This window comes from Sphingomonas sp. BRN-1R, assembly GCF_057748035.1.
In genome coordinates this window covers 60,001-116,849 of sequence record NZ_CM173236.1, presented here as the reverse complement: position 1 = coordinate 116,849, position 56,849 = coordinate 60,001, and the positions used below count along the sequence as shown (strand labels likewise).

The 56,849-nt window shown below is 65.5% G+C and carries 45 protein-coding genes, 2 tRNA genes, 2 rRNA genes and 6 pseudogenes (2 of these 55 only partly in view); 16 read left to right on the top strand and 39 right to left on the bottom strand.

Features of this window, described 5'->3' with window-relative positions:
* From metH to AC3ANX_RS00535, 4 genes are all read right to left on the bottom strand, one after another.
* Window positions 1-2,343, bottom strand: partial view of a methionine synthase gene (metH, locus tag AC3ANX_RS00550; RefSeq protein WP_488335111.1) — the 5' portion only. It extends 330 nt beyond the left edge of the window; the window shows 2,343 of its 2,673 coding nt (coding positions 1-2,343); it begins with the start codon at window positions 2,341-2,343; its stop codon lies off the left edge, out of view.
* Between the two features lie 99 nt (window positions 2,344-2,442).
* Window positions 2,443-3,489 (bottom strand): homocysteine S-methyltransferase family protein, encoded by a 1,047-nt coding sequence (locus AC3ANX_RS00545; protein ID WP_488335110.1) that lies wholly within the window; start codon window positions 3,487-3,489, stop codon window positions 2,443-2,445.
* Between the two features lie 116 nt (window positions 3,490-3,605).
* Window positions 3,606-4,547, bottom strand: a complete 942-nt coding sequence (metF, locus tag AC3ANX_RS00540) for a methylenetetrahydrofolate reductase [NAD(P)H] (protein ID WP_488335109.1) — start codon at window positions 4,545-4,547, stop codon at window positions 3,606-3,608.
* Entirely contained in the window at window positions 4,544-5,512 is a 969-nt protein-coding gene (locus AC3ANX_RS00535) for an ArsR/SmtB family transcription factor (protein WP_488335108.1), read from the bottom strand. Before AC3ANX_RS00535 ends, metF begins: the two co-directional genes overlap by 4 nt.
* Window positions 5,513-5,647: 135 nt before the next feature.
* Between AC3ANX_RS00535 and AC3ANX_RS00530 the strand changes: the two genes are divergently transcribed.
* From AC3ANX_RS00530 to AC3ANX_RS00520, 3 genes are read left to right on the top strand one after another with little or no spacing between them, the layout of a single operon-like run.
* Complete coding sequence (locus AC3ANX_RS00530) at window positions 5,648-5,932, top strand: hypothetical protein (protein WP_488335107.1); 285 nt, start codon at window positions 5,648-5,650, stop codon at window positions 5,930-5,932.
* Between the two features lie 4 nt (window positions 5,933-5,936).
* Entirely contained in the window at window positions 5,937-6,125 is a 189-nt protein-coding gene (locus AC3ANX_RS00525) for a hypothetical protein (RefSeq protein WP_488335106.1), read from the top strand.
* Window positions 6,122-7,069, top strand: a complete 948-nt coding sequence (locus AC3ANX_RS00520; RefSeq protein ID WP_488335105.1) for an aldo/keto reductase — start codon at window positions 6,122-6,124, stop codon at window positions 7,067-7,069. Before AC3ANX_RS00525 ends, AC3ANX_RS00520 begins: the two co-directional genes overlap by 4 nt.
* Window positions 7,070-7,075: 6 nt before the next feature.
* Here AC3ANX_RS00520 and AC3ANX_RS00515 read toward each other — a convergent pair whose 3' ends face one another.
* A complete protein-coding gene (locus AC3ANX_RS00515) occupies window positions 7,076-8,080 on the bottom strand; it encodes a DUF1176 domain-containing protein (protein WP_488335104.1) in 1,005 nt (334 codons plus the stop codon).
* An 89-nt stretch (window positions 8,081-8,169) separates the two neighbouring features.
* On the opposite strand from AC3ANX_RS00515, the gene AC3ANX_RS00510 reads away from it, so the two are divergent.
* Together AC3ANX_RS00510 and AC3ANX_RS00505 are read left to right on the top strand one after the other, a co-directional pair.
* Complete coding sequence (locus AC3ANX_RS00510) at window positions 8,170-9,039, top strand: 3-hydroxyacyl-CoA dehydrogenase NAD-binding domain-containing protein (RefSeq protein ID WP_488335103.1); 870 nt, start codon at window positions 8,170-8,172, stop codon at window positions 9,037-9,039.
* Between the two features lie 318 nt (window positions 9,040-9,357).
* A complete protein-coding gene (locus tag AC3ANX_RS00505; RefSeq protein ID WP_488335102.1) occupies window positions 9,358-11,523 on the top strand; it encodes a transglycosylase domain-containing protein in 2,166 nt (721 codons plus the stop codon).
* Window positions 11,524-11,533: 10 nt separating this feature from the next.
* On the opposite strand, the gene AC3ANX_RS00500 is transcribed toward AC3ANX_RS00505, so the two are convergent.
* Window positions 11,534-12,424, bottom strand: a complete 891-nt coding sequence (locus tag AC3ANX_RS00500) for a bestrophin family protein (protein ID WP_488335101.1) — start codon at window positions 12,422-12,424, stop codon at window positions 11,534-11,536.
* Between the two features lie 102 nt (window positions 12,425-12,526).
* Here AC3ANX_RS00500 and AC3ANX_RS00495 point away from each other — a divergent pair, with 102 nt between their 5' ends.
* On the top strand, window positions 12,527-13,531 hold the full coding sequence (locus AC3ANX_RS00495; protein WP_488335100.1) for a threonine aldolase family protein: 1,005 nt from the start codon (window positions 12,527-12,529) through the stop codon (window positions 13,529-13,531).
* A 66-nt stretch (window positions 13,532-13,597) separates the two neighbouring features.
* On the top strand, window positions 13,598-14,512 hold the full coding sequence (locus tag AC3ANX_RS00490) for a DMT family transporter (protein ID WP_488335099.1): 915 nt from the start codon (window positions 13,598-13,600) through the stop codon (window positions 14,510-14,512).
* Here AC3ANX_RS00490 and AC3ANX_RS00485 read toward each other — a convergent pair.
* Window positions 14,422-15,351: a Rossmann-fold NAD(P)-binding domain-containing protein gene (locus tag AC3ANX_RS00485; protein ID WP_488335098.1), complete on the bottom strand. Its 930-nt coding sequence runs from the start codon at window positions 15,349-15,351 to the stop codon at window positions 14,422-14,424. The two genes, AC3ANX_RS00490 and AC3ANX_RS00485, sit on opposite strands and share 91 nt — an antisense overlap.
* Window positions 15,348-16,985 carry a M28 family peptidase gene (locus tag AC3ANX_RS00480; protein WP_488336849.1) on the bottom strand — a complete coding sequence of 546 codons (1,638 nt, stop codon included), beginning with the start codon at window positions 16,983-16,985 and terminating at the stop codon, window positions 15,348-15,350. Before AC3ANX_RS00480 ends, AC3ANX_RS00485 begins: the two co-directional genes overlap by 4 nt.
* 116 nt (window positions 16,986-17,101) lie before the next feature.
* Between AC3ANX_RS00480 and pepN the strand changes: the two genes are divergently transcribed.
* Entirely contained in the window at window positions 17,102-19,699 is a 2,598-nt protein-coding gene (gene pepN / locus AC3ANX_RS00475; RefSeq protein ID WP_488335097.1) for an aminopeptidase N, read from the top strand.
* A gap of 263 nt (window positions 19,700-19,962) precedes the next feature.
* On the opposite strand, the gene AC3ANX_RS00470 is transcribed toward pepN, so the two are convergent.
* From AC3ANX_RS00470 to AC3ANX_RS00440, 7 genes are all read right to left on the bottom strand, one after another.
* The gene (locus tag AC3ANX_RS00470; protein ID WP_488335096.1) at window positions 19,963-20,334 is read right to left on the bottom strand and encodes a tRNA-binding protein; all 372 of its coding nucleotides are present in this window, start codon (window positions 20,332-20,334) and stop codon (window positions 19,963-19,965) included.
* 86 nt (window positions 20,335-20,420) lie between these two features.
* Window positions 20,421-21,092: a glutathione S-transferase family protein gene (locus tag AC3ANX_RS00465; protein ID WP_488335095.1), complete on the bottom strand. Its 672-nt coding sequence runs from the start codon at window positions 21,090-21,092 to the stop codon at window positions 20,421-20,423.
* 102 nt (window positions 21,093-21,194) lie between these two features.
* Window positions 21,195-25,706: a glutamate synthase large subunit gene (gene gltB / locus AC3ANX_RS00460; RefSeq protein WP_488336848.1), complete on the bottom strand. Its 4,512-nt coding sequence runs from the start codon at window positions 25,704-25,706 to the stop codon at window positions 21,195-21,197.
* Entirely contained in the window at window positions 25,706-26,338 is a 633-nt protein-coding gene (locus tag AC3ANX_RS00455) for a DUF2059 domain-containing protein (RefSeq protein WP_488335094.1), read from the bottom strand. Before AC3ANX_RS00455 ends, gltB begins: the two co-directional genes overlap by 1 nt.
* On the bottom strand, window positions 26,335-27,777 hold the full coding sequence (locus AC3ANX_RS00450; protein WP_488335093.1) for an NAD(P)-dependent oxidoreductase: 1,443 nt from the start codon (window positions 27,775-27,777) through the stop codon (window positions 26,335-26,337). The genes AC3ANX_RS00455 and AC3ANX_RS00450 overlap by 4 nt, the downstream gene beginning before the upstream one ends.
* Window positions 27,778-27,937: 160 nt before the next feature.
* Window positions 27,938-28,747: an undecaprenyl-diphosphate phosphatase gene (locus tag AC3ANX_RS00445; protein WP_488335092.1), complete on the bottom strand. Its 810-nt coding sequence runs from the start codon at window positions 28,745-28,747 to the stop codon at window positions 27,938-27,940.
* A 66-nt stretch (window positions 28,748-28,813) separates the two neighbouring features.
* A complete protein-coding gene (locus AC3ANX_RS00440; RefSeq protein ID WP_488335091.1) occupies window positions 28,814-29,749 on the bottom strand; it encodes a complex I NDUFA9 subunit family protein in 936 nt (311 codons plus the stop codon).
* A gap of 130 nt (window positions 29,750-29,879) precedes the next feature.
* On the opposite strand from AC3ANX_RS00440, the gene AC3ANX_RS00435 reads away from it, so the two are divergent.
* The 3 genes and pseudogenes from AC3ANX_RS00435 to AC3ANX_RS00425 all read left to right on the top strand — a co-directional run bounded on the left by AC3ANX_RS00435 (window position 29,880) and on the right by AC3ANX_RS00425 (window position 32,075).
* Window positions 29,880-29,966: transfer RNA gene (locus AC3ANX_RS00435), tRNA-Leu, on the top strand.
* Window positions 29,967-30,143: 177 nt separating this feature from the next.
* Window positions 30,144-31,367, top strand: a pseudogene (locus tag AC3ANX_RS00430) (tyrosine-type recombinase/integrase).
* Window positions 31,368-31,520: 153 nt separating this feature from the next.
* A complete protein-coding gene (locus AC3ANX_RS00425) occupies window positions 31,521-32,075 on the top strand; it encodes a tyrosine phosphatase family protein (protein WP_488335090.1) in 555 nt (184 codons plus the stop codon).
* A gap of 13 nt (window positions 32,076-32,088) precedes the next feature.
* Here the strand turns inward: AC3ANX_RS00425 and AC3ANX_RS00420 are convergent, their stop codons facing one another.
* From AC3ANX_RS00420 to AC3ANX_RS00410, 3 genes and pseudogenes are all read right to left on the bottom strand, one after another.
* The gene (locus tag AC3ANX_RS00420; RefSeq protein ID WP_488335089.1) at window positions 32,089-32,253 is read right to left on the bottom strand and encodes a DNA-binding protein; all 165 of its coding nucleotides are present in this window, start codon (window positions 32,251-32,253) and stop codon (window positions 32,089-32,091) included.
* A gap of 38 nt (window positions 32,254-32,291) precedes the next feature.
* A pseudogene (locus AC3ANX_RS00415) lies at window positions 32,292-32,520 on the bottom strand (DUF2274 domain-containing protein).
* A 2-nt stretch (window positions 32,521-32,522) separates the two neighbouring features.
* A pseudogene (locus AC3ANX_RS00410) lies at window positions 32,523-32,905 on the bottom strand (TraB/TrbI/VirB10 family type IV secretion system protein); the annotation flags it as partial.
* Between the two features lie 87 nt (window positions 32,906-32,992).
* Between AC3ANX_RS00410 and AC3ANX_RS00405 the strand changes: the two are divergent.
* Together AC3ANX_RS00405 and AC3ANX_RS00400 are read left to right on the top strand one after the other, a co-directional pair.
* Window positions 32,993-33,151, top strand: a complete 159-nt coding sequence (locus AC3ANX_RS00405; RefSeq protein ID WP_488335088.1) for a hypothetical protein — start codon at window positions 32,993-32,995, stop codon at window positions 33,149-33,151.
* Window positions 33,152-33,181: 30 nt separating this feature from the next.
* Window positions 33,182-33,325 carry a hypothetical protein gene (locus tag AC3ANX_RS00400; protein ID WP_488335087.1) on the top strand — a complete coding sequence of 48 codons (144 nt, stop codon included), beginning with the start codon at window positions 33,182-33,184 and terminating at the stop codon, window positions 33,323-33,325.
* 151 nt (window positions 33,326-33,476) lie between these two features.
* Here AC3ANX_RS00400 and AC3ANX_RS00395 read toward each other — a convergent pair whose 3' ends face one another.
* The 6 genes and pseudogenes from AC3ANX_RS00395 to AC3ANX_RS00370 all read right to left on the bottom strand — a co-directional run.
* Window positions 33,477-33,788: a hypothetical protein gene (locus AC3ANX_RS00395; protein WP_488335086.1), complete on the bottom strand. Its 312-nt coding sequence runs from the start codon at window positions 33,786-33,788 to the stop codon at window positions 33,477-33,479.
* The gene (locus tag AC3ANX_RS00390) at window positions 33,785-35,194 is read right to left on the bottom strand and encodes a DUF2254 domain-containing protein (RefSeq protein WP_488335085.1); all 1,410 of its coding nucleotides are present in this window, start codon (window positions 35,192-35,194) and stop codon (window positions 33,785-33,787) included. Before AC3ANX_RS00390 ends, AC3ANX_RS00395 begins: the two co-directional genes overlap by 4 nt.
* Window positions 35,191-36,447 carry a cation:proton antiporter gene (locus tag AC3ANX_RS00385; RefSeq protein ID WP_488335084.1) on the bottom strand — a complete coding sequence of 419 codons (1,257 nt, stop codon included), beginning with the start codon at window positions 36,445-36,447 and terminating at the stop codon, window positions 35,191-35,193. The genes AC3ANX_RS00390 and AC3ANX_RS00385 overlap by 4 nt, the downstream gene beginning before the upstream one ends.
* 17 nt (window positions 36,448-36,464) lie before the next feature.
* Window positions 36,465-38,030 (bottom strand): DUF389 domain-containing protein, encoded by a 1,566-nt coding sequence (locus AC3ANX_RS00380; RefSeq protein ID WP_488335083.1) that lies wholly within the window; start codon window positions 38,028-38,030, stop codon window positions 36,465-36,467.
* Between the two features lie 67 nt (window positions 38,031-38,097).
* Window positions 38,098-38,649: a Na+/H+ antiporter NhaA gene (locus AC3ANX_RS00375; protein WP_488336847.1), complete on the bottom strand. Its 552-nt coding sequence runs from the start codon at window positions 38,647-38,649 to the stop codon at window positions 38,098-38,100.
* A 3-nt stretch (window positions 38,650-38,652) separates the two neighbouring features.
* Window positions 38,653-38,829 (bottom strand): annotated as a pseudogene (locus AC3ANX_RS00370) (hypothetical protein); the annotation flags it as partial.
* 283 nt (window positions 38,830-39,112) lie between these two features.
* Between AC3ANX_RS00370 and AC3ANX_RS00365 the strand changes: the two are divergent.
* A pseudogene (locus tag AC3ANX_RS00365) lies at window positions 39,113-40,357 on the top strand (IS3 family transposase).
* A 352-nt stretch (window positions 40,358-40,709) separates the two neighbouring features.
* Here AC3ANX_RS00365 and AC3ANX_RS00360 read toward each other — a convergent pair.
* From AC3ANX_RS00360 to AC3ANX_RS00310, 11 genes are all read right to left on the bottom strand, one after another.
* Complete coding sequence (locus AC3ANX_RS00360; RefSeq protein WP_488335082.1) at window positions 40,710-41,339, bottom strand: response regulator; 630 nt, start codon at window positions 41,337-41,339, stop codon at window positions 40,710-40,712.
* Entirely contained in the window at window positions 41,339-44,329 is a 2,991-nt protein-coding gene (locus AC3ANX_RS00355) for a sensor histidine kinase (RefSeq protein WP_488335081.1), read from the bottom strand. The genes AC3ANX_RS00360 and AC3ANX_RS00355 overlap by 1 nt, the downstream gene beginning before the upstream one ends.
* Before the next feature lie 129 nt (window positions 44,330-44,458).
* The gene (locus AC3ANX_RS00350) at window positions 44,459-45,238 is read right to left on the bottom strand and encodes an SDR family NAD(P)-dependent oxidoreductase (RefSeq protein WP_488335080.1); all 780 of its coding nucleotides are present in this window, start codon (window positions 45,236-45,238) and stop codon (window positions 44,459-44,461) included.
* A 78-nt stretch (window positions 45,239-45,316) separates the two neighbouring features.
* Entirely contained in the window at window positions 45,317-46,027 is a 711-nt protein-coding gene (gene bdcA / locus AC3ANX_RS00345; RefSeq protein WP_488335079.1) for an SDR family oxidoreductase, read from the bottom strand.
* Window positions 46,028-46,074: 47 nt separating this feature from the next.
* Window positions 46,075-46,686 carry a hydrolase gene (locus AC3ANX_RS00340; protein ID WP_488335078.1) on the bottom strand — a complete coding sequence of 204 codons (612 nt, stop codon included), beginning with the start codon at window positions 46,684-46,686 and terminating at the stop codon, window positions 46,075-46,077.
* Entirely contained in the window at window positions 46,683-47,132 is a 450-nt protein-coding gene (locus AC3ANX_RS00335; protein WP_488335077.1) for a cupin domain-containing protein, read from the bottom strand. Before AC3ANX_RS00335 ends, AC3ANX_RS00340 begins: the two co-directional genes overlap by 4 nt.
* 38 nt (window positions 47,133-47,170) lie before the next feature.
* A complete protein-coding gene (locus AC3ANX_RS00330) occupies window positions 47,171-48,088 on the bottom strand; it encodes an alpha/beta fold hydrolase (protein ID WP_488335076.1) in 918 nt (305 codons plus the stop codon).
* A gap of 126 nt (window positions 48,089-48,214) precedes the next feature.
* A complete protein-coding gene (locus AC3ANX_RS00325) occupies window positions 48,215-49,306 on the bottom strand; it encodes an MFS transporter (protein ID WP_488335075.1) in 1,092 nt (363 codons plus the stop codon).
* A 318-nt stretch (window positions 49,307-49,624) separates the two neighbouring features.
* Entirely contained in the window at window positions 49,625-49,834 is a 210-nt protein-coding gene (locus AC3ANX_RS00320) for an SDR family NAD(P)-dependent oxidoreductase (protein ID WP_488335074.1), read from the bottom strand.
* Window positions 49,835-49,956: 122 nt separating this feature from the next.
* On the bottom strand, window positions 49,957-50,625 hold the full coding sequence (locus AC3ANX_RS00315) for a glutathione S-transferase family protein (RefSeq protein WP_488335073.1): 669 nt from the start codon (window positions 50,623-50,625) through the stop codon (window positions 49,957-49,959).
* Window positions 50,626-50,676: 51 nt separating this feature from the next.
* Window positions 50,677-51,354 carry a peroxiredoxin-like family protein gene (locus AC3ANX_RS00310; RefSeq protein ID WP_488335072.1) on the bottom strand — a complete coding sequence of 226 codons (678 nt, stop codon included), beginning with the start codon at window positions 51,352-51,354 and terminating at the stop codon, window positions 50,677-50,679.
* A 105-nt stretch (window positions 51,355-51,459) separates the two neighbouring features.
* Here AC3ANX_RS00310 and AC3ANX_RS00305 point away from each other — a divergent pair, with 105 nt between their 5' ends.
* Both AC3ANX_RS00305 and AC3ANX_RS00300 read left to right on the top strand, forming a co-directional pair.
* Complete coding sequence (locus AC3ANX_RS00305) at window positions 51,460-52,350, top strand: LysR family transcriptional regulator (RefSeq protein ID WP_488335071.1); 891 nt, start codon at window positions 51,460-51,462, stop codon at window positions 52,348-52,350.
* A 96-nt stretch (window positions 52,351-52,446) separates the two neighbouring features.
* A protein-coding gene (locus AC3ANX_RS00300) for an IS630 family transposase (protein WP_488334485.1) occupies window positions 52,447-53,393 on the top strand; the annotation gives its coding sequence in 2 pieces (ribosomal slippage) (window positions 52,447-52,783 and window positions 52,783-53,393; 948 coding nt in all).
* Between the two features lie 17 nt (window positions 53,394-53,410).
* Here AC3ANX_RS00300 and AC3ANX_RS00295 read toward each other — a convergent pair.
* The 4 genes and pseudogenes from AC3ANX_RS00295 to AC3ANX_RS00280 form a co-directional block, all read right to left on the bottom strand.
* Window positions 53,411-53,584, bottom strand: a pseudogene (locus AC3ANX_RS00295) (Arm DNA-binding domain-containing protein); the annotation flags it as partial.
* A gap of 186 nt (window positions 53,585-53,770) precedes the next feature.
* A tRNA-Met gene (locus AC3ANX_RS00290) sits at window positions 53,771-53,847 on the bottom strand.
* A gap of 75 nt (window positions 53,848-53,922) precedes the next feature.
* Window positions 53,923-54,037, bottom strand: a 5S ribosomal RNA gene (rrf, locus tag AC3ANX_RS00285).
* Between the two features lie 146 nt (window positions 54,038-54,183).
* A 23S ribosomal RNA gene (locus AC3ANX_RS00280) occupies window positions 54,184-56,849 on the bottom strand (it continues 155 nt past the right edge of the window).

Genomic DNA, 56,849 nt, shown 5'->3' with positions numbered 1-56,849 from the left:
ATAGCCCCACAGCTCCTGTCGAACGTGCTGGTGGAGCCGTTCCGCGAACGCCTCGGCGAGACGGTCGGCCAGCGCCTTGAGCAGGATGTCCGAATAATCGTCGATCGCCGCCTTGAACTTGGCGAGATGCGGCTCGATGCCATGGATCGACACCGCGAACCCGCCGATCCAGTCGCCCTTGGTATCGATGAAGTCGGCCAGGCACATATTGGCGCGGCCCTCGCGCTTGGCGATCTGCTGGCGCAGCATCGGCAGGCGGAACACGTCGGTGCCGTCGACCAGATTGAGCATGTCGAGCCCGATCAGCTCGTCGGCGTTGAAGTCGCCCTTGGTGTCGACGATCACGTCGTCTTCGTGGCGCGCGCACACCCACAGCCCGGCGACGCCGCGCGCGGTGAGCCACTTCTCTTCGATGATCCGGTCGAGCATCTTCTGCGCATCGGCATAGAGCGAGCGCGCGCTTTCGCCGACGATCGGATCGTCGAGGATCGCGGGGAAATTGCCGGCCAGTTCCCACGCGCGGAAGAACGGCGTCCAGTCGATCACCTCGCGCAGATCGTTCAAATCCCAGTCGCGGAACACATGTACGCCGGGCTTTGCGGGGGCGGCAGGCTTGAGCGCCATGTCCGCCACGAACGCATTCTCGCGCGCCTTGGCGAGCGGGAGCAGATCGTTGTTGCCCTTGTTGGCGCGCGCAATCCGCACCGCCTCGTAATCCTCCGCCGTCTTGGTGACGAAGGCCTGCTTCTGCGTATCGCTCACCAGCGTCGAGGCGACACCGACCGCGCGGCTGGCGTCGAGCACATGCACGACCGGACCGTCATAGGCGGGCGCGATCCGCAGCGCGGTGTGCACCTTGGAGGTGGTCGCCCCGCCGATCAGCAGCGGCATGGTGAAGCCGGCGCGTTTCATCTCCTCCGCCACCGTCACCATCTCGTCGAGCGAGGGTGTGATCAGGCCGGACAGGCCGATCATGTCCGCGTCGTTCTCGTTGGCGGCCTTGAGGATGTCGCTCCACGGCACCATCACGCCCATGTCGACCACGTCGAAGCCGTTGCACTGGAGCACGACGCCGACGATGTTCTTGCCGATATCGTGCACGTCGCCCTTGACGGTCGCCATGATGATCTTGCCCTTGCCGCGCGCGCCGGGCTCCTTCGCCGCCTCGATGAAGGGGAGCAGATGCGCCACCGCCTTCTTCATCACGCGCGCCGACTTTACCACCTGCGGCAGGAACATCTTGCCCGATCCGAACAGGTCGCCGACCACGTTCATCCCGTCCATCAGCGGGCCCTCGATCACCTCGATGGGCCTCGCGAACATCTGGCGGCATTCCTCGGTATCATCGACCACATACATGTCGATGCCCTTGACCAGCGCATGTTCGAGCCGCTTGTTGACCGGCCAGCCGCGCCATTCCTCCGCCGCCTTCTCCGCCACCGCATCGGTGCCGCGAAACTTCTCGGCGAGCGCGATCAGCCGTTCGGTCGGCGTCTCGTCGGGCTTGCGCTGCGGGCGATTGAGGATGACGTCCTCGCACGCCTCGCGCAGTTCGGGGTCGATATCGTCGTAGATGTCGAGCTGCCCGGCGTTGACGATCGCCATATCCAGCCCCGCCGGGATCGCATGGTACAGGAACACCGAGTGCATCGCGCGGCGCACCGGCTCGTTGCCGCGGAAGCTGAACGACAGGTTGGAAAGCCCGCCCGAGAAGTGGACGTGCGGGCAGCGCGCCTTGATCTCCTTCACCGCCTCGATGAAGTCGACACCGTAATTGTTATGCTCCTCGATGCCGGTCGCCACCGCGAAGATATTGGCGTCGAAGATGATGTCCTCGGGCGGGAAGCCGATCGTCATCAGCACGTTGTACGCGCGCTCGCAGATCTCGATTTTCCGCGCCTGCGTGTCGGCCTGGCCCGCCTCGTCGAACGCCATCACCACCACGGCGGCACCATACGCCATGCAGCGCTTGGCCTCGTGGAGGAACTTCTCCTCGCCCTCCTTCATGCTGATCGAATTGACGATCGGCTTGCCCGAGACGCACTTCAGCCCCGCCTCGATCACCGACCATTTCGATGAATCGACCATGAACGGGATGCGCGCGATATCCGGCTCGGCGGCGATCAGCTTGAGGAACGTCGTCATGGCATGCTCGGCGTCGAGCAGCCCCTCGTCCATGTTGACGTCGAGCACCTGCGCGCCCGATTCGACCTGCTGGCGCGCCACCTCGATCGCGGCGGGGTAATCGCCCGCCATGATGAGCTTCTTGAAACGCGCCGAGCCGGTGACGTTGGTGCGTTCGCCGATATTGACGAAGGTGGTGGAGAGGTTGGTCACGGACATTTCCCAAAGCGTCACCCCAGCGCACGCTGGGGTCTTTCAATAACTTGGCGGGCGCTCTGCCGCGAGAGACCCGGCTTTCGCCGGGGTGACGGCAGGTGTTTACCCCGCCATCGTCATCGGCTCCAGCCCCGCCAGCCGCGTCACCACCGGCGGCTTCGGCAGCGCGCGCGGCGGCAGACCCGCCACCGACTTGGCGATCGCGGCGATATGCGCCGGCGTCGATCCGCAGCAGCCGCCGAGGATGTTGACCTGCCCCTGATCGGCCCATTCCTTCACCAAGCCGGCGGTCGTCTCGGGCAGCTCGTCATAGGCGCCGAGTTCGTTGGGCAGGCCGGCATTCGGATAGACCATGATGAGCGTATCGGCGATTCCGCTGAGCGTCTTGACGTGCGGCCGCAACTGCTCCGCGCCGAACGAACAGTTCAGCCCGATCGTCACCGGCTTGGCATGGCGCACCGCGTGCCAGAACGCCTCGACCGTATGGCCTGACAGGTTGCGCCCGGACAGATCGGTGAGCGTCATCGACAGCATGATCGGCACGTCGCGCCCCAGCGCATCGCCCGCTTCGATCGCGGCCATGATGCCGGCCTTTGCGTTGAGGGTGTCGAACACCGTCTCGATCAGGATGAAGTCTGCGCCGCCTTCGAGCAGCGCGTCGGTCTGCTCGCGGTACACGTCCTTCAGGTAATCGAAGTCGATCTCGCGGAAACCCGGATCGTTGACGTCGGGCGAGAGCGACAGCGTCTTGTTGGTCGGCCCGATCGCGCCGGCCACGAAGCGCGGGCGACCATCGCGTGCCTGATATTCGTCGGCGATGCGGCGCGCAAGTTGCGCGCTCTGGATGTTGATATCCTTGACCAGCGCCTCCGCACCGTAATCGGCCTGGCTGATGACGTTGGCGGAGAAGGTGTTGGTCTCGGCGATGTCCGCGCCCGCTTCGAAATAGGCGCGGTGGATCGTCTCGGGCACTTCCGGTTTCGACAGCGCGAGGATGTCGTTATTGCCCTTCTGGTCCTTCGCGAGGCCGAGCGAGCCGGCGTAATCCGCCTCGCTCAGCTTCCAGTTCTGGATCTCGGTGCCGAACGCGCCGTCGGTGATGAGGATGCGCTTGGCGGCCTCGGCGAGCAGGGATTCACGTGGGGTCATCGTCTTTTCCTTCTCCCCTCCCGCTTGCGGGAGGGGTCGGGGGAGGGTCTGTCATGAGGAACGCCGTTCGTGGACAGGCCCTCCCCTAGCCCCTCCCGCAAGCGGGAGGGGAATGGTTATGCCGCCACCGCAGCTTGCACCGGCGCCTTCGCGCGCAGGCCGAGCAGGTGGCAGATCGCGAAGCTCAGTTCGGCGCGGTTGAGCGTGTAGAAATGCAGCGCGCGCACATCGCCCGCATACAGCTTGCGGCACAGTTCGGCGGCGAGCGTCGCGGCGATCAGCTGGCGCGCGGTGGCGTGATCCTCCAGCCCCTCGAATAGCCGGCCGAGCCACGCCGGCACCTCGGTGCCGCACATCTTGGACATCTTCACGATGCTGGCGAAATTGGTGACGGGCATGATCCCCGGCACCATCTCCGCGTTAATCCCCGCCGCCACCGCCGCATCGCGGAAGCGGAAGAACGTCTCGGGCTGGAAGAAGAACTGCGTGATGCCGCGCGTCGCGCCCGCGTCAATCTTGCGCTTGAGGTTGTCGAGATCGTCCGACACCCCGCCCGAATCGGGGTGGCATTCGGGATAGGCCGCGACCGAAATCTCGAACGGGTGCAGCCGCTTCAACCCCGCCACCAGATCGGCGGCGTTGGTGTAGCCATCGGGATGCGGCACGAACCCGTCCGCGCCCGGCGCATCGCCGCGCAAGGCGACGATGTGGCGCACGCCCGCCTGCCAATAAGCATCGGCAATCTCGTCGATCTCACCCTTCGAGGCTTCGACGCAGGTGAGGTGCGCGGCGGCGGGCATGCTCGTCTCCGCCTGGATGCGCGCGACGGTGGCGTGGGTGCGCTCACGCGTCGAACCGCCAGCACCATAAGTGACGGAGACGAACTGCGGCGCGAACGGCTCGAGCGTCTTCACCGTCTCCCACAACGCTTCCTCCATCTTGGGCGTCTTGGGGGGAAAGAATTCGAACGACACGGCGGTGTCGCCCGCCACGTCGGCGAACAGCGGCGCCTCCAGCGCGCGGCGCGCCTCCTCGAGCTGCGAAACCGAAATCGTCATGCCGCCTTCACCTCATGCACCGTCTGTTCGGCCGCAGCGCGTTTGCGCGCCAGCCAGAGTTTCACCGTCAGTTCGCCGCCTTCCAGCGTCTCGATCCGCTCCGGCGCAAGGCCGGCGGCGGCGAACCATGTCGTCATCTGCTCGTCCGAAAAGCCGAGCCGGGTATGCGCGTCGCGCGTGCGCAACTCCTCGCAATCGTGCGGCGCAAAATCGGCGATCAGCAGCCGCCCGCCCGCGCCAAGCACGCGCGCGGCTTCGGCGATCGCCGCGCCGGGCTGCTGCGCGAAATGCAGGACGTGGTGGACGATGGCGAGATCGGCCGCGCCGTCGCCGAGCGGCAGCGCGTAGAGATCGGCCTGGCGCAGTTCGGCATTGTCGACGCCGTGGCTCGACAGTTTCGCGCGTGCGAGGCGAAGCATTTCCGAGCTGCGGTCGATCCCCAGCGCCTGTTCGGCATGCCCTGCAAACAGTTCGAGCATGCGCCCGGTGCCGGTGCCGATGTCGATCAACTGGCCGACCTTCTTCTCGCCCAGTACCGCGCCGATCGCCGCCTCGACCTGTTCCTCGGCGATGTGGAGCGAGCGGATCGCATCCCATTCGCGCGCATTCGCCTCGAACCACTGCGCCGCCGAGGCCGCGCGGTCGGCGCGCACCGCCGCCAGCCGCGCCGCATCGGCGGTCGCCCAGTGATCCGCCTCCAGCTGCCCCCAGGCGTCGAGCGCGTCCGCCACCGGCGCGACCCGATCGGCCGCCCCCAGCGCGACGAACACCCAGCTTCCTTCCTTGCGCCGTTCGGCAAGGCCCGCATCGCAGAGGATCTTGACGTGGCGGCTGACCCGCGGCTGGCTTTGGCCGAGCACCTGCGCGAGTTCGCCCACCGACAGCTCCATCGAGCGCAGCAGCGCAAGGATGCGCAGGCGCGTCCCGTCGGCAAGCGCGCGGAAGATGTCGAGGGCGATCGTCATGTCGGGATCAGATATAAAGATATCTTTATATGCGGTCAATCGCACTCTCGCGGATTGCGGACCCATCGTGCGATTGCGTGCGTTGTGCGGCTTCGATAATCCTCGCCTCAGCGTATCACCGGGAGTTCGCGCGCCATGAAGAAGACCATCCTCCTCGCGCTTGCCGCGACCGCCGCCCTCGCCGCGTGCAGCCAGAAGGCGCAGGACGAGACCTCGCAGGCCGCGACCACGGTCGCCGCCGACGCCAATGCGACGATGCAGACCGCCGCAAACAGCACCGAATCCGCCGCCGACAAGGCGTTCGGATCGGCCGAGGCGACGATGGACAATGCCGGCGACGCGATCGGCAACGCCGCCGACAAGGCCAAGGACAAGACCGGCCAGGCGCTGAAGGCAGCCGGCAACGAGATCGAGGACTGATCCTTTGAACCGTTTCCTCGCCGCGCTCGCGCTGCCGCTGGCGCTCGCCGCCTGCGGGTCGAACACGACCCCCGGCGCGCTGACCGGCGGGGAGGCGCAACAGCTCAACGACGCGGCGATGATGCTCGACGCCAACAGCGTCGATGCCAATGCCGCGATCGTCGTCGACGACAATCATCAGGACAATCAATGACCGAACTCCGCCGCCTGGGAGCGACCGATCTCCACATCCTGCCGCTCGTACTCGGCGGCAACGTGTTCGGCTGGACCGCCGATCGCGCCGCCAGCTTCGCGGTGCTCGATGCGTTCGCGGACGGCGGCGGCACGATGATCGACACCGCCGACATGTATTCGAGCTGGGTGCCCGGCCATCAGGGTGGCGAATCGGAAACGATCATCGGCGAATGGCTCAAGACGTCGGGCAAGCGTGAACGCGTGCTGATCGCCACCAAGGTCGGCATGCTGCCGGCCGAAAGCGGGTCGCCGCTGTCGCCGGAAGCGATCGTCGCGGGCTGCGACGCCTCGCTCAAGCGGCTCGGCGTCGACACGATCGACCTCTACTATGCGCACAAGGACGATCCCGAGGTGCCGCTCGACGCGCTGACGGAGGCATTCGCGTCGCTGGTCAAGGCCGGCAAGGTGCGCGCGCTCGGTGCGTCCAATTACCATGCCGGACGATTGAAGGCGTCGGTCGACGCGGCGCGCCACGCCGGCATCCCGCACTTCCAGGTGCTCCAGCCCGAATACAACCTCGTCAATCGCCATCATTTCGAAGGCCAGCTTCAGGACTATTGCGTCGAGAACAATATCGGCGTGTTGCCCTATTATGGCCTCGCCTCGGGCTTTCTCACCGGCAAATACCGCAAGGCCGAGGATGTGAAGCAGAGCGTGCGCGGCGGTGGCATGGGCGAGCTGATCGCGCAGAAAGCGGGCGTGCTTGCCGCGATGGACGCGGTCGCGGCGGAGACCGGCGCCAGCCTCGCGCAGATCGCGCTGGCGTGGCTGGCGGCGCAACCCGGCGTGACCGCGCCGATCGCCAGCGCGACCAGCGTGGCACAGCTCGAGGATCTGCTCGGCGCGACGCGGCTGGTGCTGAGCGCCGACCAGCTCGACCGGCTCACCAATGCGGGTGCCTAAGCGCGGCTATTTCACCTTCAGCCGCACCCGCCAGGTGTTGAGGAAGGTGATGTTGCCGCGGCACACGTCCATCTGTGCCTGCTCGATCAATCGGAACTGGTCGCCATCCCACAAATAATGCTGCGACACGCCGCAATCGCCCTCGCGCGACTTGCGGGCATAGCTGTAGAGCGAACCGTTCGCATAGCTGCCGTTGGTGACGCGCGGCACGCGGGTCCAGCCGGTGAGGCCGGGTGTCGCGTCGAGCCGGGCGAGCCGGACGTGGCCCTTGTTGTCGATCAGATACACAGCCTCGGTCGGGTTGTCGCCGGTGGTGCGGCACGGCACCAGCGCGACGTTGCGCGTCTTGTCGAGCGAATGGATCTGCGCCTTGGCCGTACCGCGCGTGAGCGGGCATTTCGCGCGGCGTTGCAGCGCCTTCACCCTGGCCGAGCCGAGCGTCGGCGCGTGCCCGCTCGGGCGCGCCACAGCCACGATCGGCAGCTCGGGCGCGGGGGGCACCGCGCTGGCAGGCGTCTTGCCGCGCGCGATCGCGGCGGTGACGGTGCCGGTTCGCCCCTGCACGCCGTCCATATAGCGCAACGCATCGTCGAGCCCGTCGGCCGAGAGGCGCGCCAGGTCGCGGCCGGTGCCGTCCACCACTGCGATACGCCGCGCGCCGGGTAGCGCCGCGGCGATGTCGCGCGCGGTCGGCCCCTCGATCGTCGCGCCGTCGGGCGTGGCGCGGAACGGGCCACCGATCTGCACGCCGCCGATCTCAATCGCGAAGGGGTCCTCGTCGGTGCGCGCGGTCAGCCACAGCTTCCAGCGTCCGGTCGGGCCGGCCTCGCGCATCACGGTGAACACCTCGCTCGGCGCTGCGCCGTCTTCGGGATCGAGCGTGGTGAGCGCGCAGCGCCGCGCATTGTCGCAGGCCACCGCCCAATCGCCGAAGGTGGCGAACGGGCCGGGCTTCACGGGGATCGCCTTGGCTGGAAGCGCCGCCGCAAGCAGAAGCGCGAGAGGAAACATCGGTTACAGGCCCCTTCATGGCGGCTGGCGGATCGGCGAGATGCCGCTAAAGCTCCCGGCGGCGAGTTTCTTAGGCAAAGGACCGGGCGATGCAAGCAGTGGGTGTGATCGGCGCAGGCCAGATGGGCGCGGGGATCGCGCAGGTATCCGCGCAAGCCGGCTACCGCGTGCTGCTGAGCGACGTCTCGCAGGAGCGTGCCGAGGCGGGCAAGGCGGGCATCGCCAAACAGCTCGACCGCGCCGTTTCGAAGGAGAAGATCACGGCAGAGGCGCGCGACACGGCGCTCGGCTTGATCGAGCCGGTCGGCGGCGTCACCGCAATGGCAGACTGCGGACTCGTGATCGAGGCGGCGACCGAGCGCGAGGAGATCAAGCGCGCGATCTTCGCCGATGTCGGCAAGGTGCTGGGCGGCCAAGCGATCCTCGCGTCGAACACCTCCTCGATCCCGATCACGCGGCTGGCGCAGGCCTCGCCCGATCCGGCGCGCTTCGTCGGGGTGCATTTCTTCAATCCGGTGCCGGTGATGGGGCTGATCGAGCTGATTCGCGGCCTCGCCACCGCCGACGCGACGGTCGCGACGGTCGAGGCGTTCGCGCAGGCGCTCGGCAAGCAGGTGGTGCACGCCAACGACGCGCCGGGCTTCATCGTCAACCGCGTGCTGATGCCGATGCTCAACGAGGCGTGCTTCGCGCTCGGCGAGGGCGTGGCGGGGGTGCGCGACATCGATCTTGGCTGCACGCTCGGCCTCAACCAGCCGATGGGACCGCTGACGCTTGCCGATTTCATCGGGCTCGACACCTGCCTCGAGATCCTGCGCGTGCTCCACAGCGGCACCGGCGATCCCAAGTTCCGCCCCGCGCCGCTGCTGGTCAAATATGTCGAGGCGGGCTGGTTCGGCCGCAAGACCAAGCGCGGCTTCTACGATTACACGGGCGCGGAGCCGGTGCCGACGCGCTGACGTTTACGCTCCGAGCGCGAACGGCCCCACCCGTTCGTGTCGAGCCCTTCGACGGGCTGGCAAGCCAGCCGCTCAGGATAAACTTTGGCCCGTTGGGCCAAAGTCGAGACACCTGCGCTTTAGCCATGTCCCTCGACTTCGCTCGGGACGAACGGCGGTATGGTGGCATGTGCTCTTTCGGTGCAGGGTCATCCCGTACTCGCGCCGTCGCGCGCGCGGTGGTAGGCGTGCCGCCATGCCCACCCCGTCGATCTTGCTCACCGTGATATATTACGGTAACACACATCGCGGCCGCGTTTCGGGCCGAGCGGAGTGAGCATGCGGCATTTCCCCTTCGGACGGGACGAGGATGGTGACACGCCGTTCGAGCTGACTGGCCGCCTGCCCCCGCGCGACGCCCCGCGCCCCTATGATGCGCGTGTGCGCGACGATGATTACGATCCCGAAGCCGATCGGTATGGCGATCGGCTCGGCTCCGGCGGCCATCGCCCGGACGATGAGCGGCCGCGCCGCCGCATCGCTTATGGCCGGTGGTTCCTGCGCGGGCTCGCCGCGCTGATCGTGATCTTCGTGCTGCTGGTCGGCTGGCTCGCCGTCACCGCGCCGCTGTCGAAATCGCTCCAGCCACCGCTGCCGCCGAGCGTGACGCTGCTTGCCGAGGATAACAGCCCGATCGCGCGGCGCGGCGCGATCATCGGTGCGCCGGTCGATGCCGCGAAACTGCCCAAAAACGTCACCAACGCCTTCATCGCGATCGAGGATCGCCGTTTCCGCTCGCATTGGGGCGTAGATCCGCGCGGCATCCTGCGCGCGATGTTCCACAACGTGCGCGGCGGCGGCGTGCGCGAAGGCGGCAGCACCATCACGCAGCAGCTCGCCAAGAACGCCTTTCTCGATTCGGACCGAACCGCAGCGCGCAAAATCCGCGAGGTGATGATCGCCTTCTGGCTGGAGGCGTGGCTGACAAAGGACCAGATCCTGTCGCGCTACCTCTCCAACGTCTATTTCGGCGACAACGTGTATGGCCTGCGCGCAGCGGCGAAACATTACTTCAACCGCGATCCCGAGGATCTGTCGATCGCGCAGGCGGCGATGATGGCGGGGCTGGTCAAGGCGCCGTCGCGGCTCGCGCCGACCGGCAACCTCGCCGGTGCGCGCGCGCGGCAGAAGCTGGTGGTGCGCGCGATGGCGGAGGGCGGGTTCATCAGCCGCGACACCGCTGCCGACATCGGCCCGGCGCGACTCTCCGCCAACCGGATCAAGCCGTTACCCGACGGCACCTATTTCGCCGACTGGGTGCTACCCGCCGCGCGCGACCGCGCGGGCGAGATCGCCGCAGAGACCACCGTGCGCACCACGCTCGACCGCCGCCTGCAACGCCTCGCCGAACGCGCGGTCGCGCACGCCGGCCTCAAGACCGCGCAGGTCGCGCTGGTGGCGATGCGTCCCGACGGGCGCGTGGTCGCGATGGTCGGCGGCAAGAACTACGCGGCGAGCCCGTTCAACCGCGCGACGCAGGCGCGCCGCCAGCCGGGGTCCGCGTTCAAGCTGTTCGTCTATCTGGCCGCGATGCGCGCCGGCATGACCCCCGACACGATGATCGCCGACGAACCCGTCACGATCGGCGACTGGAGCCCCAAGAACAGCGACGGCCGTTATGAGGGGCAGATCACGCTGCGTCGCGCCTTCGCCAAATCGAGCAACGTCGTCGCCGCCCGGCTGATCCAGAAGGTCGGTGTCGCCAATGTCATCAAGGCCGCGCGCGACCTCGGCATTTCCACCCCGATCCCGAACGAGGCGACGATCGCGCTCGGCACCTCGACCGTGTCGCTGCTCGAACTCACCGCCGCCTATGCAGGTGTCGCCTCGGATCATTATCCGGTGCGCCCGCACGGCCTCGAAACCGAGCCCGAGGAGCATCACTGGTATGATGCGATCACCGGCGCCACCCATGCTTTGTCCCCGACCGAACGCTCGGAGATGCTCGACCTGCTCTCCGCCTCGGCCGAGACCGGCACCGGGCGGCGCGCGGCGCTGTCGATCAAGACCTATGGCAAGACCGGCACCACGCAGGACAATCGCGATGCTCTGTTCATGGGCTTCGCCGACGATCTGGTGGTGGGCGTGTGGGTCGGCAACGACGACAACACCCCCAATCCCGGCCTGTCGGGCGGCGGCGTGCCGGCGCGCGTGTGGCGGGAGTTCATGACGCAGGCGCTCGGCGTCAGCGCGGCGGTGCCGCCCGACGCGATCCCCGCCGCGGTCGACCCGGATGCGCTCGACGATGGCGACAACACAATCCTGCCGACCGGCGGCGATCTCGAAGGCATGGGGCTGCACCTTCATGTCGGCCAGGACGGCAGCATCTCGCTGGGCGGCCCGCAGGGCGACGACGAGCGTGACGACCGCGAGCGCCGCTTCGACCGCGAAGACCGCCGCCGCCTGCCGCCGCCCGATGTCGAGCGCGACGACGACGAGCAATAGCCGCCGATCGCTACAGCAGCACGTAATCGGCCGGCAGCAGCGCCGGCGGCAAATCCTTGTGCCCGGCGGCGTGGAGCAACTCGCGCTCGATCGTGCGCACCATGCCATCGAGCGGAAGGCCGTTGGGCGCGGTGCCGAACGGATCGCTCAACTCGTCGCCAAGCGCATCGAGCCCGAAGAACGCATAGCTGACGAGGAAGCTCGGCAGCAGCGCCCACCAGCCCAGCGCCGGAGCCAGCGCGAACGGCAGCAGCAGGCAGAACGCATACGCGGTGCGGTGGAGCAACAGCGCATAGGAAAACGGCAGCGGCGTCGCCTTGATCCGCTCGCACCCGCCCTGAACATGGCCCAGTTCGGTGAGCTGCGTTTCGAGCAGCGAATGATGGATCGGCGTGATCGTCCCCGCCGCGACAAGCGCCAGGCAGCGTCCGCCGACCAGCGTCAGCACCGCATCGGTCGGATTGGGCGCATCGGCATCGGGCGCGATATGGCGCGCGATCGCCGTGGCTTCGTCGCCGTCGCGCAGCTTGGCGGCGAGCCCGGCGGCGAACCCGCATAGCGCTTCCAGCAACGCCGCACGCTCGGCCACCGGCAACGCCGACACCTGCCGCGCGAACGAGCGGCTGGCGATGATGAGCTGCCCCCAAAGTTTGCGCCCCTCCCACCAGCGATCATAACAGGCGGTGTTGCGGAAGCTCATGAAGATCGAGAGCGACAGGCCGACCAGCGTGAACGGCATCGCCGCCAGCCCAACCAGCAACGCGGGATGCGTCCGCGCGACCACCACCGCGATCGCGGAGACCGCCAGTATCGAGATCAGCCGCCGCAGGATGCGCGGCAGGATCGATCCGCGCGTGGCGAACAGCACGTCGCGCAGGCTGGGGCTGCCACGGACGATCATGCAAGCGGATCGGGAGATGCCATCGCGCCGCTATGCCGCCCGCGCCACCGCCGCGCAATCGCGCGGTTGACGCCCGCCCGGCCGAACCGCAATGCTGCGGCGATGCGTTTCTTCTCCGACAATGCCGCCCCAGTTCACCCCGCCGTGTTCGATGCGATGGCCGCGCACAACACGCTCGACACCGCCTATGATGGCGACGCGCTGAGCAAGAGCCTCGACGCGCGCTTCTCCGCGCTGTTCGAGACCGAGGTGACGGCGCTGTGGGTGCCCTCCGGCACTGCGGCGAACTGCCTCGCGCTCGCGGCGCTGTGCCCGCCGTTCGGTGGCGTGGTCTGCCACCGCGATGCGCACATCCAGAACGACGAATGCGGCGCACCCGAATTCTACACGCACGGCGCCAAGCTGATGATCGGCGAGGGCGCGGGCGCCAAGCTGACGCCCGACAGCATCCGCGCGGTGATCGACATCATCGCGAACGACGTCCACCGCGTCCAGCCGCACGCCATCTCGATCACCAACGCGACCGAATATGGCATGGTCTATACGCCCGCCGAAGTCGCCGCGATCGGCGACCTCGCGCGCGGACGTGGGCTCGGGCTGCACATGGATGGCGCGCGCTTTGCCAATGCGGTCGCGCATCTCGGCTGCTCGCCCGCCGACCTGACGTGGCGCGCCGGGGTCGACGCGCTCAGCTTCGGCTTCATCAAGAACGGCGGGATGAGCGCGGAGGCGCTGATCTTCTTCAAGCCCGGCCTCGCCGCCGACACGCTGCGCCGCCGCAAGCGCGCCGGGCTGCTGCTGTCGAAGGGCCGCTACCTCGCCGCGCAAATCGTCGCGCTGCTCGAGGAGGATCGCTGGATCGCCAACGGCACCGCCGCCAATGCGGCGGCGCGGCTGCTCGGCGATGCGGCGGGTGCGCGCGCGATCCATCCGGTCGAGGCCAACGAGGTGTTCCTGCGCGTGACGCCCGACGAGGCGGCGAGCCTGCGCGCGCTCGGCTTCGACTTCTACGATTGGGCGCACGGCGAGATCCGGCTGGTGACATCGTGGAACCACAGCCTTGACGAGGTTCGCCCCCTCGCCGAGGCGATCGCCGCGCTTCGATAAGCGCAGCTTGTGAGGCGATAAGCAGATCGCGCTTGTCGCGCTGGCTGCGCGCGATACTGCGGCCTTATGACAGTCGTTTCGCCCCCGGCATCCCGCCTCGCCGTGCTGATCCCGTTCGCGATCGTCACGCTGATCTGGGGCTCGACGTGGCTGGTGATCCGCGGACAACTCGGCGCGGTGCCGCTCGGCTGGTCGGTGACGTATCGCTTCAGCCTCGCCGCGCTGGCGATGATCGCCTACACGTTCGCGCGCGGCGAACGCATCCGGCTCGATGCGCGCGGCTGGGGCTTCGCCGCGACGCTCGGGCTGTTCCAGTTCTGCCTCAACTTCAACTTCATCTATCGGGGCGAGCAGCATGTCGCCTCCGGGCTGGTCGCGGTGGTGTTCGCGTTGCTACTGTTGCCCAACGCGGTGCTCGGGCGAATCTTCCTCGGGCGTAAGCTCGGCGTGCAACTGCTACTCGGATCGGCGGTCGCGGTCGGCGGGATCGCGCTGCTGTTCCTGCACGAGGCGCGTGTCGATCCGCATGGGCCGCGCGAGGCGCTGACCGGCATCGGCCTCACATTGCTCGGTACGCTCGCCGCCTCGGTCGGCAACGTGATGCAGGGCACGCAGGCGGCGAAACGCTATCCGATGATGCCGATGATCGCGGCGTCGATGCTGCTCGGCGCGATCATCGATGCTATGTGCGCATGGGTGCTGTTCGGCGCGCCGGTGATCTCGACCGCGCCGGCCTATCTGTTCGCCACCCTGTACCTCGGGCTGATCGCCTCCGCGCTCGCCTTTCCGCTCTATTACGGGGTGATCCGCGCGATCGGCCCGGCCAAGGCGGCTTATTCGAGCGTGCTGGTGCCGGTGATCGCGATGGCGCTATCGACCGCGTTCGAGGGCTATCGCTGGGCGGCGCTGTCGATGCTCGGCGCGGCGCTCGTGATTGTCGGGCTGGTGATCGCGCTGACCGAGCGCAAGCCGGCGCGATAATCGCGGAAGCGCGGCCGCCAGCCGAGCACGCGCTTGGCCTTGGTCGCAGCGATGCGGCGGTTCTCGGCATAGAAGGCCCGCGCCATCGGCGGCAGATCGGCGAGCGCGACCAGCGGCGGCGGCGGCAGGCCGAGCAGGTGCGCGGCGAAGCTTACCACTGCGTCCTGCGCGGCGGGATGATCGTCGGCGAGGTTGTACGCGCCGGCCGGAGAATCGAAGCCGGCGATTACGCCCGCGACGATATCCTCGACATGCACGCGGCTGAACACCTGACCGGCAAGCCCGGTACGGTACGCCCGCCCTTCACGAACGCGATCGAGCGCCGATCGACCCGGGCCATAAATACCCGGCAGCCGGAACACGCGCGCGCCGAGCGCTACCCAAGCCGCATCGGCGGCGGCACGCGCGGTGCGGCGGCCGGTGCCGATCGGCGCGCTTTCGTCGACCCACGCGCCGGCGGCATCGCCATAGACGCCGGTGGAGGAAAGGTAGCCGAGCCAACGGCCCCTAAGCGCCTCCCCCCAATCGTCATGCCAGCGCACGCTGGCATCTCCCGCGTGGGGCACGCCGCTCGCACCATCGCCCGAGACCCCAGCGTGCGCTGGGATGACGAGATGCGGTGCGATGTAGCGCGCCAGCACCGGATCGCGCCCATCGACCGGCGGCACCGAAGACAGCACATGCGTCGCCGCTGCCAGCTCGCGTCGCACCGCATCGTCATCGGCGAAGTCGATCGTGCCGCCGTGCCCGGTGCCGGCGACGTGCCAGCCCTCCGCCCGCAGCCGATGCGCGAGCGCCTGGCCCGTATAGCCGAGCCCGAACACGAACAGCCGGCTCATTTCGCCCCCGGCCCGTCGTAGAGCAGCCCGAAGAAATCGCCCTTGTTCCAGCGCGGCCGCTCCGGCGCATCGGCGATCGCGCGGGTGATCGCGGTGTTGGCGGCGACGAAGCGCAACCCTTGCGCCCAGTCGATCGGCTGCGACAGATCGTCGGAGGGCTGATGATAGCGGTGCTTGAGGAAATCCTCGAACGCCGCCTTGCCCGGCCCCGCCTGCCCCGGCCACAGGAACACCGAGGGCACACCCTGCTGGACGAAGCGATAATGGTCCGACCGCACGAAGAACCCCTCGGCCGGATCGGGATCGGGCGACATGGTGACGCCCAGCGCCGCCACCGCCTGCGCGACGATCGGCCCCAGCGTCGAGCGGTCCGCGCCGAACACGGTCATGTCCTGGAACGTGTACGACAGGATCGGCATGTCGAAATTGACGTCGGCGACGATCCGCCCGGCCGGCACGGTCGGGTGGCGCGCGAAATAGTCCGAGCCGACCAGCCCCTCCTCCTCCGCGGTGACGGCGAGGAACAGGATCGACCGCCGCGTCGGCATGTCGCTGGCGCGAAAGCGCTTGGCCGCCTCGATCAGCGCGGCGATGCCCACCGCATTGTCCTCCGCCCCGTTGTAGATCGCGTCGCCGTTCACCGGCAGGCCGACGCCGAGGTGGTCGAGATGCGCCGACAGCACCACCACCTCACGCGACAGCGTCGGGTCGGTGCCCGGCAGCAGCCCGGCGACATTGGCGCTGTCGAGCGGTTCGGACGACGTCTTCAGCGCGGCGGTGAGGATGCCGGGCAGTTGTTCGGCCTTGAAGGTCGCGGTGGGATCGTCGGCGCGCGGGGCGAGCTTGTCCCACGGCGTCTTGGCGTGCGCGAACAGCTTGGCCGCGCCCGCCCCGCTGACGGTGGCGATCAGCGGCACGCCGGCGATATGGCCGGTACCATCGGGATAGGCCCAGGTCATGCGCGAGCGGTCCCACCCCGCCTCGCTGACGCTGCCCGGCTCGATCAGGATCGCCGCCGCAGCACCACGTTCGGCGGCGATCGCGGTGCGCGTCGCGAGGCTGGCGAAATGCGCGCGCTCCTCGCTCTGAAAGCCGGGCGGCGTCTCGCCGAGGAACGCGACGATCTTGCCGCGCACGTCGACCCCGGCATAATCGTTGCGCTTGTATTTGGGAGCGACGATCCCCTGCCCGACGAACACCACCGGCGCGTCGAGCGAAAACTGCGGCTTGCCCGGCACCGCGCCCGGCACGAAATCGCGCCCGAACACCAACGGCACCGGCACGCCGGCCTGGGCTGTCAGCACGAGATCGCCATGATCGGCTGGCTGGTAGCGCAGCAGCGGCACGGTCTGGAGATAGCCGCCCTTGTCGCCCGCCGGCTTCAGCCCCGCCGCGAAGAAGCGCGAGGCCACATATTCGGCGGCGATGCGATATTCGGGCGTCCCCGCCTCGCGCCCGCGCAACGCGTCGGAGGCGAGGAACATCACATGCGCCTTCATCGCCGCCTGATCGTCGGGCAGTTGCGCGGGTGAAGGCGCGGCAGCTTGGGGCGCGGCGGCTTGGGGCGCGGCAGCCTGGGGCGCATCGACGACGCGGGCGGATGCGGGGCCGGCGAACGCCAGCGCGACCGCCACCAACACTCTGCACGCCAAATTGTCCCGCATGGCCGCGCGGTATCACAGCAGCCTACCGGCCGCAAAGGCGGCGATTTGTCTGGCACCACGCGGGCGGGCTGCTTACATCCTTGAGGATGCTCGATATCCACACCACCACCGCCCAGCCGCACGTCACCCGCCGCGCGGACTATACCCCGCCCGAATGGCTGGTGCCCGATATCGCGCTCGATTTCGATCTCGCGCCCGAGGCGACGCGCGTGCGCGCGACGCTGTCGGTGACGCGTAACGCCGGTCACGGCCCGCTGCGGCTCGACGGTGCCGGGCAGACCCTGCTGTCGGTGAAGGTCGACGGCGTCGCGGTCAACGACTGGAGCCACGACGGCGAGGCTTTGGTGCTGCCGCTGTCGGGCGAGCGCCACGTCGTCGAGACCGAGGTCGAGATCGCGCCCGATCGCAACACGCAGTTGATGGGCCTCTACGCCTCGGGCGGCAATTTGTGCACGCAGTGCGAGGCGGAGGGCTTCCGCCGCATCACCTATTTTCCCGACCGGCCCGACGTGCTGAGCCGCTACAGCGTGCGCATGGCGGCGGATAAGGCGCGCTTCCCGGTGCTGCTCGCCAATGGCGATCCGGTGGCGCAGGGCGATCTCGATGGCGGGCGGCACTGGGCGGAGTGGAACGATCCCTTCCCCAAGCCCTGCTATCTGTTCGCGCTGGTGGCGGGCGATCTCGTCGCCAATCGCGGCACGTTCGTCACCATGTCGGGGCGCACCGTGGAGCTCGGCATCTGGGTGCGCGCCGCCGACGTCCCCAAGACCCACCACGCTTTAGAGGCGCTCAAGACGTCGATGGCGTGGGACGAGCGCGTCTATGGCCGCGAGTATGATCTCGACGTGTTCAACATCGTCGCGGTCGACGATTTCAACTTCGGCGCGATGGAGAACAAGGGGCTCAACGTCTTCAACAGCCGCTACATCCTCGCCGATCCCGACACCGCGACCGATTACGATTTCGACGCGATCGCGGCCGTGGTCGCGCACGAATATTTCCACAACTGGTCGGGCAACCGCGTGACGTGCCGCGACTGGTTCCAGCTTTCGTTGAAAGAGGGCTTCACCGTCTATCGCGACCAGGGTTTCTCGGCCGATCAGGGCTCGGCGGCGGTCAAGCGGATCGAGGATGTGCGGGGGCTTCGCGCCGCGCAGTTTCCGGAGGATTCGGGGCCGCTCGCGCACCCGATTCGACCCGACGAATATCAGGAGATCTCGAACTTCTACACCGCGACGATCTACAACAAGGGCGCGGAAGTGATCCGCATGCTCGCGACGATGCTGGGACCACAGGCGTTCCGCGCGGGCACCGACCTGTATTTCGCGCGCTTCGATGGGACGGCGGCGACGTGCGAGGATTTCGTCGCCAGCCTTGAGGAGGCGAGCGGCATCGACCTCACCCAGTTCCGCCGCTGGTATAGCCAGGCGGGCACCCCGCGCGTGAAGGCGCAGCTTTCGCATGACACGGGCGGCGGCCGCGCGATCCTGACGCTGTCGCAGACCGTGCCGCCGACGCCGGGCCAGCCGGTCAAGGCGCCGATGGTGCTGCCGCTCAAGCTCAAGCTGTTCGGCGCGAACACCGCGCGGCCGTTGAGCGAGGAACGCCTCGTGCTGCTAGAGGACGAAGCGGCGGAGATCGCGTTCGAAACCGTCACCGAACGGCCGGTGCTGTCGATCAACCGTGGCTTCTCCGCCCCCGTCATCATCGAGACCGACCGCACCGCCGCCGATCTCGCCTTCCTGTCGGCGCATGACGACGATCCGTTCGCGCGCTACGAGGCGATGCAGCAACTGATGCTCGACACGCTCGTCGCCGCCGCCAGCGGCATGCGCGCCGACCAGAACGCGGTGGTCGCGGCGATCGCAAACACGCTGGACGATGCCGCGCTCGACCTTGCCTTCATCGCCGAGGCGGTGCTGCTCCCCTCGGAGAGCTTCGTCGGCGACCAGATGGCGGTGGTCGATCCCGAGGCGATCTTCCGCGCGCGCGAGGCGCTGCGCCGCGAGATCGGCCGCGCGCTCGAACCGCGCTGGCGCGCGGCGTATGCGCAGGCGGCGGCGACCGGCGGCTATGTCTATTCGCCCGAGGCCAAGGGGCTGCGCCGGATGAAGACCGTCGCGCTCGGCTATATCGCGGCGAGCGGTGCGGCCGATGCCGGCGCGCTTGCCTTCGCGCAGTTCGAGGCGGCCGACAACATGACCGACCGGCAGGGCGCGCTCACCACTTTGGTCAGCAGCGATGCGCCCGAGCGGGTGCCGGCGCTCGACATCTTCTACAACCGCTATTCCGACAATGCGCTGGTGCTCGACAAATGGTTCCAGACGCAGGCGCTCGCCCAGCGCGAGGATACGTTGGCGGCAGTGCAGGAGCTTGCGCAGCACCGCGCCTTCACGCTCGCCAACCCCAATCGCGCACGCTCGTTGGTGGGGGCGTTCAGCGTCAACCAGCGCGCGTTCCACGCGGTGTCGGGTGCGGGCTACCGCTTCGTCGCGGACCAGTTGATCGCGCTCGACAAGCTCAACCCGCAGACCGCCGCCAAGCTGCTGCCCCCGCTCGGGCGCTGGCGCCGCTACGACATGGCGCGCGCGGGGCTGATGAAGGCCGAACTGGAGCGCATCCTCGCCACGCCGGGGCTCTCGAAGGACATGTTCGAACAGGCGTCGAAGAGTCTGGCCGGATAGAGTTTGTTCGCGCAGAGGCGCAAAGGGCGCAGAGATGTTCCGCACGCAGCGCGCCGCATCTTTCGTCGAGAGGTTCGACACGCCGCCTCGAAACACACTCTCTCTGCGCCTCCGCGCATCCGCGTGAACGAAAAGCCAAGAGCACCGAACGAGGAAAATTGGCATGCGGAGGCGGAGACGCGGGGATTTTCAAGCGCTGACGCGCGGAACGTCGCCTTTGGCGCAACCCCTCTGCGTCCCCTGCGCCTCTGCGCGGAATTCTCTTAAAACAACCGCCCGCCGTTCGGCACGCCCTGCGCAGGCGTCACCAGCACCACCTTGCCGTCGGCATCGGGAAAGCCGAGCGTCAGCACTTCGGACAGGAACTTGCCGATCTGGCGCGGCAGGAAATTGACCACCGCCGCGACCTGCCGCCCCGGCAGGTCCGCCAGCGCATGACGCTCGGTGATCTGCGCGGAGGATCTCTTGATCCCGATCACCGGGCCGAAGTCGATCACCAGCTTGAACGCGGGCTTGCGCGCCTCGGGGAAGGGCAGCGCCTCGATGATCGTGCCGACGCGGATGTCTACCGCGAGGAAATCGTCGAAGGCGATTGTCGGCGCTACGTCAGCGGCTGGATCGTGCGTCACGTGCATCGTCTTACCTCCCGTTCGTCCCGAGCGAAGTCGAGCGACGTGGCGCAGGTGCCTCGACTTCGCTCGGCACGGACGGCGGGGAAACCTTAAAAATCCGGATCGTCGTAATGCGGGGTCGGCTGGATGCCGTCCATCCGCTCGGACAGCAACGGGCGGAAGCTCGGCCGGCTCTTAAGCCCGCGATACCAGCGCGCGGTCTGCTCGTGGTTCTTCCAGTCGATGCCGCCGAGATAATCGACCACCGAAATCTGCGCCGCCGCCGCCAGATCGGCGAGCGTCATGGTCGATCCCGCCATCCAGTTGTGATGATCGAGCAGGTAATCGGTGTAATCGAGGTGCCGCACCGCCGCGCGCATTGCCTCGCGCAGCACCTTCGAATCGGGCGACTGGCGGGTGACGAGCCGCTTTTCCATCCGCTCATGGAGCAACGGCGCGGTGATGTCGGCGAAAAATTGCGAATCGAACCAAGCGACCAGCCGGCGGATCTCGGCGCGATAGGCGGCGGGACCGGAGATCATCGCCGATTTCTCGATCGTCTCCTCGAAATATTCGCAGATCGCCATCGAATCGATCAGCAGCAGCCCGCGCGTCTCGTCGGTCACTACCGGCACCTGCCCCGCCGGGTTCATGTCGATGAACTCGTCGCGCCGCACCCAAGGCGATTCGCGCACCAGCTCGTAGCCGACGCCCTTCTCGCCCAGCAGCAGCCGGACCTTCCGCGAGAAGGGACAGAGCGGGAATTGGTAGAGTTGCCACATTCCGCCCGTGTAGCCGGGCGGCCGGGGTCGCGGAAGGGCGGATTCGGCTCCCGGCGAAACAGCCGTTCCCCGAGACGAGTCGGGGAACGGCTGGGACGCGGATTACTCCGCCGCTTCAAGCGCCTCACGGTCATCGAGCGGGTGGCTGAGCCGCGACAGCATCTCCTTGGGCACGACCTGCCAGAAATGCTCGATCACCCGGCCCCAATCGTCGAGCAGCGCGCCCGACCATTTGCTGTCGGTCGCGGCGTGATGCGCGCGGACATGCGCGAGCAGCACCGATTCCCAGTGCGACGAGGACAGCCGGTTCCAGGTGATGTTCTCCGGGTTGGCTCGCCGCGCGAAGCTTTCGTCGGGATCGTACACGAACGCCATGCCGCCGGTCATGCCCGCACCGAAGTTGGTGCCGACCGCGCCGAGCACGACGGCGGTGCCGCCGGTCATGTACTCGCAACCGTTGGCGCCGCAGCCTTCCACCACGACGGTCGCGCCCGAATTGCGCACCGCGAACCGCTCGCCCGCTTGGCCCGCCGCGTACAGCTTGCCCGAGGTCGCACCGTACAGCACGGTGTTGCCGATGATGGTGTTCTCGTTCGACTTGAGCGGCGAGGACACCACCGGACGCAGCGCGATGATCCCGCCCGACAGGCCCTTGCCAACATAATCGTTGGCATCGCCGAACACTTCCAGCGTGATGCCCTTGCACAGGAACGCGCCGAGGCTCTGCCCGGCCGAGCCGCGCAGGCGGATATGGACATGCCCGTCCGCCAGCGCGTCCATGCCGTAGGTGCGGGTGATCTCGCTCGACAGCCGTGTGCCGACCGCGCGGTGCGTGTTGCGCACCGAATAGGTGAGCTGCATCTTCTCGCGGCGCGAGAACACGGCGGCGGCATCCTTGATGATCTGCGCATCGAGGCTGTCGGGCACGTCGTTGCGGAACGTAGACAGGCTGAAACGCCGCTCGAAATCGTCCGCATCGACCTTGGCGAGGATCGGGTTGAGGTCGAGATCGTCGAGATGCTCGGCGCCGCGGCTGACCTGCCGGAGCAGCTCGGTACGGCCGATCACCTCGTCGAGGCTCTTCACGCCCAGCCGCGCGAGAATGTCGCGGACTTCCTCGGCGATGAAGGTCATCAGGTTGATGACCTTCTCGGGCGTGCCGGTGAACTTCGCGCGCAGGCGCTCGTCCTGCACGCACACGCCGACCGGGCAGGTGTTCGAATGGCACTGGCGCACCATGATGCAGCCCATCGCCACGAGGCTCAAGGTGCCGATGCCGAACTCCTCCGCGCCGAGGATCGCGGCGATGACGATGTCGCGGCCGGTCTTAAGGCCGCCGTCCGCACGCAGCTTGATCCGCCCGCGCAGCCCGTTGAGCGTCAGCGTCTGGTTGACCTCCGACAGCCCCATTTCCCACGGCGTGCCGGCATATTTGATGCTGGTCTGCGGGGATGCGCCGGTGCCGCCAACGTGTCCTGAAACGAGGATCACGTCGGCGTGCGCCTTGGCCACGCCCGCCGCGACCGTGCCGATGCCCGCTGAGGAGACGAGCTTCACGCACACCCGCGCGCGCGGGTTGATCTGCTTGAGATCGTAGATGAGCTGGGCGAGATCCTCGATCGAGTAGATGTCGTGATGCGGCGGCGGCGAGATCAGCGTCACCCCCGGAGTTGCGTGGCGCAACTTCGCGATGAACTCGGTCACCTTGAAGCCGGGAAGCTGGCCGCCCTCGCCGGGCTTCGCCCCTTGCGCGACCTTGATTTCGATCTCGTCGCAGGCGTTGAGATATTCCGCCGTCACGCCGAACCGGCCCGATGCGATCTGCTTCACGCCGGAATTGGCGTTGTCGCCGTTGGCGTAGGGCGTGTAGCGCAGCTTGTCCTCGCCGCCCTCGCCCGACACCGCTTTCGCGCCGATCCGGTTCATTGCGATCGCCAGCGTCTCGTGCGCCTCCGGGGAGAGCGCGCCGAGCGACATGCCGGGTGTTACGAAGCGCTTGCGGATTTCGGTGATCGCCTCGACCTGATCGACCGCGACGCCCTCGTCCGGGTAGTTGAACTGGAGCAGATCGCGCAAATACACCGGCGGCAACGCCTCCACCCCGCGCGAGAATTGCAGGTAGGTGGAGTAGCTGTCCGTGCCCACCGCCGATTGCAGCAGGTGCATCAACTGCGCCGAGTAGGCGTGCGTCTCGCCGGTGTGGCGCTGGCGATAGAAGCCGCCGATCGGCAGCGTGACCACGGCCGCGTCGAACGCCGCCTCGTGGCGCAGCTTGGCGTTGAGGTGGAGCGAGGCATAGCCTTCGCCCGAAATCTTCGCAGGCATGCCGGGGAAGAAATCGTTGACGAGGCTGCGCGACAGCCCGACCGCCTCGAAATTATACCCGCCGCGATAGCTGGAGATCACCGCGATCCCCATCTTCGACATGATCTTGAGCAGACCCTCGTCGATGGCATGACGATGGTTGGCAAGGCATTCGTCGAGGCTCAGCCCCTCGAACAGACCGCGCGTGTGGCGGTCGACGATTGCGGCCTCCGCCAGATAGGCGTGCACCGTGGTCGCACCGACGCCGATCAGCACCGCATAATAATGCGTGTCGAGGCATTCGGCGGTCTGGATGTTGATGCTCGCGTAGGAGCGAAGCCCGCGCCGGACGAGATGCGTATGCACCGCCGCCGCCGCCAGCACGCCGGCGATGGCGATGCGGTCCGCGCCGACGTTCATGTCGGTGAGGAACAGCTCGCTCTTGCCCTCGCGCACCGCCTGTTCGGCTTCGGCACGGATGCGGGCGATCGCGGCGCGCAGCGTCTCGGGGCCGCCACCGGTCGCGAAGGTGCAGTCGATCTCCGCTGCCTGGCGACCGAAATGCGCCTTCAGCCGCGCCCAGTCGACACCGGTCAGCACCGGCGATTCGAGCACCAGCACACCGTCGCGCCGACCCTCGGTATCGAGGATGTTGGCGAGATTGCCGAACCGCGTCTTGAGCGACATGACGTGCCGCTCGCGCAACGGGTCGATCGGCGGGTTGGTCACCTGGCTGAAGTTCTGGCGGAAGAACTGGCTGATAAGACGCGGCTTGTCCGAGATGACGGCGAGCGGCGTATCGTCGCCCATCGAGCCGATCGCTTCCTTGCCGCCTTCGACCATGGGCGCGAGGATCAGCTCCATATCCTCGAGCGTCTGCCCGGCGGCGACCTGACGGCGGGTGAGATCGGCGCGGTCGAACCGCGTCGTCGCATCCGCCGGTGCTGACGGCAGATCGCCGATCGCGATGAAATTGCCGATCATCGCGGCATAATCGGCCTCGCCGGCAATCTGGTCCTTGATCGCGAGATCGTTGAACACACGGCCTTCGTCGAGATCGACCGCGATCATCTGGCCCGGGCCCATCCGTCCCTTGTCGATGATGGTCGATTCGGGGACCACAACCATGCCGCTCTCCGACCCGACGATCAGCAGACCGTCCGAGGTGCGCGTGTAGCGTAAGGGGCGCAGCGCGTTGCGATCGACCCCCGCCACTGCCCAGCGCCCGTCGGTCATCGCGAGGGCAGCGGGTCCGTCCCACGGCTCCATCACGCTCGCGAAATATTTGTACATGTCGAGATGCGCCTTGGGCATCTCGCCCTTCGGCCCCCACGCCTCGGGCACCAGCATCAGCTTCGCGGTGGGCGCGTCGCGGCCCGAGCGGACGATCGCCTCGAACGTCGCGTCCAAGGCGGCGGTGTCGGAGGCGCCGGCCGGGATCACCGGCTTGATATCCTCCGAATGCTCGCCGAACGCGTTGGCGGCCATCTTGATCTCGTGGCTGATCATCCAGTTCTTGTTGCCACGGATCGTGTTGATCTCGCCATTATGCGCGAGGCAGCGGAACGGCTGCGCCAGCCACCATTGCGGGAAGGTGTTGGTCGAATAGCGCTGGTGGAAGATCGCCACGCGGCTCTCGAAACGCTGGTCGGTCAGGTCCGGGTAGAACACCGACAGCGATTCGGCGAGGAACAGCCCCTTGTAGATGATCGACCGGCACGACAGCGAACACACGTAGAAGCCGCTGATCTGCGCGGCGATCACCCGCTTCTCGATGCGGCGGCGGACGAGGTAGAGATCCTTCTCGAACTCGGCGGCGCTCTGTTCGTCGGGCATCGGCCCGGCAATCATGATCTGCTCGATCTCGGGGCGGGTCGCCTGCGCCTTTTGGCCGATCACCGACACATCGACCGGCACCTGCCGCCAGCCGTAGATCGTATAGCCCTGCTCGATGATCGCGCTTTCCACGATCGTACGGCACGCTTCCTGTGCGCCGAGATCGGTGCGCGGCAGGAAGATCATGCCGACGCCGAGGCGGTTGGGCAACATGCGGTGGCCCGATGCGGTGACGGCATCGTCGAAGAACTTCACCGGCAGGTCGACGTGAAGCCCCGCGCCGTCGCCGGTCTTGCCATCGGCATCGACCGCGCCGCGATGCCACACCGCCTTCAGCGCGTCGATCGCCGACTGCACCACGCGGCGCGAGGGCTTGCCATCGGTCGCGGCGACGAGGCCGACGCCGCAAGCGTCGCCCTCGAACTCGGGGCGGTACATGCCGTGCTCGGCGAGATACTCACGTTGATCGGTCATCATGATGCCTTCTGGTCGGCGGTGTCGGCCGCAGCCTTGGTCAGATAGCGGCGCAGGATGGCGCGCTTGCGCGACTGCACGTCGGAAATGATCTGCGGGTAGAGTTCGCCATAGCGCTGCCCCACCGGCGTTTTGAAGAAGCGGGTGATCTCGTCCATCTCGGCGACGGTGAAGCGCCGCGCATAGATGCTCTGGCTCGCCGCGATCACCTCGTCGAGGATAGCGGACACGCTGTCGGCGAGACGCGCGCGCATCGCGTTGCTCGGATTGGCGATCGCCCGGCAGGTCTGCATGTTACGGCCGTCGATCGCACGCTGAAGGCACTCCCCCGCCATCTCGAGTTCGGTCGTGCGAAGCCCGTCCTGGATCGTCACAGCCTGGCGTTCACGAAACCGGCTGGCGACAAGCAGGCGGGCGGCGGCGGCGCGGCGCGCGTCCATGTCGGCGGAGCTGGAGGATTGCGCCGCCGGCTGCGTCGGGGTCGCACGCGAAGCCGGGGCGGCATGCGTCCCCGGTGTCACCACGCTGTCGAGACGCGTCGCCGAGGGGCGCGTCGGCGCGGGACGGGGCGCAGCGGTCTGCGCGAGCACCGGCGAGGCCAGTGACAGACAGATCAACGCACGCACGATCATGCCGCGACCTTCCCTGCGCCCGCCTTCGCCTTGAGGTAGCCGTGCATCGTCGCCGCCACGTCGCGCCCGTCGCGGATCGCCCACACCACCAGACTTGCGCCGCGCACGATGTCGCCCGCCGCGAACACGCCGTCGAGCGAGGTCATCAGCGTCTTGTTGTCGACCAGCACCGTGCCCCAGCGCGTGACGCCCAGTTCGGGCGCGCCGAACAACACCGGCAGATCCTCGGGATCGAAGCCCAACGCCTTGACGACGAGATCGGCGGGCACGTCGAAGCCGCCGGCCGGATCGATCTCGGGCGCGCGACGGCCGCTCGCATCGGGTGCCCCAAGCCGCATCCGGCTCGCCTTGACGCCCGATACCGCATCGCCGGCGAGGAACGCCTCTGGCGCGGACAGCCAGACGAACTCGACGCCCTCTTCTTCCGCATTCGCAACTTCGCGCTGCGACCCCGGCATGTTGGCGCGGTCGCGGCGGTAAAGGCACTTCACGCTGGCCGCGCCCTGGCGGACGGCGGTGCGCACGCAGTCCATCGCGGTATCGCCGCCGCCGATCACCACGACATGCTTGCCGGCCGCATCGAGGCTGCCGTCATCGAACGCGGGCACCGCGTCGCCGAAGCCCTTGCGGTTGGAGGCGGTGAGGTAATCGAGCGCATCGACCACGCCGTTCGCATCGACGCCGGGCGCCTTGATCGCGCGCGGCTTATAGACGCCGGTGGCGATCAGCACCGCATCGTGGCGTGCGCGCAGTTCGTCGAGACTGGCGTCGCGGCCGATCTCGAAGCCGTTGTGGAACACGATGCCGCCTGCCGCGAGCCGCTCGACCCGGCGTGTGACGACGTACTTCTCCAGCTTGAAGCCGGGGATACCATAGGTGAGCAGGCCGCCCGACCGATCATAGCGGTCATAGACATGCACCTCATAGCCGAGCGTGCGCAGATAGTCCGCCGCCGACAGCCCCGCCGGCCCGGCGCCGATCACCGCGACCGACTGCCCCCGCGCGGGGCCGGGCACGAGCGGTTCGACCCAGCCCTCGTCCCATGCCTTGTCGGTGATGAACTTCTCGACCGAGCCGATCGTCACCGCACCGTGGCCGGAGAATTCGATCACGCAATTGCCTTCGCACAGTCGGTCCTGCGGGCAGATGCGGCCGCAGATCTCGGGCATGGTCGAGGTCGCGTTCGACAGCTCATACGCCTCGCGCAAGCGCCCCTCGGCAGTGAGGCGGAGCCAATCGGGGATGTGGTTGTGCAGCGGGCAATGCACCGAGCAGTACGGCACCCCGCACTGCGAGCAGCGCCCGGCCTGATCCTCTGCGGCCGGCGTCGCATACCGGTTCGCGATCTCGCGAAAGTCCTCGGCACGTTCCTCGGCAGAGCGCTTGTCCGGATAGCTCTGCGAGCGGTCGACAAATTTCAGGAGATGTTCGTTCGCCATAGGTGCCTGCTGTGGTTGCAGGCGCGCTATACCGTCAAAAACGGGCGCTGTCACGCAATTCCGCAACTTTAGGTAAGTATTCTTTACCTAAAAAGGTTCAGACGGATCGCAGCGCACTCGCTGGCGGGACAATCATCATCTACATACTTCCGCAACGGTCCTATTTCGTCAGCAGCCAGACCAGGGCCGCGCCGCCGGCGACGATGCGATACCAGGCAAACGGCGAAAAACCGCGCTTGCCGACGATCCCGACGAACCAGCGCACCACCAGCAGCGCGACGATGAACGCCACCACGAATCCGATCGCGATCGCTCCAAAGCCGACCCCGCCGCCACTCGCCAGCTCATGCCGGTTCTTGAACAATTCCAGTGCGGTAGCGCCGAGCATCGTCGGGATCGCGAGGAAGAAGCTGAACTCCGCCGCCGTGCGCCGCTCGACCCCGAGCGTCAGCGCGCCGAGGATCGTCGCGCCCGAACGGCTCACCCCCGGGATCATCGCCAGACACTGGATGAAGCCGATGCCGATCACCTTGGGCAGCGGGATCTCGGCCACGCCGGCGATGCTGCCTTCCTTGACGGTACGCTCGATGAACAGGATCGCGAAGCCGCCGACGATCAGCGCCACACACACCGTCAGCGGCGATCCGAGCAGCGCTTCGATATGCTTGTGCAGCGCCAGCCCGATCACCGCCGCCGGCAGGAACGCGACGAGCAGGTTGCGCACGAACCGGATCGACACCGAGTCGCCCCGCAACAGCCCCGAAAGCACCGCCCAGAACGTCCGCCAGTACAGCACCACGATCGCGAGGATCGCGCCGAGCTGGATGACGATGTTGAACACCTCCCAGGTGGCCGAGTCGTAGCCGAGCAGCGCGGAGGCGAGGATGAGGTGCCCGGTGGAGGACACGGGCAGGAACTCGGTCACGCCTTCGACGATGCCGAGCAGGATGATGGTCAGAAGATCGGTCACGCACATTCCCCTTGGCGGCGCGCGCTACCAGCGCCGCCGCTCCGCCACGCCGCGACGCTCCGCCGTTCAGGCGGCAGCGCGGGCGCCGAATCTCCCGTTGCGGCGATAGCTGACCAGCCACGTCGGCGCGACCGCATCGAGCGGCGTCGGCGAAATTTTAAGATCGGCGAGGCCGACCGCGGCGCTGCCCACCACATTGTCCTGCTGGAGCATCTTCCACTGATCCTGCGTGATCGGCGCGCCCGGCAGCGCCCCGCCCATCGCGATCAGCCCGCCGATCGCGTCGGGCAGTTCGAGGAAGGTCGGCTTGCGGCCGATCGCACGCGCGATCCAGTGCATCAGTGCGCCCATCGTCATCACGTCGGGACCGCCCAGCTCGAAGGTCCGGCCCGCGGCCAGTTCGGGATCGGCGATCGCGGTCGCCACCGCCTCGGCGACGTCGCCGACGAACACCGGCTGGAACCGCGTCTGCGCGCGCAGCACCGGCACGATCTTCGCGCTCGCGATCATCCCGGCGAAGCGGTTGAGGAACTGGTCCTCGCGCCCGAACACGATCGAGGGGCGCAGGATCGTCGCCTGCGGGAACGCCGCCCGCACCGCCGCCTCGCCCTCGCCCTTGCTGCGGCCATAGGCGGATGCGCTCGCCGGATCGGCGCCGATCGCGGAGACATGGACCAGCGTCTCAACCCCAGCCGCACGCGCCGCCTCCGCGACGACGCGTGCGCCCTCGACATGCACCTTGCGGAAATCGCCCGACAGGATGCCGACCAGGTTCACGACCGCATCCGCGCCCGCCACCGCATGCGCCACCGTCTCCGGCTTGGTCACGTCGGCACCGACGAACTGGACATTGCCGAACGTGCCGAGCGGCTTGAGGAACCACGCCGCGCGCGGATCGCGCTGCGCCACGCGCAGCCGCACCTCGCGCGCGAGAAGCGCCTGCGCGACATAGCGGCCGAGAAAGCCGCCGCCGCCGATCACCGTCACCAGCTTGTTCTTCATGCTCGTCGATCCCTCATGCTGACCCGCGAGGCGCGCGCCGCCGCCTCAAATCACGCTTTTGCCCTTGCCCCAGCAACAGGGCTGTTGACAAGGCCGCTCAACCCGCCCTAAAGGCCCGCCCCTACCCCGTGCCCAGATGGCGGAATTGGTAGACGCACCAGCTTCAGGTGCTGGCGATCGCAAGGTCGTGGAGGTTCGAGTCCTCTTCTGGGCACCAATACTGGCTCTGGAGACGTCCAGCAGCATCCAGTAAGCGGCTGGTTTCACAGCATTTCTTGACCGAGAATGGCCAGACATCGTCCGGCGAAATCCGGCTAAGAGCAACAGCAGCAGCCACAAAACGTGGCTCTTTTTGGGGCTCTCGGATCGACCCGGCTTTGCTGGGAAAACGACCATGCTGACCTACATCCAGATCAATGCCGCTAAGCCGAAAGAGAAGGCTTGGAGCCTGAGCGATTCTCAAGGCTCCTTCTCTTGATCCAGCCCGATGACTCGAAGCTATGGCGCTTCAGGTACCGATTCCTCGACAAACAGAAGACCCTTCACCTCGGCGGATGGCCGCAGGTCAGCCTCGCGGACGCCCGCGTGCGACGCGACGAGGCAAAAAAGAAGATTGCTGACGGCATCGATCCAGCGCTTGAGAAGAAGCGCGCCCGGATTGCCGCCAAGTTCGCCGCTGCCAAAACGTTCGAGGCGGTAGCCGAGGAATGGCTCGTCAAATGCGAGCGGGACGGTCTCGCGCCGGTGACCGTCGACAAGATTCGTTGGCTTCTCGCCAAGGCCTATCCGTTGCTCGGCACCATCCCGATCGCACAGATCACGCCGCGTGAGGCGCTTGCCGTGCTTCGCAAGGTCGAGGCGACCGGCGCCTACGAAAGCGCACGGCGCATGCGGAGCGTCCTCAGCCGCGTGTTCCGCTATGGCGCCGCCACGGTTCGGTGCGACAAGGATGTCGCCGCCGACCTTCGCGGCGCGATCGTCGTGCCCAAGGTCAAGCATTTCGCTGCCATAACCCGGCTCTCCGAGGTCGGTACGCTGCTCCGGGCGATCGACGGCTATACCGGGCACAAGGTGACCGTCATGGCCATGCGGCTGTCGCCACATGTGCTGCTACGTCCCGGCGAACTCCGACAGGCCGAGTGGACCGACATCGATTTCGAGGAGGCGATCTGGTTCATTCCTGCGGAGCGGATGAAGATGCGACGCCCGCACCGCGTCCCGCTTTCGCGGCAGGTGATCGAAATGCTCAAGGAGCTTCACGAGCACACCCACTGGTGGAAGTATCTGTTCCCGTGCCTCGGCAAGCCGCGCAAGGCGATGTCGGAGAACGCCGTCAATCAGCGCCTCCGCAAGCTCGGCTACACGACCGACCAGATGACTGCGCACGGCTTCCGGGCGATGACCGCCACCTTGCTCAACGAGATGGGAGATTGGAACCCGGACGCGATCGAACGCCAGCTCGCACGTCGATACCAACCAGGTCTGTCGCGCCTACGCGCGCGGTGAATATTGGGACGAGCGGGTCGAAATGATGCAGCACTGGTCGGACTATCTCGACCAGCCACGCGACGGCGGGAAAATCCTGCGGTCGTCCTTCCCGGCGGCCCGGCGCGCCTGACCGCTGTCAGGGAACGTGTCGATTGCGGAAAGGCATCGACACGTCCCAAAGGCAACGCCGCAATTGCCCTCATCCTCCCACCTAAATTCATGAGCACGAACCATATCGAAATACGTCAAACCCACCCCGCTCGCATCGCCCATCCCCGGCGGCGTGTCAGTCGGAAGCCTGCCACAGGCGAAGCGCCACAAGCGAAAGTTCGATGCGGTCATCACCATCGAGGAACCTGGCGCCCGGCCGAACATGCAACTGAGGTTCGCGCCCGACCCAGGCCGGGCGCATCTGGTCCTCCAGTTCGAGGATGTCGACACGGATAGCCTCCGTATCCGCGTAGCGAAGTTGGGAGACGTAGAGTGGGCGGTCGTTTTCGCGCGGTTTTGGACCGACCGTTCGCTGCTAGTGCATTGTTTTCACGGTGTGGGACGCTCCGCCGGAGTCGCGCTTGCGATCCTCGCCGATCGCCTCGGTCCCAGAAATGAGGCGCAGGCGCTGAAGCAACTGCTAGCGGTCAGGCCCGAGGTCACGCCGAACCTGGTCGTGGTTGCGCTCGCCGACGAGCTGCTTCGACGATCAGGCAGGCTGGTGGCGACGGTCGCGGCCTGGGAGGCTAACGCGCCCGATCTTGCCGAGGCCCGGGCGATGCGCCTGCATTTCGCCCGGACTCGTCCCGAACTCTATGCGCGAGCCCGCAAAGGGCCCATCGAATGACCAGCCGTTCATCTTAACCATCCGGCTCCGCTCGACTGCGAGTGAGTGCCTTCAGGCTCGCGAACTGAACCAGCGTACAGCGGCCGACCTTCACCGTGTCGATGTCGCCGGACTGGATCAGCTCGTAAATCCGCAAACGGCTGAGGCCGGTAATGCGGACGGCGGTCGAGATGCGCACCGTGAGTGGTTCGATCTTCTGTTCTCAAGCCCGCTCGATCATGGCCGCCCCCTGCGCGCTTCGTCGCGCGCCCGGACGAAGCTGCGGTCGCTTTCGAGAAAAGATGCCAGCATCGCCGGGATCAGCTCGATCACCGGCTCTTCCCGGCCGTAAGCCCGCGTAAAGCGCGGCATAGTCGTTGAGAGCGCTTTGCAGATCGGGCGTGATGGTGATGGCGAGCTTCACTGGCGTGCGGTCGGGCAGCTTGCCGAGTTTAAGATCGACCATGTTCACGCCCCCGCCGTGCCGCGCCACGGCGCGAGGATGAGGTCACGGGTCACTAGAACGCGGACGGGTGCGCCCGGCCGGATCGTGATTGTGAACTGGATGTCGAGATTTCTTTGTGTGATCTGATCACCGGCGCGCGCAGTGTTCGTTTGGGCAGATTCGCGGATCGCCTGGACGAGATCGCTTTCACTGGAGATCGAGAGTTCCGAGCCGACACCAAGCAGGGTGGCGATAGCGACGCCCTTGAGCAGCGTCCAAGTGTGAAAATCGACTTTGTCCGTCAGACCCGCGTAGCCCGCCGGATCGGTCGCGGCATGTTGTCGAGCCGGATCGAACCACTATCGGGCAGGATGAGGCGCTGCCATACGACCAGAGCGAGCCGCTGTGGGTCTTTTCACGCACGATGTTCTGCGTCGGATTGTAGATTTCCATTCTTCCCTCGCACGGCTGATCGATTCAGCGAAGGGTCATCGTGAAAACTTCAAGACGCCTCGAGGCGCGCAGCAGCTTCGTGCACGGCAACTTCTCCGCCACGGTGCTGCTGGCACAGGCACTGGCCGAGCAGATGCTCGCGGCCATGCCTACGTTGGGGCTCGACGCTGAACCCACCCCGAAAAAAAATCGATTTTAGGAAACGCTCAAACGATGCCGCGCACGCGACATGATCAGTCAGCGTGATGCAGACGACCTCGAACGCCTGATGGAGTTGCGCAACCCGTTGTCGCACCTGCGCCGTGATGCGACCTTTGCCATCAGCATGGCCGTGCGCCTATTGGCTCTGCCGATGATCCGGCTCGGCGACTGATGGCTCGCCATCCCGGCACAATGGTCGCCATATCCATTGAGAGTCGAGTGCTTACGCACTCTGCTGCTGCTTCACACCGATCAGCACATTCGTTCCTCATGCGCTGATCAGCGAGCGCAGCGGATCCAATGAAGAAGGGGCGACAGCAATCTCAATCATCAACTCGGGAAGAGGATACATGTCTGTTCCCCCCGCACCTGAGCAGACTTACATAAAGGACATCGATAGATGCCACGATCACCGCGCCCGCCGCGTAGGCAATGGCTAGGAGGGCCGCCATCGCGCCAAGCGCCGCGCTGCCGAACTCCTTGGCCAGCAAGGGGCCGCAGATCAGGAAGCCCGAACCGATGATCGAAGCGAGCGGGGTGACAGTGGCCCGCCACCCTTCGCTGCGCGCGAACTTGCTGACGGTCAGCGCAACGATGACGATGGTCGCGACGATCAGGGCGATGGCGACGATCATGCGGTTCCTCTCAGCCAGGCAGTGCCGTCACGCAGACGGCGCTTGTAATCGGGTTCGGCCAGGGCCCTGAGCAGATCGTCGGCGCGGCCGAGCACTGCGTCACGGCACGCGCCGTCCAGCGCGCCCTCCGCGAGCGCGCGAAAGGCGTGCGTCTGTGCACCAAGGGTCGCGATGCGGCCCGGATCATCGCAGCCGAGCGCGACGTCGCCGAGCGCGTTGATAAAGTGCTTTCCGGAGATCATGTCGGCGCTAGCATATTGGGCGAGGGCGCCGAAGGCGCGATCGACGAAGTCCTCGAACGTCACCGGATGCGCGATGACGCGGAGCGTCCCGTCCTCGTCGGCGCGCAGGCACGAAGGCAGGTCGCGCCGCGCGAGATCCGCCATTGCCGCGCCGAGCCAGTCGAGACAGCTGTTGGTGGTGAACGGATCGTTGACCCCGGGTGACAGGGCGCGCGCGGCGATCTCGACCAGCTCGTCGATCAGGAAGCGCAGATCCTGCAGCGCGGTGCGCCGAGCGCCGAGCGCGAAGGCATCGCGCAGCGCTTGGGTGGCGTCCTCGTCGCACGCCTCGGCAGGCCAAGCCTCCAGCAGCACGCTGCCCTTATGCGCGAAATCGCCGGACTGATATTGCAGGTGGATCACCAGATCGTGTGCCCGCGCGGCCTCCACCAGCGTGGCTTCGTCGATTAGTTGGATGTAGCCGATGTCCTTCGAACGGACGGGGGCGCGGCGCTCGAAGTCGGCAAGGGTCGCATCGTCTCGGAAGGCGGACGGGATGCGCGGATCGTCCGCCCGCTCGGTCAGCGGCTGGCCGACGAAGACTGGAAAGCGCGCGTCGATCTCCGCGATCAGCCGGTCGCCGATCCGCTCGATCACATTGTTGATGTGGATCCGCATCGGCACGTGGTGGATGAAGAAGATCAGCACCGCAATCGAGCAGAGGACAAGGATCAGCGCCACCAGAAGTGCGAGCTGCGGCACGAAGGCGGGTGCGCCGGCGCCACTCTCGCCGGCCGAGCGGATCGTGCGCAACACCACCAGCGAATAGACGAAGGTTGCGATGAAGGTGCCGAGCGTCACCTGGTTGCCGCGATCGGACATGAAGTTGCTGAGCAGGCGCGGGCCGTACTGGCCGGAGGCATAGACGACCGCCGCGATCGTCATCGAGAAGGTCGTGCCGGCGACGCCGATCATCGATCCGCCGATCGAGGACAGCAGGCTGCGCGCGCCGTCGGGCCGCGCGGCGTACAGCCATGGCAGCCCGTCCATCCACGTCGAGCCGGCATGACTGTCGACATAGACCATCGCCAGCGCCAGCAGCAGCGCGGCGACCGCCATCACGGTCGGCACGAACCAGTAGCTCTCGCGCAGGTCGCTCGACCAGCGCAGCAGGCGTGCCCTCATGCCGCGTTCCTCGCATCGGCGGCGGTCAACCGTTCCAGCACCCGCTTGATCGTGCCGCCCTGCACGATGACGGAGAACAGGACGACGACGTAGGTGGCTGCCAGGATCACCGAACGCGCCGGCCCGTCCGGTAGCCCGAGCGCCAGCGCGACCGAGATGCCGCCGCGCAGGCCACCCCAGATCAGCGTTACCGGCGCAACGAGGCCATAGCGGTGCCGCGGCCGGATCGCTCGGAGTGGCAATAGCACTGACAGTGAGCGGGCCGCGAGCGCCAGCGGGATCGCGGCGAGGCCGAGGACGACGAGGCGGAGATCGCCGGGGATCGTCACCACCTCCAGCCCAATCAGCAGGAACAGCACGGTGTTGAGGATATCGTCGATCAGATCCCAGAACTTGTGGAGGTAATCGCGGGTCGTCTCGCTCATCGCGTGCGCGACGCCGGCATTGCCGATGATCAGCCCCGCCACCGCCATGGCGACCGGCCCGCTGGCGTGCAGCGGCCGTGCGATGGCGTAGCCGCCCATCACGACGGCGAGGCTGATCAGCACCTCCACCTTGTAGTCGTCGATGGAGCGCATCATCCGGAATGCGATCCAGCCGATGACGAGCCCGAGCAGGACGCCGCCGCCCGCCTCGACCGCAAACAGCTTGACCGCATGGGCGACGGAGAAGACGTCGCCCGACAGCGCGGAGGCGAGCAGGATGGTGAAGACGACCACGCCGACGCCGTCGTTGAACAGGCTCTCGCCCGCGACCGTCGCCTCGAGCGTCGGCGAGACGCTCGCGCGCTTGAGCACGCCCATCACTGACACCGGATCGGTTGGGCTGATGAGCGCGCCGAATACGAAACACCAGATCGCCGGCAGCTCGAACCCGATCGCGCGCGACAGCAGCAGGAAGCCGCCGCCGACGAGGACGGTGGAGAGGACGACGCCAATCGTGCTCAGCACGATGATCGGCCAACGCCCGCGCTGCATCTCGCCCCAGTCGACGTGCAGCGCACCCGCGAACAGCAGGAAGGACAGCATCCCGTCCATCAGCGTGGTGCGGAAGTCGATGCCGGCGATGAACCGCACGATGTCGCGCGCAAAGTCGGCACCTGGCAGCAGCCGGTCGATCGCGACCACCAGCAATGAGGCGATCGCGCCCATGACCGTCAGGCCTATCGACGACGGCAGCTTGAGGAAGCGGTAGTTGAGATACCCGAGCGCGGCAGCGAGGACGATGAGGATCGCCGCCGCGTCGAACGGCATGAGAGCAAAGCCGCCAATCACCGAGCACCTCCGATTGACAGGCTGAAGCGCTGGCCGCCGCTGGGCGCGGGCGCGGCGGCGATACCCTGCGTGGCCAGTGCCGCAGCGACCGCTTGCGCGCGCCGTTGGGTAAGGTTGGGCCGCACTGGCGGGTCGCCGATCGGCAGGCCGGGGATGCCCAGCGCCGGCACGTTCCAGCGCCGAGCCGCCCAGGCCGAGGTCAGAACCGCCGCGCGTGCGGGCGTGTCAAGCGTGTCGACGTTGTCGGCGAAGGCGATTTCCGGCAGCGGGCCCTGCGGCGGAACGATCGCTACGCTCCAGCCGTCGGTCTCGGCGGCGGCGCGCGCCTCCAGCGTGCGATAGGTGGCGATGGTCGCGCCGGGCAGCGGCACCGCGGCGGCGGTCGCCCGGCGGTGATCACGATCGATGGTCACATCCTCCGCCGCGACTCCGGTAATCAGCGCGATCATTCGTGCCAGCGCCGTCATGCGCTGCGCCTCGAGGTTCGTCTGGTCGCCGGCCTGTCGCAGCTCCTCGCGCTGCGCGTCGAGCGCGCCGGCGCCCGCTTCGAGCAGGACCTGATCGATATCGAGACGGATCGGGCGGCCCAGCGCATCCTCAATCGCCTTCTGCAGTAGCACCGTCTTCTGCATCTTGCCGCGCGGCGTGATGACGACCGCGCGGACGACGTTGGGTTCGCGGTCGAATGCCACCTCCAGCTGGGTCACGCGGGCGTCGCTGCCGAAGCGATCGTTAAGCAGCGAGCGGACCTCGGATACTGTCAGTGCCTCGCGCGCGATGCGGTTCAGCGCCAGCCCGAGCGGGACCGCCATGACCGCGAAGACCAGTAGAAGCACGCCGGTCTGCATCCAACTCTGGCGGCTGGAGAGGTGATGCCCGAAGCCATAATAGCGCGCCATCACGGTCGCCGAGAGCGCAATGGTGATGAAGTTCGTGACGAAGAGCGCGAACGCCCCGCCCAGCACGGGCATGTTCCACGTCGCCAAGCCGTAGCCGACCACGGCGAGCGGCGGCATCAGCGCCGTGGCGATCGCGACTCCGACGATCGTCTCGCCGCGACCACGAATGATCGCGAAGCTGCCGGCCAGCGCGGCGAACAGCGCCACCGCGAGATCGAAGAGGTTGGGGCGGGTGCGCGCGACGATCTCGGCCGTGGGCGCCTGCAAAGGCGACACGGTCACGATCAGTGCGGTAAAGGCGACTGCGGCGAACGAGCCGATCGCAAGCGCCAGCAGCGACCGCCGCATCTCGGCGAAGTCGAACAGTGCGAGGCTGAAGCCGAACCCAAGGATCGGGCTCATGAGCGGCGAGATCAGCATCGCGCCGATCACCACCGCTGGCGACGACAGCAGCAGGCCGAGCACGGCAATGCCCGCGGACATCATCGTCATGAAGGCGTATCGCGGCGACCAGCCGCTCTCCTCGACGATGCGGGCGATCACAGCCTCATGGTCGATCGGCCCGACCACGCTGCGACGCCACCAGCGATACAGCGCAAGCCGCGCTATTCCGGCATTTACGCGTCTGCCAGCGCCGTGGGCGCGCTCGGACAATCCTTCCATGCTCACTCCGCCGTCTTCGCCGCTGCACCCACCGCCGCGCCGGCCCGGTACAAGACCGCAAATCCGATCATACCGGAACCGCAAATCCGATCATACCGGAGAGGAACGATCCTGCCAAAATGCCGATCCTGGCCTCGGCCTGCAGCAAAGGACTGCCGGGAAACGCCAGAAGCGTAATGAAGATGCTCATCGTAAAGCCGATCCCGCAGAGGAGCGCAGTACCCAGCATCTGAGTGCGGCTCGCATGCGCGGGAAGGTCCGCAAAACCTAGCCGAACAGCAAGGGTCGAGCACCCGAGAACGCCGACCGCCTTGCCGATCATCAGCCCGGCGGCTGCACCGAGGGTGATCGGAGCCATCAACGCCTCGGGGGGCAGTCTCAGGATCGGCACGCCGGCTTTCGCCAGCTCAAGGAGAGGCGCGACGAGGAAGCCGATCGGCTTCAGCAACACGCGCTCGAGCCGATGCAGGGGACTGGTGCAGTCGGCGTCGGGACGGCGGGGCGTGCGCTCCATCGGAATGACGAAGGCCAGCATGACCCCGGCGAGCGTGGCGCGGGTGCCGGATCGTAGCACGAGCACCCACAGGATCAGTCCGACCAGCAGGAAAAAGAAGGCCATCAGGCCATCATTGATCCAGTGCCGCAACGAGAGCGGCCCGATCCCGGCGTCAAGGATCGCATGTAATCCGGCCCCGACGGCGAGTTGGCGATCAGCAGCGCCGCTACAGCAGCGGCCATGAGCACGATCCCGGCAGAGGACTTCGCTTCGAGAAATCGGCGGATGCGCTTGGATGCGCATGAGCGTGGTACATCGTATGATCGTCCGGACACGGCTGACGGCCGCTGGCGGCCCGACCAGCGTGAAAGCCTGCCCGCACCGACGAATTGGAAGACGAACACCCAATCGTACCATTGCATTAGCCCCAGATGATCGCAACCGTTTGTCTGATGATGCACCAGATATACATGTCATGCTGGAAGTACGTTGCGGTTGACTAGCATGACCGATGTCGATTGAAGCTCGACCAATTGTTTCTGACCTGCTCCCCAGAAATCATGCCATTGGTAAGTTAGCTCGTCAGATGGAGACGAGCGATGCGGCGAGGCCGTTTACCGAGAACCATATCATTGGCGTGCTGCGTGAGCACGAGGCTAGCGTGAAGACCGCCGAACTGTGCCGGAAGCACGGCATCAGCGATGCGACATTCTGCAACTGGGTGGCGAAGTACGGCGGCATGACCGTGTCGGAAGCGGCGCAGTTACGAACGCTCGAGGACGAGACCGGCGGCTGAAGAAGCTGCTGGCGGAATCGATGCTGGACGTGTCGGCGTTGAAGGATCTTCTGGGAAAACTGACCCGGCCTGTGGATCGCTACGCTGCGGTGGAGAAGCTGATGGCTGACTACGGCTTCTCCGAGCGTCGCGCCTGCAGGCTGATCGGGGTCAATCGGTCGGCATGGCAATATGAGCCGGTTCGCGGGCGGAGCAGCATAGGTTTCCAGCGATGCGCAGCATCGTTGGAAAGGCTGCGGAGGGAGGACGATGCTGTGCGTGAGCGTATGCGTGAGATTGCGAACGAGCGTCGCCGGTTCGGCTATCGGCGGCTGGCGATCCTGCTCAGGCGAGAGGGGAAAGGCATGAACCTAAAAAAGGTGTACCGGCTGTATCGCGAGCGTCTGGGGTGCGTAAGCGTGGTGGCCGGAAGCGCGCGCTCGGCACGCGGGTACCGATGGCGATCCCGCAGGAACCCAACCAGCGCTGGAGCCTCGACTTCGTGTCGGATGCATTGGCCTGTGGCCGGCGGTTCCGCTTGCTCAACGTCATCGACGACTATAGCCGAATGCTTGGCCTGCATCGTCGACACCTCGCCGTCAGGGCGGCGGGTCGTTCTTGAGCTGAGCGCCATTGCCGAACGTCGCGGGCCGTGCACGGGTGGTCAGCGATAATGGTACGGAGCTGACCAGTCATGCGGTGCTCGCGTGGTGCCAGGACACCGGGGTCGAGTGGCATTGAATCGCGCCGGGCAAGCCGCAGCAGAACGGCTTTGTGGAATCGTTTGATGGTCGCTTGCGCGACGAGTGCCTGAACGAACACCTGTTCCCATCGCTGGCTGCGGCGAGACGGATCATCGAGACATGGCGGACGGACTGTAACACCGTGCGTCCGCACAGCAGCCTTGGCGGGCTGGCACCCGCCGAGTTACGAACCGCCCCCGCCACGGGCATAAGGACACCGAAGCTAACTTATCAGCGGCCTGAAAACGGGGAGCAGGTCACGAGCGCAGCGGTTACCGCGAGCGCGACCGCGGATAGGGCTCGGAACGGTTGAGCTACGTATTCTTAAGCTGAGAACCCACAGCTGTTTCCCGCCGCCAACGACAACACCCCCGGCTCTTGCGAGGCTGTGGTTTTTGGAGTGTCGTGGTATCGGTTGCAGCGACCCGCTTGAGCAGTGTCCGACATGCGCTATTCGTCTCCGTTAATTATATTTTGTTTCTGTTGCTTTGTGGAGCGGACGCTGCGTGAACGGCTCCACTTGCGCACACCGCCGGTGCCGAGCTGAGCCGTATGCGGAGGTGATCGGCAACAAGTGGGACTTTTCGGTCGTTCCTGAACCGCTCGTCAAAGGGCTGACTTTCAGCAAAGCGGACGTTCAAGTGACTGGATGGGCTTTGCAAGGGTCAAGAGAAGGGATCGATGTAGCCACGTCGCGCCGCGACGATGACCGCGTGGGTGCGATCATGAACGCCGAGTGTTCCAAAGATGGTTTTCAGGTGTGCTTTGATCGTGTCGTTCGACAGGTTCAACTTCCAGGCGATTTCCTTATTGGCGTGCCCGTCGGCAACCAACCGGAGGATCTGAATCTCACGGTCTGTGAGCACCTCGTTCAGAGCGTGCGTAGCGATTTCATGCGCGATGTCGGCGGAGATCGCGCGCCGGCCGGCATGAACCGAACGGATGGCATCGATCAGCTCGACCCGAATGCCATTTTTCAGGAGATAGCCAGCGGCGCCCGCCCGTATGGCGCGTGCGGCGTTCGCGTCCCCGGGATAGGTCGTTAGCACCAGAACGCGCGCATCAGGTGACAAGCGGCGTATTTCCGAGATCGCTTCTACTCCGCCCATGGTCGGCATCTGCAAGTCCATCAGCGTGAGATCGGGCGAGAGCTCGCGGAACCGCTTAATGGCCTCGACCCCATTTGAGGCTTCGCCGACGAGTTCCATATCGGCCTGCCGCCCGAGCAGGGCAGCGATCCCGTCACGCACCATCGGATGGTCATCGACGATCAGGACACGAATGGGCGCTGCCATCACAAACTCCACTGCCGGAACATACGGGGCTTGTATGCTATCGCCCCGGGGATCGTCAGCAGCACTTCGGTACCACGATCGGGCCGGCGCCTGACAACAAGGTTGCCGCGAAGCCCCCGCGCGCGTTCGATCATGCCCAAGAGTCCGTAATGTCCGGCCTTGCCCCCCGCTTCCGCGATTTCGGCGTCTATGCCGCTCCCATCGTCGGCGAAGCGTATTTGCAGGTTCGCTCCGTACCGAATTCTCACCGTCACCTCGGTGGCGCTGGCATGGCGGTGAATATTGAACAGTGCCTCACCCGCGATCCGAGTGATCTCGTCCAGTGCCCTGTCGTCAAGGCTTCGCGGCACTCCGTCCGAGGAGATCGACACGACGAAGGATGTGTCGAACCCGAGACGCGTGATGCATTCACAAATGATCTGCTCCAGGTTTCCGTCGTGCTGCGTGCGCAACTCGCGGACCCGATCGCGACCTTCGGCAATGACCTTGTCGGCGGTATCGATCGCGGTGATCAGCGACGCGCGGGCAGGCGCGCCTTCCGGCAGATCGTCTGCCGCCAGCTGGAAGCGGAGCGTGAGCGCTTGCACCGACTGGAGCAGCGTGTCGTGGAGCTCACGCGCGATCCGCTCCCGTTCCTCGGCCCGCTCGGCCATCCGCATGCGGATGCGACCGGCGACGGTGCGCAGTCGCATCGAATAGGCCAGCCACATCATGCCAAGCAGGAGCGCCGCGCACAGAAATTTGAAGGGCCAGCTCTGCACGAAGCTGGGTCTGATACGAAAGGTCAGCGTTGCGCCTCTGCGATTCCATACGCCGTCGCTGTTTCTCGCGATCACCTGGAAAACGTATCGGCCGGGACCGAGGTTGGAATAGGACGCCGCTCGTCGTGAGCCTGCATCGACCCAGGCGTCATCGACTCCTGTGAGCCGGTACAGGAAACGAACACGTTGCGGCACCGTGAAGCTAAGACCGGCATAGGCGATATCGACGGTGCGCGTGCCTGCTGGAACAATGACGTTGACCGGATCGCGCCACGTGCGTCCGCCGCCTGTGAAGGACCGAATCGTCACCGGTGGCGGCAGACTGTTCGGCTGGAGTTTTGCAGGATCGAAAAACGCCGCGCCTTGCCGGTTGAGAAACCAGAGCCTGCCATCCCCCCCGACGGCGGTTTGCGGGCCGGCGAACCCCCCTTGCTGAACCGTGCTCGCCAGCCCGTCCAACGCGTCGAATTTGGTGAAGGGCAGCGGTGCACCCGGATCTTCGAAGGCGCGATCCAGATCGGCCGTGGCGACCCTGTACACGCCGGTTCTGCTGAACAACCAGGTCTTGCCGTCATTTGTCTGCTGAAGCGTCCTGATCCAGGTGATCCAGGGGAAGCGACTCTCGTCGAGATGACGCAGCCGATTTCCACGCTTCCGGGCCAGGCCGGTGCTGCCGCTGACAAACAGGTCTGGCGAGACTGGGCCATTTCCCGGCATCAAGGCCCAGGGTGTCCCGATGCCCGTTTTCCCGAGGCTGATCTTCTCCAGCCGGCTACCATGCAGGATGGCGATGTCAGGAGGAACGATCATTGCCAGGTCGCCCGACGGCGTCGTGGTCAAATCCCAGATCTTGAGGTTGGCGAGCGCCGCGTCGGCGCGATGCCAGCCGGAAGAGTCGCGCCACAGGAGCGCGCCGCTGGCAAGGCTAAGCCAGAGACGGCCGGCCCCGTCTTCAGCGCAAGCGATCTTCGCGTCGCCGCTGGGATAGCCCGGCAGTTTTTGCACTCGCTCACCGTGCAGAAGCAGGACCTGGCCCGGTTCTATGACCCAGACACCGCCGTCGCGGGCCGGGCACATCGAGATTTCATCGGTACGAAGTTTCAGGATAGGCGCAGCGCTACCGTTCGAGGGAATGCGAAACAGCGTCCGGCGCGACGCGACATAGATGCTCCCGTCCTTCGCTCGAGCCATCGAAAGCCCGTGTTCGGCATCCGCGGGCACCCTCGGGTCCTGCTCTGCCGCGGCTCGGCGAAATTGATCGATTCCGGCTTCCGTCGTTATCCAGACGTTGTCTTCGCGATCAACGAACGGCGCATAGGTGGTGTCGGACGTGAGGCCGTTTGCCGCGCCGAAGCGGCGAACCTGTGCGCCAGCGGCGGCAGACGATGCGGTGGGATTGGCGATGTGAAAAATCCCCGCCGACCCCGTCGTGCCCCACAGTCCCCCGCTGCTGTCAAAGGTGATCCCCGCTCTTGTGACACCCGGCACTGGCGGGTGAGCGATAGCTCGGCGTCTGCGCATGCCGCGAGCGTCGAACAGCATGCGGGTGCCAGCGGCATCCGACACCCATAGAGCTCCACTGTGATCGAGCGCGATCTTGGGTCGTCCGGAGAGTCGGACAGGCACATTTTTGAACCGCGTCCCGCTCGGCGTGAGAACGGCAAGCGAGCCGCTTTCCCCGTTCTCGGCGCTGAGCGCGACCCACAATCGACCGTCTCTCGCGACGACCAGATCCATGATGTACCCTGGCGGCAACCTCAGCGCCTCGTCCACTCGCTTCCATCGGGAGCCGCGCAGGCGCTGCAGCCGCTTGTCGAGCCCCATTGACGACGCCCAGATCGTGCCGCCAGAAGTTCGGGCGAAAGCGGCCAAGCCTCGTGGTGGATCGGGCATGTGCATATCCCGCAGCGCGCCCTGACGGTACACGGCGACGCCGCCGGTATCACGCAAGCCCACCCAGAGTTCGCCGCGGTCGCTGGCCATCAGCGCCGACGGTGATGCGTGCCGCTTGCCCGACCCCTGCGGCCAATCGATCCGTTCGAAAGTTGCGCCATCGAAGCGATAGAGCGCGTCGCCGGCGACCCAGATGTAACCGTCGGATGTCTGCGCGATCCTCAGAAGGCCGTCAGGTGCCCCATCGTCGGCAGCAGCACGAACATGCTTGTACGATTCAAAGCCCGGAGCGGACGCCTGCGCCAGGCAAGCGGAACTCGCGAGTAGAGAGATCATCAGGAACGCCAGGGAGCCAATTCTGACTAGCAAAGCCGGATCATTCGACTGGCCTTTATCTTGCTGCCCAAGGCTACACTCGCCTGTTCCTGGACAGCGTACCACCAAAGTTCGCAGCTTCAACAAAAGTCACATCAGGCTATCGATCACCCCTCCATCGACGCGGAGCGCCGCACCCGTGGTCGCCGACGCCAAGGGTGACGCGAGATAGACGAACATGTTGGCGACTTCCTCGACCGTCGCTGCGCGCTGGATAATCGAACTGGAGCGCGATGCACGGACGAACGCAGCGGCGACATCTTCGATCGGTTTGCCCGTTGCGGCGCGTTCCTCCTCCAGCATCGCTGCAACGCCCTCAGATAACGTCGGCCCGGGCAGAACGGAATTCACGGTCACACCGGTTCCGGCCATGCGCTTGGCGAGCCCGCGGGCGAGCGCAACATCAGCTGTCTTGCTGACGCCGTAATGGATCATGTCGGCCGGGATATTAAAGGCGGATTCCGATCCGAGCAGCAAAAAGCGACCCCAGGTCTTCGCCTGCATCCTTGGCAGATAGGTTCGGGCGAGCCGCACTCCGGCCATGACGTTGACCTGCCAATGGCGGTCCCAGACTTCGTCGTCCGTGTCGAAGAAGTCGATCGGCTGAAAAATACCGAGATTGCTGACGACGATATCCGCGTGCGGCTCGGCCTTAATAAGCCGGGCGTGGCCGTCTGCGCTGCCGAGGTCCGCCGCCACGCCGCGCGCGTTTCCACCGATGCGCGCTACCGCGGCGTCGACTTTCTCCTGAGTGCGGCCATTGAGGATCACGCTTGCGCCGGCGTTCGCCAAGCCCTTTGCGATAGCGAAGCCAATGCCTTCGGTCGAGCCGGTAACAAGCGCGGTCTTGCCGGTGAGATCGATGTTCATGAGCGTAGTCCTTCGATCAGACAGAAGAGGAGAAATCACGCCAGCGGCCAAAGCCATGCCGCGTGGACAGGCAATCGGTCATGCGCCGAATCCGCCGTCAATCGTGTGAAGCGCGCCGGTCACCGCGCCCGCGTCCGGGCCCGCGAGCCAAGCCACCATGCCCGCGACCTCCGTCGGGCGTACGTGGCGCTTGATCGCCATGAAGCTGTGCATGAAGTCGCTCATCGGGCCGTCGCCCGGATTCATATCGGTGTCGGTCGGCCCCGGTTGCACGACGTTTATGGTGATGTTGCGCGCACCGAAGTCGCGCGCCAAACCGCGTGCCATGCCCTGCATCGCCGATTTGGTCAGCGCATAGGCCGCACCTCCTTCGAACGGCATCCTGTCTCCGTTCACCGAGCCGATGACGATGATACGGCTTCCGTCTCTCATCGTTCTGGCGGCCTCGACGGCTGCATGATAGGGCGCGCGAACATTGAGATCGATCATCCGGTCGACAGCGTCGGCATCCAGCGCGAGCGGATCGCCCATTACCAGCGCGCCAGCATTGATCACCAGGACATCGATGTTCGATTGCGACTTGACCACGGCGATGATGGCGGCGCGATCCGAAGCATCCGAACGGATGGCTACGGCGCCCGTGTCGTGCTCGAGCGTCGCTGCTGCTTCCGTGGACCCGGCGTAGGTGAATGTGACGAGGTCGCCGGCTGCGGCAAAACGCTGGACGATGGCAGCGCCAATGCCGCGGCTGCCGCCGATGACGAGGACGTTGCGCTTTTCTCCGGTCATATGCATCTCCTTGGAATGGTGAACCGGTGGACGGTCGATTGCGGTGGTCAGTGGCCGACTTCTGCAAAGACGATCTCGGCAAAGCCCTCGGCGGTTGCTGCCCGCGCCCAGTCGCGCTGCAGTTCGCAAGCGAACTGGATCCAACTGATGGGAACGGCGCCCGCCTGTATCAGACGATCGAGGCCGGCCCGGTGCGCTGCCTCGGACGTACCGGCCACGGCATCGACGACCGCATACACCTCAAAGCCTTCGTGCAGTGCATCGAGCGCCGGAAAGACCAGACACACCTCGGTCCACAGCGCGACCATGACCAGCTTTGACCGGCCCGTAGCCTTCACCGCCGCGACGAAGGTCTCATCCTCCCAAGCGTTGATCGACGTGCGATCGATCGGAAGCACGTCCGGCAGCACATCGGTGATCTGATGGACCGTCGGCGCGTTCCGCCCGGTTGCGACATTGACGGTCGAGAGGATTACGGGAAGCCCGTAGAGCTTCGCGGTGCGTGCGAGGGCGACGACGTTGTTGACCAGCAGCCGCTTGTTCATCGTCACGATCGATCCGACTTGCACCGGCTGGAAATCAATGATGACCAGCGCCGCATTCTCCGGCGTCAGCATGTGGTCAGCGATCGGATCACGGATCATGGAAGGTGAGGTCACGGCCGTTTCTCCGGTTGCGCCACATGGTCTGCTTCGATGAAGTTCGTATCGGTGGGACCAAAGCCACTGATCATGACCGTCACCGGCCAGCGGCCCGTCATCGCGAAATGCGCATCGCCGCCGGGCTCGCTGTAGAAGCCTCCGGGGCCCAGCGCCTTGGTCGTTGCCGCGGTCGCGACTTTGCCATAGCCGAAATGCCAGACCCCCGAGACGACTACCGCCGTTCGATCATCGCGGTGGGTATGAGCCGCGATCTTGGTGTTCGCGGGAACGCGCAGCTCGATCGTATAGGGGCCCGACGCCGTAGGATCGCCCGCCAGAACGATCGTCTCGATCCCGGTGACACCGGACGTTCCCGCCCCGCCGTGGACACGATGTTTCGCCGCAATCTCGGTCTGGGTGAGGCGGATCTCGCTTGGTCGCGCGGCGTGGCCTTCGGTAGCCACAGACGTGGCCATCAGGAGGGCCAGGAGCCAGGCCCGGCTCACTTCTTTGCGTCCAGGAACGTACGGACTGCGGACACAGTTTGCGCGGGCTGCTCTTCCATGAGCCAATGGCCGGAGCCGCGAATGACACGCTCCTGCACATCGGTGGCGGCGGCGCGCATCACGACCGCCATGACCGGGCCGAAGGAGTGGTCGCCGCCGATCGCCAACACGGGCATGGTGAGCGGGCCCGCAGCGACGAACGCTTGGTCGTCCTTCACGTCCTGGTCGAACGCCTTGAATTGCTCGAAGCCCGCATGCATTGCCCCCGGACGGGCGTAGAGCGCAGCATAATGCTGGCGCGACTCCTCGTCGAACTTCCTGGGATCGGCGGAAAAGTCATTCCAGAAACGATCGAGATAGATGCGCTCGCGACCGGCGACGAGGCGCTCCATGTCGGGGCCTCCGAAGCGGAAGTGCCATAGCAGCGGGCTTTTCAGAACCTCGTCCCAAGGCCCTACGCCAGGAAGCGGCGCATCCATCAGGACAAGCGCCTTTACACGATCGCGGTGCTCGGCCGCGAAGGCGAAGCCGACCATGTTGCCGATGTCGTGCGCGACGAGATCGACCTTGGCGATCTTCAGCGCATCGAGCACACCGGCAATGTCATAGCCCTGCGTCTTTTTGTCATAGCCGCCAGCGGGTCGCGCCGAGAGCCCCATACCACGCAGATCGGGCACGATGACGGTGTGGTCGCGAGCAAGGTCGGTGGCCAGCGGCGCCCACATGTCGCCGGTTTCACCATAACCGTGCAGGAGTACGACAGCCGGTCCGGTCCCGCAGATGCGGACGTGCAGCGACGTCGCGTTGGTCGCGATATCCTGGACGTGGCAGCCCGATGGAAAGGGCACGACCCTGGCGTCGGCCGACGCAGCGGAGAGCAAGGCGATCAGACTGGTGGCAAGTATGCGCAGCATAAAATGTCCTCGAGCTTCAGGGAGCGGGGCCGCGTCGGCCACGTCGACTGCGACGCTCACCGTCCGCGTTCGTCGTTCGACGCTCAATCCCAAGCCGGGCCGCTAACAATACCCGATCGGGTAAAACTAAGGCCGGCTGCCGGAGCGACCCCGCCAACGAAGCCCGAGCAGCACGATGACGAGGCCAATCGCCGATGTTGCGGCCCCGCCGAGTGCAACCGCTGGGTAGCCGAGGCGGGCGGTCATCACCGCACGGCCGAGCGCCGCGCCCATGGCATTGCCGAGATTGCATGCCGCAATGTTTACAGACGCGGCGAGATTGGGCGCAGCCGCTGCAGCCGTCATCACGCGCACCTGAAGCGGAGGCAGCAATGCGAAGCTCGCGATACCCCAGAGGAAGATGAGCACCGCACAGATCCAGACGTTCTGCATCAGGAACGCGAACGCCACGAGGATCGCCGAAAGGCTCGCCAGCGTCACCGCGAGCGTCCGATCGACGGAACGGTCGGCGAATTTCCCGCCAAACCAGTTGCCGACGGTCAGACCCGCGCCATAGGTCGCCAACATCGCCGTCACCCACCCGCTCGATGCATGCAGTACATCGCGCAGCGTCGCGGTGAAGTAGGTAAAGACGGTGAACATCGCGCTTGACCCGATAACGGTCAGCGCGAAAGCGCCAAGGACGGCTCTGCGCGTAAGGACCCGGAGCTCGGAGCGTACATCGCCGTCGCCGTGCGCTGGCAGCGGCGGCAATGTCAGCCGCAGCGCGACCATCGTGACGACCCCAGGCCCGGCGATACCCCAAAACGACAAGCGCCAGCCGAGGTGACCAGCCGCCCATGCTGCGAGCGGCACGCCGATGACATTGGCGATAGCCAGCCCCGTGAACATCGTCGCGACCGCCGCAGCGCGCCGGCCCGGCGCTACGAGGCTGGCCGCGACCATCGAGCCCTTTCCGAAGAAAGTGCCGTGGGTTAACGAGGTCAGGATGCGCGCGACCATAAGGCTCGCATAGCTTGCCGAGATTGCGGCAAGCACGTTTCCCAGCGTGAAGATCGCGGCGAGCGAAATGAGCAAGGTGAGCCGCGAAATCCGTCGCGTCGTCAGCGTCATGAGCGGGGCACCTGCGACGACGCCGAGCGCATAGGCGCTGACGAGAAGCCCGGCCGTCGGGATCGAGACGCCCAGATCCTGCGCGATGGCCGGAAGCAGCCCCATTGGCGCGAACTCTGTGACGCCGATGCCGAATGCGCCCAGTATCCCAAGTCGGTTTTCATCGCGGTCATTGTCGTCGGACTCTGGCGAACTTCAATGCCAGACCGGGTAGCCTATGCCACCCAAGCGGGTATGGGACACCGCCACGACCCTTCGTTCGATGCACGTTATACTGCCAGGGAAGTTCATCGCTGGAGACCGCGTGAAGCCTCCCGCGCATCTGCCTGTGTGCCCTGGCGCGAGCGAACGACGGCTTTCAACGGTAGCCGGCAACGGAGGCCACCCGTCGCATGACTTGACTCGGTCGGCTGCTGCCAGCGACTAACACGTTGTTGTGGGACACCGCGGAATTGTTTCAGCCACCCTCGTGCATGATACGAAGTCGCTTTGGCGCTTCGATGCAGGAGATTGTGTTCGACCGTTGATGATGACAATGGCTCCGGCCCGGACCAGACTCTCGGCGGTCGCGCGGCCGATGCCGACGGTGGAACCCGTTACAATGGCCGTGCGGCCGGCGAGATCGATGTTCATCGGAAAAATGCCTTTTGGTTTGGCGCCGGTCGCCACCCGAGGGGGGAATGGGGTGGCACCGGCGCCTGCCCGGACGCCGGTCGCCCGCCCCTGGGGAGAGGGCGGACGCGGGCGCCGGACCATCAGAGCTTGATGCCCGCCGCTTCGAGCGCGCCGTCGATGCGTTCATCGACCTCGCGCTTCGTCGCCGCCCAGCCGGGGACCGTGGCGAGCAGACGCTGCTGCCAAGCGACCAGGTTCGGGAACTCGTTCAGCGGGATCTTCGTCCGCTCATTCTGCGAGAACGGGCCGGCGATGTCGAAGTCGGCCAGCGTCAGGCGATCGCCGACGATGTAGTCGTGCGTGGCCAGATGCTTGTCGAGGATCGCAGCCGCCTCACGGATCTTGTTGGCCGCCAGGTTGACGATCGTCTCGTCCGCGGGCTTGCCCGCGAACTTCTTGCCGAGGACCTCGTCGAAGGTGAGCGTTGCGAAGATGCGCCACTGCTCGCCGGACCAGAACATCCACTGCAGGATCTCATACTTTTCGCGGAGGTTCTTGCCAGCCAGGTCGCTGCCGGCCTTCTCGGCGAGGTAGAGGTTGATCGCGGCGGATTCGTAGAGGACGAAGTCGCCGTCGACCATGACGGGCGATAGGCCATGCGGATTGAGTTCGAGAAACTCCGGCGTGTGGCTCTCGCCCCTGAAGAGGTCGATGTTCACGATCTCGATGTCGATGCCCATCGCGGCGGCTGCTGCCGTCACGCGGCGGCGGCTGCCCGAACCGGGGTCGCCGTAGATTTTGATAGCCATGGTACTCACTCCTTCGCTTGAGTCGTGGTGGGTCGGCGGTTGAGGGTTCCTTCAGGCGGCCACGCCCGCCCGGAGGCGGTCGAGAACCGGCAGAAGCTCGGAAGGATCGGGGCGCCGGGTGTAGTCGGGGTTGACCTCGGCGTAGGCGATCACGCGGTCGGTCCCGATCACGTAGCGGGCCGGCATCGGCAGCACCCACGACGGATCGTCGTTGATCCTCGCCAGGTCATTGCCGAACTGCTTGTAGACCTCGATCAGGTTGTCCGGCATTGAGAAGCGCAGGCCGAACGCGTCGGCAACGGAAGCGCCGGCGTCGCTCAGGATCGGGAAGCCCAGCTTGTTGTCGCGCTGCGACTTGCGGCTGTTCGCCGGGCTCTGGGGCGAGATGGCGACAAGGCTGGCGCCTCGCTGCTCGATCTCCGACCGAACCTCCTCCAGCGCCTGCAGGTCGAAGTTGCAATAGGGGCACCAGACCCCGCGATAGAAGGTCGCCACCAGCGGCCCTCGCTTCAGCAGCTCGCGCGAGCTCACGCCATTGCCGTCGGCGTCCTGCAGCGTGAAGTCCGGCGCGACGTCGCCGGCCTCGAGGGCCTTCTCGGCCTGCCGGCTGTCGATCAGCGACTGGGTCGCCTGCGCCATTGTGTCGATCTGGGCCTGCGTCGGCACCAGCGGAAAGCGTCCGTTCTCAAAATCCTCGCGCATCGCGTCGAGCTTGTCTTGGAGCCTCATTTCAAATCTCCGTATCCGCGGCGAAGGTGCCGTGAGCAGGAAATTAGGTTCTCAGCCAAACACGGAGTATCCTTCCAATGCGGACAACATCTATCAGGATTGCAAATGAGTGATCGCTGGCAGGAGATGGCCGTTTTCGTCCGCGTGGCGGACACCGGGAGCCTCTCGCGCGCGGCGCGCGAGCTGAAGCTATCGCAGCCTTCGGTGTCGCGGATCGTCGGCGCGCTCGAGGCGCGGCTGGGCACGACGTTGCTGCTGCGCACGACCCGCAGCATCTCGCCAACGGACGCCGGCGCGCTCTACCTGGAGCGTGCGAGACGGCTACTGGCGGAGGTCGAGGAGACCGAGCAGGCGACCCGCGGCGTCGACAGCCTCCACGGCGTGATCAGGATCGCGATGCCGCTAATGTATGGCACCCGCGCGATCATCCCCGCTCTGACGCCATTCCTCGATCGCCATCCCGACCTCAAGGTCGAGATAAACATGAGCGACGCCCGCCAGAACCTGATCACCGACGGCGTTGACCTCGCAATCCGCATCAATGTCGGACCGCTTGACGATTCAACCTTCGGTGCGCGGAAGCTCGCTGTGGTCGAACGACTTGTCATGGCGGCTCCGTCGTATCTCTCCGCCCGTGGCGAGCCGGGCACGCCGGCTGACCTCGCCGGGCACGACTGCATTCTTCAGCATGGATCGTTCGGCGGCGAGAGCTGGCGCTTCACCCACAACAAAACGGTGACATCCCTAGACGTCCAGGCGCGGTTCTGGATCAACTCAGCACCGGGCGTGCTGGCGGCAACCGTCGCGGGCCTGGGGATTGCGTTAGGCACGCGCGTGATGGCCGGCGAAGAGCTGCAAAGCGGGCAAGTCGTCCAGCTGCTCGGATCGTACCAGCTCGATCCTGCCGAGGTCTTCGCGGTCTTCCCGGTAGGACCGAGGCCGTCGGCCAAGGTGCGCGCGATCGTGGACCACCTCGCAGCGTCGCTCGGCTCCTGAGCTTAGAGCGGTTTTCGTCGGGGCTGAATCGTTGGGGATTCACACGGCACCCGTTTTCTGATTCACGATCCGTGCTGGCGAAGGAGGCCGGGATGGATGGGCCGAGCGTTATCGCGTGATCTTCGGGATCGTGTCATCGCTGCTGTCGAAAGCGGGGTGTCTTGCCGGCAGGCGGCAGAGCGGTTCGGCGTCAGCGCGGCAAGCGCGATCCGCTGGCGACAGCTGGTGCTCGCTCATGGCACGCCGGCGGCCAAGCCGCAGGGCGGTGATCGCCGAAGTCCCAAGATTGAGGACCATGCCGCCTTCATTCTGGAGGCGATCGAGCAGCAGCCGGATCCGACGCTGGCAGAGCTTCGTGGGATGCTGGCCGAGCGTGGCGTGAGCGTCAGCATCGCCACGCTCTGGCGCTTCTTCGCCCGCCACGGGATCACGCGCAAAAAAAGACCGGCCACGCGACGGAGCAAGATCGTCCCGACGTCCTGAAGCGTCGCGAGGAGTGGTTCGAGGGCCAGCTCGATCTCGACCCCGACAAGCTGGTCTTCATCGACGAGACCTGGGCGTCTACCAACATGGCGCGGCGCCATGGTCGCTGCCGGCGGGGCCAGCGCTTGCGCGCCGGCACCCCCTTCGGACATTGGAAGACCACGACCTTCGTCGCCGGCCTGCGCCGCACGGGCATGGTAGCACCCTGGGTGCTCGACGGACCAATGAACGCCGATGCGTTCCTCACCTACGTCACGCGCGTGCTCGTGCCGGAACTCGGCCGCGGTGACGTGGTCGTGATGGACAACCTGTCGAGCCACAAGGCGCCGGCCGTGCGAGCCGCCATCGAAAGCGTTGGCGCAACGCTCCTCTTCCTCCCGCCCTACAGCCCAGACTTCAACCCGATCGAGCAGGCCTTCTCCAAGCTGAAGGCGCACCTGCGAAAAGCGGCCGAGCGGACCGTCCATGGCCTATGGAACGCCATCGGTCGCATCCTCGATCTCTACTCGCCCCAGGAATGTGCCAACTACTTCGCCGCCTGCGGCTACGATGCAGACTGATCGAAAACCGCTCTAGTGTCGGGATAGGCACCAAAGGAAAGCAGCTTCTCCTTGCCGTCAAAGCGATACTTGAACCGCCAGAGCTTGGAGCCATTGAGCCGGACGAGGAAGTAGAGCCCCTCGCCATCGGTGAGCTTGTAATCCTTCGAGCGTTTGGTGGCGTAGCGCGCTTCAAGTTCCTTGAGAGCCATGGGGGTACTCCTGCCGAGTTGGCGGGCATTACCCCTGAAAGTACCCCCAAATGCAAATCGACGTCATGGCATCCAGCGACATTCAGCGAGACGCTTGCGAAGCCGGTGAGACGAGGCAAACGATGGAAAGAAGGCAATAAAAAACCGCCTCGGGGGTATCCTGAGACGGTTTGGAATATGGGAGTTTGGTTGCGGGGACAGGATTTGAACCTGTGACCTTCAGGTTATGAGCCTGACGAGCTACCGGGCTGCTCCACCCCGCGCCGGGATCCTCCTTTTGGGGAGGGGACAAGTGAATGGGTTCTTGTATTGTGACACGCACGCGCACGGGCTTCAATGCCTGGCGACGACCTACTCTTCCATCGCTTAAGCGATAGTACCATTGGCGCAGACTGGTTTCACGGCCGAGTTCGGGATGGGATCGGGTGGTTCACAGACGCTATAGCCACCAGGCAATGGAGCCGGTGCGCGTGGGTGTTTGGTTGGTTTAAAATCGGTGCCGTGCATATGTGTGTTGGGTGTTTGTATCAGGCGTTGGCATTTGATCATCTGCCTCGCCGACGTGGCTGGTATCCAGCATTGTCATTGATGGCGGGACTCTCAAGCGCGAATAGAGCAATTAGTATCGGTTAGCTCCATGCGTTACCGCACTTCTACATCCGATCTATCAACGTGATGGTCTTTCACGGCTCTATGAAATCTTATCTCGAGGGAGGCTTCCCGCTTAGATGCTTTCAGCGGTTATCCCGTCCGTACATAGCTACCCTGCTGCGCCGTTGGCACGACGACAGGTACACCAGAGGTACGTTCAACCCGGTCCTCTCGTACTAGGGTCAACTCCTCTCAAATTTCGACGCCCACGGCAGATAGGGACCAAACTGTCTCGCGACGTTCTGAACCCAGCTCACGTACCACTTTAATTGGCGAACAGCCAAACCCTTGGGACCTGCTCCAGCCCCAGGATGTGATGAGCCGACATCGAGGTGCCAAACAACCCCGTCGATATGAGCTCTTGGGGGTTATCAGCCTGTTATCCCCGGCGTACCTTTTATCCGTTGAGCGATGGCCCTTCCACGAGGGACCACCGGATCACTATGACCGACTTTCGTCTCTGCTCGACTTGTCAGTCTCGCAGTCAGGCGGGCTTATGCCATTGCACTCTAACAGACGGTTTCCAACCGTCCTGAGCCCACCATCGCGCGCCTCCGTTACTCTTTAGGAGGCGACCGCCCCAGTCAAACTACCCGCCACAGAGGGTCCCTGATCCAGTTTCATGGATCGAGGTTAGACATCAGAAAACAACAGGGTGGTATTTCACCTATGGCTCCACGTCAGCTGGCGCCAACGCTTCAAAGCCTCCCACCTATGCTACACAGTTCTTTCCTAATGCCACTCTGAAGCTGCAGTAAAGGTGCACGGGGTCTTTCCGTCTAACCGCGGGAACCCCGCATCTTCACGGGGAATTCAATTTCGCTGAGCATGTCCTGGAGACAGTGGGGAAGTCGTTACGCCATTCGTGCAGGTCGGAACTTACCCGACAAGGAATTTCGCTACCTTAGGACCGTTATAGTTACGGCCGCCGTTTACCTGGGCTTCATTTCAGAGCTTGCACTCCTCCACTTAACCTTCAGGCACCGGGCAGGCGTCAGGCCCTATACGTCGTCTTGAAGCCGACTTAGCAGAGCCCTGTGTTTTTGCTAAACAGTCGCTACCCCCTGGCCTGTGCCCCCTCATACTGCTTGCGCAGAGTGAGGGCCTCCTTCTTCCGAAGGTACGGAGGCAATTTGCCGAGTTCCTTCAGGACACTTCTCTCAAGCGCCTTGGTATACTCTACCTGACCACCTGTGTCGGTTTCGGGTACGGTCTATACGGTGGGGCTATTTCCTGGAACCTCTTCGAAGCCCTCCCAATCCAATAAGGGAGAACAACACACGAGATCCGTCACACACCACCAGGCCCACGAATATTAACGTGGTTCCCATCGACTACCCCCTTCGGGCTCGTCTTAGGGGCCGGCTCACCCTGCGCGGATTAGCCTTGCGCAGGAACCCTTGGTCTTTCGGCGAGAGGGCATCTCACCCTCTTTATCGCTACTCATGTCTGCATTCGCACTTCCGATACCTCCACGGCCCATTACCAGACCGCTTCACAGGCGTACGGAACGCTCCGCTACCACGTGGATAAATCCACATCCTAAGCTTCGGTGCATCACTTTAGCCCCGTTACATCTTCGCCGCAGAACCTCTTGTTTAGACCAGTGAGCTGTTACGCTTTCTTTAAAGGATGGCTGCTTCTAAGCCAACCTCCTGGTTGTTTTGGAAGTTCCACATGCTTTCCCACTTAGTGATGACTTGGGGACCTTAGCTGTAGGTCAGGGCTGTTTCCCTTTTGACGACGGACCTTAGCACCCGCCGTCTGTCTCCCGGATATCACTCCTAGGTATTCGGAGTTTGGTTAGAGTTGGTAGGTCTCGCGACCCCCGCATCCATCCAGTGCTCTACCCCCTAGGGTGTCCATCCGAGGCACTACCTCAATAGTTTTCGCGGAGAACCAGCTATTTCCCGGCTTGATTGGCCTTTCACCCCTAAACACAACTCATCCGGTAACTTTTCAACGTTAATCGGTTCGGACCTCCAGTGCGTGTTACCGCACCTTCATCCTGGTCATGCCTAGATCGCCGGGTTTCGGGTCTAATACACCAAACTTAAGTCGCCCTATTCAGACTCGCTTTCGCTGCGCCTACACCTATCGGCTTAAGCTTGCTTGGTACATTAAGTCACAGACCCATTATGCAAGAGGTACGCTGTCAGGGCTCAAGACCCCTCCAACTGCTTGTAGGCAATCCGTTTCAGGTACTGTTTCACTCCCCTCATCGGGGTGCTTTTCACCTTTCCCTCACGGTACTAGTTCACTATCGGTCGCATACGAGTATTTAGGCTTAGAGGGTGGTCCCCCTATGTTCAGACAGGATTACACGTGTCCCGCCCTACTCAAGTCCTGAAGTCTCACTTTCGCATACGGGGCTGTCACCCGCTATGGCCGGTCTTTCCAAACCGTTCTGCTAGTTGAACTCCAGGCACTGGCCTGGTCCGCGTTCGCTCGCCACTACTAACGGAATCTCGGTTGATGTCTTTTCCTCCAGCTACTGAGATGTTTCAGTTCGCCGGGTTCGCTTCACGAAACCTATGTATTCAGTCTCATGATACCTCACGCCATTTAGCCCAACCGTGCCCAGCTTCATCGAAGCGAACTTCAACAAAACATC

What these genes read in the sequence shown, in the direction of transcription:
- AC3ANX_RS00545 (WP_488335110.1), bottom strand. Translation starts at nt 3,489, where the DNA reads ATGACCCCACGTGAATCCCTGCTCGCCGAGGCCGCCAAGCGCATCCTC.
- AC3ANX_RS00395 (WP_488335086.1), bottom strand. Translation starts at nt 33,788, where the DNA reads ATGATCGTCGCCATCGCCCTGATCGTCGCGACCATCGTCATCGTTGCG.
- AC3ANX_RS00330 (WP_488335076.1), bottom strand. Translation starts at nt 48,088, where the DNA reads ATGCTGCGCATACTTGCCACCAGTCTGATCGCCTTGCTCTCCGCTGCG.
- gltB (WP_488336848.1), bottom strand. Translation starts at nt 25,706, where the DNA reads ATGACCGATCAACGTGAGTATCTCGCCGAGCACGGCATGTACCGCCCC.
- AC3ANX_RS00400 (WP_488335087.1), top strand. Translation starts at nt 33,182, where the DNA reads ATGATCAGTCAGCGTGATGCAGACGACCTCGAACGCCTGATGGAGTTG.
- AC3ANX_RS00310 (WP_488335072.1), bottom strand. Translation starts at nt 51,354, where the DNA reads ATGAGGCTCCAAGACAAGCTCGACGCGATGCGCGAGGATTTTGAGAAC.
- metF (WP_488335109.1), bottom strand. Translation starts at nt 4,547, where the DNA reads ATGACGATTTCGGTTTCGCAGCTCGAGGAGGCGCGCCGCGCGCTGGAG.
- AC3ANX_RS00530 (WP_488335107.1), top strand. Translation starts at nt 5,648, where the DNA reads ATGAAGAAGACCATCCTCCTCGCGCTTGCCGCGACCGCCGCCCTCGCC.
- AC3ANX_RS00515 (WP_488335104.1), bottom strand. Translation starts at nt 8,080, where the DNA reads ATGTTTCCTCTCGCGCTTCTGCTTGCGGCGGCGCTTCCAGCCAAGGCG.
- pepN (WP_488335097.1), top strand. Translation starts at nt 17,102, where the DNA reads ATGCTCGATATCCACACCACCACCGCCCAGCCGCACGTCACCCGCCGC.
- bdcA (WP_488335079.1), bottom strand. Translation starts at nt 46,027, where the DNA reads ATGACCGGAGAAAAGCGCAACGTCCTCGTCATCGGCGGCAGCCGCGGC.
- AC3ANX_RS00390 (WP_488335085.1), bottom strand. Translation starts at nt 35,194, where the DNA reads ATGAGGGCACGCCTGCTGCGCTGGTCGAGCGACCTGCGCGAGAGCTAC.
- AC3ANX_RS00465 (WP_488335095.1), bottom strand. Translation starts at nt 21,092, where the DNA reads ATGTGGCAACTCTACCAATTCCCGCTCTGTCCCTTCTCGCGGAAGGTC.
- AC3ANX_RS00440 (WP_488335091.1), bottom strand. Translation starts at nt 29,749, where the DNA reads ATGAAGAACAAGCTGGTGACGGTGATCGGCGGCGGCGGCTTTCTCGGC.
- AC3ANX_RS00375 (WP_488336847.1), bottom strand. Translation starts at nt 38,649, where the DNA reads ATGGCCTTCTTTTTCCTGCTGGTCGGACTGATCCTGTGGGTGCTCGTG.
- AC3ANX_RS00535 (WP_488335108.1), bottom strand. Translation starts at nt 5,512, where the DNA reads ATGACGATCGCCCTCGACATCTTCCGCGCGCTTGCCGACGGGACGCGC.
- AC3ANX_RS00325 (WP_488335075.1), bottom strand. Translation starts at nt 49,306, where the DNA reads ATGGGGCTGCTTCCGGCCATCGCGCAGGATCTGGGCGTCTCGATCCCG.
- AC3ANX_RS00500 (WP_488335101.1), bottom strand. Translation starts at nt 12,424, where the DNA reads ATGATCGTCCGTGGCAGCCCCAGCCTGCGCGACGTGCTGTTCGCCACG.
- AC3ANX_RS00505 (WP_488335102.1), top strand. Translation starts at nt 9,358, where the DNA reads ATGCGGCATTTCCCCTTCGGACGGGACGAGGATGGTGACACGCCGTTC.
- AC3ANX_RS00380 (WP_488335083.1), bottom strand. Translation starts at nt 38,030, where the DNA reads ATGGAAGGATTGTCCGAGCGCGCCCACGGCGCTGGCAGACGCGTAAAT.
- AC3ANX_RS00355 (WP_488335081.1), bottom strand. Translation starts at nt 44,329, where the DNA reads ATGATCTCTCTACTCGCGAGTTCCGCTTGCCTGGCGCAGGCGTCCGCT.
- AC3ANX_RS00315 (WP_488335073.1), bottom strand. Translation starts at nt 50,625, where the DNA reads ATGGCTATCAAAATCTACGGCGACCCCGGTTCGGGCAGCCGCCGCCGC.
- AC3ANX_RS00520 (WP_488335105.1), top strand. Translation starts at nt 6,122, where the DNA reads ATGACCGAACTCCGCCGCCTGGGAGCGACCGATCTCCACATCCTGCCG.
- AC3ANX_RS00510 (WP_488335103.1), top strand. Translation starts at nt 8,170, where the DNA reads ATGCAAGCAGTGGGTGTGATCGGCGCAGGCCAGATGGGCGCGGGGATC.
- AC3ANX_RS00450 (WP_488335093.1), bottom strand. Translation starts at nt 27,777, where the DNA reads ATGGCGAACGAACATCTCCTGAAATTTGTCGACCGCTCGCAGAGCTAT.
- AC3ANX_RS00350 (WP_488335080.1), bottom strand. Translation starts at nt 45,238, where the DNA reads ATGAACATCGATCTCACCGGCAAGACCGCGCTTGTTACCGGCTCGACC.
- AC3ANX_RS00455 (WP_488335094.1), bottom strand. Translation starts at nt 26,338, where the DNA reads ATGATCGTGCGTGCGTTGATCTGTCTGTCACTGGCCTCGCCGGTGCTC.
- AC3ANX_RS00470 (WP_488335096.1), bottom strand. Translation starts at nt 20,334, where the DNA reads ATGCACGTGACGCACGATCCAGCCGCTGACGTAGCGCCGACAATCGCC.
- AC3ANX_RS00305 (WP_488335071.1), top strand. Translation starts at nt 51,460, where the DNA reads ATGAGTGATCGCTGGCAGGAGATGGCCGTTTTCGTCCGCGTGGCGGAC.
- AC3ANX_RS00495 (WP_488335100.1), top strand. Translation starts at nt 12,527, where the DNA reads ATGCGTTTCTTCTCCGACAATGCCGCCCCAGTTCACCCCGCCGTGTTC.
- AC3ANX_RS00360 (WP_488335082.1), bottom strand. Translation starts at nt 41,339, where the DNA reads ATGGCAGCGCCCATTCGTGTCCTGATCGTCGATGACCATCCGATGGTG.
- AC3ANX_RS00385 (WP_488335084.1), bottom strand. Translation starts at nt 36,447, where the DNA reads ATGCCGTTCGACGCGGCGGCGATCCTCATCGTCCTCGCTGCCGCGCTC.
- AC3ANX_RS00485 (WP_488335098.1), bottom strand. Translation starts at nt 15,351, where the DNA reads ATGAGCCGGCTGTTCGTGTTCGGGCTCGGCTATACGGGCCAGGCGCTC.
- AC3ANX_RS00320 (WP_488335074.1), bottom strand. Translation starts at nt 49,834, where the DNA reads ATGAACATCGATCTCGCCGGCCGCACGGCCATTGTAACGGGTTCCACC.
- AC3ANX_RS00490 (WP_488335099.1), top strand. Translation starts at nt 13,598, where the DNA reads ATGACAGTCGTTTCGCCCCCGGCATCCCGCCTCGCCGTGCTGATCCCG.